This window comes from Croceitalea dokdonensis DOKDO 023 (assembly GCF_001306415.1).
Lineage (GTDB): Bacteria > Bacteroidota > Bacteroidia > Flavobacteriales > Flavobacteriaceae > Croceitalea > Croceitalea dokdonensis.
Genome location: NZ_LDJX01000001.1, coordinates 403,700 through 461,370, shown reverse-complemented (window position 1 = coordinate 461,370; position 57,671 = coordinate 403,700). Strand labels below are relative to the sequence as shown.

The 57,671-nt window shown below is 41.8% G+C and carries 49 protein-coding genes (2 of these 49 running past the window's edge); 25 read left to right on the top strand and 24 right to left on the bottom strand.

All coding sequences use genetic code 11. From position 1 onward, the window contains the following. On the top strand, nucleotides 1-59 hold the 3' portion of the coding sequence (locus I595_RS01970) for an L-threonylcarbamoyladenylate synthase (RefSeq protein ID WP_054558012.1). 562 nt of this gene lie to the left of the window's left edge; 59 of the gene's 621 nt are visible here — the last part of the coding sequence; the start codon falls outside the window, past its left edge; its stop codon occupies nucleotides 57-59. Nucleotides 60-298: 239 nt separating this feature from the next. Here I595_RS01970 and I595_RS01965 read toward each other — a convergent pair whose 3' ends face one another. The 3 genes from I595_RS01965 to I595_RS01955 form a co-directional block, all read right to left on the bottom strand. After that, the gene (locus tag I595_RS01965) at nucleotides 299-1,150 is read right to left on the bottom strand and encodes an OmpA/MotB family protein (RefSeq protein ID WP_054557705.1); all 852 of its coding nucleotides are present in this window, start codon (nucleotides 1,148-1,150) and stop codon (nucleotides 299-301) included. 82 nt (nucleotides 1,151-1,232) lie between these two features. Continuing rightward, nucleotides 1,233-2,234, bottom strand: coding sequence for a glycosyltransferase family 2 protein (locus I595_RS01960; protein WP_054557704.1), 1,002 nt, complete (start codon nucleotides 2,232-2,234; stop codon nucleotides 1,233-1,235). Nucleotides 2,235-2,245: 11 nt separating this feature from the next. Beyond that, nucleotides 2,246-2,692, bottom strand: a complete 447-nt coding sequence (locus tag I595_RS01955; RefSeq protein WP_054557703.1) for a type I restriction enzyme HsdR N-terminal domain-containing protein — start codon at nucleotides 2,690-2,692, stop codon at nucleotides 2,246-2,248. Nucleotides 2,693-2,718: 26 nt separating this feature from the next. Here I595_RS01955 and holA point away from each other — a divergent pair, with 26 nt between their 5' ends. Then, complete coding sequence (gene holA, locus I595_RS01950) at nucleotides 2,719-3,720, top strand: DNA polymerase III subunit delta (protein ID WP_054557702.1); 1,002 nt, start codon at nucleotides 2,719-2,721, stop codon at nucleotides 3,718-3,720. Here holA and I595_RS01945 read toward each other — a convergent pair whose 3' ends face one another. The 5 genes from I595_RS01945 to uvrA form a co-directional block, all read right to left on the bottom strand. Then, on the bottom strand, nucleotides 3,721-4,101 hold the full coding sequence (locus tag I595_RS01945) for a DoxX family protein (protein WP_054557701.1): 381 nt from the start codon (nucleotides 4,099-4,101) through the stop codon (nucleotides 3,721-3,723). It abuts the gene before it with no gap. 307 nt (nucleotides 4,102-4,408) lie between these two features. Continuing rightward, nucleotides 4,409-6,820: an alpha-ketoacid dehydrogenase subunit alpha/beta gene (locus I595_RS01940; RefSeq protein ID WP_054557700.1), complete on the bottom strand. Its 2,412-nt coding sequence runs from the start codon at nucleotides 6,818-6,820 to the stop codon at nucleotides 4,409-4,411. Nucleotides 6,821-6,977: 157 nt separating this feature from the next. Beyond that, nucleotides 6,978-9,833 (bottom strand): gluzincin family metallopeptidase, encoded by a 2,856-nt coding sequence (locus I595_RS01935; protein WP_054557699.1) that lies wholly within the window; start codon nucleotides 9,831-9,833, stop codon nucleotides 6,978-6,980. Between the two features lie 2 nt (nucleotides 9,834-9,835). Continuing rightward, on the bottom strand, nucleotides 9,836-10,522 hold the full coding sequence (locus I595_RS01930; RefSeq protein WP_054557698.1) for an LOG family protein: 687 nt from the start codon (nucleotides 10,520-10,522) through the stop codon (nucleotides 9,836-9,838). Nucleotides 10,523-10,526: 4 nt separating this feature from the next. Beyond that, nucleotides 10,527-13,388 carry an excinuclease ABC subunit UvrA gene (gene uvrA, locus I595_RS01925; protein ID WP_054557697.1) on the bottom strand — a complete coding sequence of 954 codons (2,862 nt, stop codon included), beginning with the start codon at nucleotides 13,386-13,388 and terminating at the stop codon, nucleotides 10,527-10,529. 292 nt (nucleotides 13,389-13,680) lie between these two features. Between uvrA and I595_RS01920 the strand changes: the two genes are divergently transcribed. Together I595_RS01920 and deoC are read left to right on the top strand one after the other, a co-directional pair. Beyond that, on the top strand, nucleotides 13,681-14,205 hold the full coding sequence (locus I595_RS01920; RefSeq protein ID WP_054557696.1) for a hypothetical protein: 525 nt from the start codon (nucleotides 13,681-13,683) through the stop codon (nucleotides 14,203-14,205). Nucleotides 14,206-14,416: 211 nt separating this feature from the next. Continuing rightward, the gene (gene deoC, locus I595_RS01915; RefSeq protein WP_054557695.1) at nucleotides 14,417-15,061 is read left to right on the top strand and encodes a deoxyribose-phosphate aldolase; all 645 of its coding nucleotides are present in this window, start codon (nucleotides 14,417-14,419) and stop codon (nucleotides 15,059-15,061) included. 258 nt (nucleotides 15,062-15,319) lie between these two features. Here the strand turns inward: deoC and I595_RS01910 are convergent, their stop codons facing one another. The 3 genes from I595_RS01910 to I595_RS01905 are packed head-to-tail and all read right to left on the bottom strand — an operon-like array spanning nucleotide 15,320 to nucleotide 17,573. Continuing rightward, nucleotides 15,320-16,096 carry a TIGR03915 family putative DNA repair protein gene (locus tag I595_RS01910; RefSeq protein WP_054557694.1) on the bottom strand — a complete coding sequence of 259 codons (777 nt, stop codon included), beginning with the start codon at nucleotides 16,094-16,096 and terminating at the stop codon, nucleotides 15,320-15,322. Between the two features lie 10 nt (nucleotides 16,097-16,106). After that, on the bottom strand, nucleotides 16,107-16,259 hold the full coding sequence (locus I595_RS17290; protein WP_157449624.1) for a hypothetical protein: 153 nt from the start codon (nucleotides 16,257-16,259) through the stop codon (nucleotides 16,107-16,109). A gap of 51 nt (nucleotides 16,260-16,310) precedes the next feature. Next, nucleotides 16,311-17,573 carry a putative DNA modification/repair radical SAM protein gene (locus I595_RS01905; RefSeq protein WP_054557693.1) on the bottom strand — a complete coding sequence of 421 codons (1,263 nt, stop codon included), beginning with the start codon at nucleotides 17,571-17,573 and terminating at the stop codon, nucleotides 16,311-16,313. A 175-nt stretch (nucleotides 17,574-17,748) separates the two neighbouring features. Here I595_RS01905 and I595_RS01900 point away from each other — a divergent pair, with 175 nt between their 5' ends. Further along, the gene (locus I595_RS01900) at nucleotides 17,749-18,513 is read left to right on the top strand and encodes an XRE family transcriptional regulator (RefSeq protein ID WP_054557692.1); all 765 of its coding nucleotides are present in this window, start codon (nucleotides 17,749-17,751) and stop codon (nucleotides 18,511-18,513) included. Between the two features lie 2 nt (nucleotides 18,514-18,515). On the opposite strand, the gene I595_RS01895 is transcribed toward I595_RS01900, so the two are convergent. Next, nucleotides 18,516-19,421, bottom strand: a complete 906-nt coding sequence (locus I595_RS01895) for a DUF1338 domain-containing protein (RefSeq protein ID WP_054557691.1) — start codon at nucleotides 19,419-19,421, stop codon at nucleotides 18,516-18,518. An 80-nt stretch (nucleotides 19,422-19,501) separates the two neighbouring features. Between I595_RS01895 and I595_RS01890 the strand changes: the two genes are divergently transcribed. After that, complete coding sequence (locus I595_RS01890) at nucleotides 19,502-20,581, top strand: transporter substrate-binding domain-containing protein (RefSeq protein WP_054557690.1); 1,080 nt, start codon at nucleotides 19,502-19,504, stop codon at nucleotides 20,579-20,581. Here I595_RS01890 and I595_RS01885 read toward each other — a convergent pair. From I595_RS01885 to I595_RS01875, 3 genes are all read right to left on the bottom strand, one after another. After that, a complete protein-coding gene (locus I595_RS01885) occupies nucleotides 20,578-21,279 on the bottom strand; it encodes a hypothetical protein (RefSeq protein ID WP_054557689.1) in 702 nt (233 codons plus the stop codon). The two genes, I595_RS01890 and I595_RS01885, sit on opposite strands and share 4 nt — an antisense overlap. A gap of 113 nt (nucleotides 21,280-21,392) precedes the next feature. Then, on the bottom strand, nucleotides 21,393-23,075 hold the full coding sequence (gene ggt / locus I595_RS01880) for a gamma-glutamyltransferase (protein ID WP_054557688.1): 1,683 nt from the start codon (nucleotides 23,073-23,075) through the stop codon (nucleotides 21,393-21,395). Beyond that, on the bottom strand, nucleotides 23,063-23,656 hold the full coding sequence (locus tag I595_RS01875) for an acyl carrier protein phosphodiesterase (RefSeq protein WP_054557687.1): 594 nt from the start codon (nucleotides 23,654-23,656) through the stop codon (nucleotides 23,063-23,065). Before I595_RS01875 ends, ggt begins: the two co-directional genes overlap by 13 nt. 70 nt (nucleotides 23,657-23,726) lie before the next feature. On the opposite strand from I595_RS01875, the gene glmM reads away from it, so the two are divergent. From glmM to I595_RS01860, 3 genes are all read left to right on the top strand, one after another. Next, on the top strand, nucleotides 23,727-25,115 hold the full coding sequence (glmM, locus tag I595_RS01870) for a phosphoglucosamine mutase (RefSeq protein ID WP_054557686.1): 1,389 nt from the start codon (nucleotides 23,727-23,729) through the stop codon (nucleotides 25,113-25,115). A gap of 223 nt (nucleotides 25,116-25,338) precedes the next feature. After that, nucleotides 25,339-26,502 (top strand): vWA domain-containing protein, encoded by a 1,164-nt coding sequence (locus I595_RS01865; RefSeq protein WP_054557685.1) that lies wholly within the window; start codon nucleotides 25,339-25,341, stop codon nucleotides 26,500-26,502. A gap of 67 nt (nucleotides 26,503-26,569) precedes the next feature. Continuing rightward, a complete protein-coding gene (locus I595_RS01860) occupies nucleotides 26,570-28,033 on the top strand; it encodes a hypothetical protein (RefSeq protein ID WP_054557684.1) in 1,464 nt (487 codons plus the stop codon). 378 nt (nucleotides 28,034-28,411) lie between these two features. On the opposite strand, the gene I595_RS01855 is transcribed toward I595_RS01860, so the two are convergent. Next, a complete protein-coding gene (locus tag I595_RS01855; RefSeq protein WP_054557683.1) occupies nucleotides 28,412-29,632 on the bottom strand; it encodes a DUF418 domain-containing protein in 1,221 nt (406 codons plus the stop codon). A 109-nt stretch (nucleotides 29,633-29,741) separates the two neighbouring features. Between I595_RS01855 and corA the strand changes: the two genes are divergently transcribed. The 5 genes from corA to I595_RS01830 all read left to right on the top strand — a co-directional run bounded on the left by corA (nucleotide 29,742) and on the right by I595_RS01830 (nucleotide 33,898). Beyond that, on the top strand, nucleotides 29,742-30,833 hold the full coding sequence (gene corA / locus I595_RS01850) for a magnesium/cobalt transporter CorA (protein ID WP_054557682.1): 1,092 nt from the start codon (nucleotides 29,742-29,744) through the stop codon (nucleotides 30,831-30,833). Between the two features lie 224 nt (nucleotides 30,834-31,057). Beyond that, nucleotides 31,058-31,558, top strand: coding sequence for a Dps family protein (locus I595_RS01845; RefSeq protein ID WP_054557681.1), 501 nt, complete (start codon nucleotides 31,058-31,060; stop codon nucleotides 31,556-31,558). A 54-nt stretch (nucleotides 31,559-31,612) separates the two neighbouring features. Further along, on the top strand, nucleotides 31,613-32,146 hold the full coding sequence (locus tag I595_RS01840) for a hypothetical protein (RefSeq protein ID WP_054557680.1): 534 nt from the start codon (nucleotides 31,613-31,615) through the stop codon (nucleotides 32,144-32,146). Between the two features lie 89 nt (nucleotides 32,147-32,235). Further along, the gene (locus I595_RS01835) at nucleotides 32,236-33,117 is read left to right on the top strand and encodes an alpha/beta hydrolase (RefSeq protein ID WP_054557679.1); all 882 of its coding nucleotides are present in this window, start codon (nucleotides 32,236-32,238) and stop codon (nucleotides 33,115-33,117) included. Then, nucleotides 33,104-33,898 carry an alpha/beta hydrolase gene (locus tag I595_RS01830; RefSeq protein WP_054557678.1) on the top strand — a complete coding sequence of 265 codons (795 nt, stop codon included), beginning with the start codon at nucleotides 33,104-33,106 and terminating at the stop codon, nucleotides 33,896-33,898. The genes I595_RS01835 and I595_RS01830 overlap by 14 nt, the downstream gene beginning before the upstream one ends. Nucleotides 33,899-34,024: 126 nt before the next feature. On the opposite strand, the gene cysM is transcribed toward I595_RS01830, so the two are convergent. Together cysM and epsC are read right to left on the bottom strand one after the other, a co-directional pair. Further along, nucleotides 34,025-34,909: a cysteine synthase CysM gene (cysM, locus tag I595_RS01825; protein WP_054557677.1), complete on the bottom strand. Its 885-nt coding sequence runs from the start codon at nucleotides 34,907-34,909 to the stop codon at nucleotides 34,025-34,027. Further along, on the bottom strand, nucleotides 34,902-35,693 hold the full coding sequence (epsC, locus tag I595_RS01820) for a serine O-acetyltransferase EpsC (protein WP_054557676.1): 792 nt from the start codon (nucleotides 35,691-35,693) through the stop codon (nucleotides 34,902-34,904). Before epsC ends, cysM begins: the two co-directional genes overlap by 8 nt. Nucleotides 35,694-35,786: 93 nt before the next feature. On the opposite strand from epsC, the gene I595_RS01815 reads away from it, so the two are divergent. Beyond that, entirely contained in the window at nucleotides 35,787-36,461 is a 675-nt protein-coding gene (locus I595_RS01815) for a DUF2461 domain-containing protein (protein ID WP_054557675.1), read from the top strand. Here the strand turns inward: I595_RS01815 and I595_RS01810 are convergent. After that, nucleotides 36,450-36,860, bottom strand: a complete 411-nt coding sequence (locus I595_RS01810) for a hypothetical protein (protein ID WP_054557674.1) — start codon at nucleotides 36,858-36,860, stop codon at nucleotides 36,450-36,452. The genes I595_RS01815 and I595_RS01810 overlap by 12 nt on opposite strands. A 282-nt stretch (nucleotides 36,861-37,142) precedes the next feature. On the opposite strand from I595_RS01810, the gene I595_RS01800 reads away from it, so the two are divergent. Next, nucleotides 37,143-37,541 carry an acyl-CoA thioesterase gene (locus tag I595_RS01800; RefSeq protein ID WP_054557672.1) on the top strand — a complete coding sequence of 133 codons (399 nt, stop codon included), beginning with the start codon at nucleotides 37,143-37,145 and terminating at the stop codon, nucleotides 37,539-37,541. 6 nt (nucleotides 37,542-37,547) lie between these two features. Here the strand turns inward: I595_RS01800 and I595_RS01795 are convergent, their stop codons facing one another. Beyond that, entirely contained in the window at nucleotides 37,548-38,846 is a 1,299-nt protein-coding gene (locus I595_RS01795; protein WP_054557671.1) for a dipeptidase, read from the bottom strand. 159 nt (nucleotides 38,847-39,005) lie between these two features. Between I595_RS01795 and I595_RS01790 the strand changes: the two genes are divergently transcribed. The 6 genes from I595_RS01790 to I595_RS01765 are packed head-to-tail and all read left to right on the top strand — an operon-like array spanning nucleotide 39,006 to nucleotide 48,272. After that, the gene (locus I595_RS01790; RefSeq protein ID WP_054557670.1) at nucleotides 39,006-40,760 is read left to right on the top strand and encodes an ATP-binding protein; all 1,755 of its coding nucleotides are present in this window, start codon (nucleotides 39,006-39,008) and stop codon (nucleotides 40,758-40,760) included. A gap of 26 nt (nucleotides 40,761-40,786) precedes the next feature. Further along, nucleotides 40,787-41,167: a response regulator transcription factor gene (locus I595_RS01785; RefSeq protein WP_083467461.1), complete on the top strand. Its 381-nt coding sequence runs from the start codon at nucleotides 40,787-40,789 to the stop codon at nucleotides 41,165-41,167. After that, nucleotides 41,158-43,296 (top strand): hypothetical protein, encoded by a 2,139-nt coding sequence (locus tag I595_RS01780; RefSeq protein ID WP_054557669.1) that lies wholly within the window; start codon nucleotides 41,158-41,160, stop codon nucleotides 43,294-43,296. The genes I595_RS01785 and I595_RS01780 overlap by 10 nt, the downstream gene beginning before the upstream one ends. A 9-nt stretch (nucleotides 43,297-43,305) precedes the next feature. Next, nucleotides 43,306-44,733 (top strand): glycosyltransferase family 2 protein, encoded by a 1,428-nt coding sequence (locus I595_RS01775; RefSeq protein WP_054557668.1) that lies wholly within the window; start codon nucleotides 43,306-43,308, stop codon nucleotides 44,731-44,733. Between the two features lies 1 nt (nucleotide 44,734). Further along, on the top strand, nucleotides 44,735-47,071 hold the full coding sequence (locus I595_RS01770; RefSeq protein WP_083467460.1) for a sulfatase-like hydrolase/transferase: 2,337 nt from the start codon (nucleotides 44,735-44,737) through the stop codon (nucleotides 47,069-47,071). Then, the gene (locus I595_RS01765) at nucleotides 47,055-48,272 is read left to right on the top strand and encodes a YaiO family outer membrane beta-barrel protein (protein ID WP_157449623.1); all 1,218 of its coding nucleotides are present in this window, start codon (nucleotides 47,055-47,057) and stop codon (nucleotides 48,270-48,272) included. The genes I595_RS01770 and I595_RS01765 overlap by 17 nt, the downstream gene beginning before the upstream one ends. Before the next feature lie 423 nt (nucleotides 48,273-48,695). Here I595_RS01765 and I595_RS01760 read toward each other — a convergent pair whose 3' ends face one another. Continuing rightward, complete coding sequence (locus I595_RS01760) at nucleotides 48,696-49,559, bottom strand: sigma-70 family RNA polymerase sigma factor (protein ID WP_054557665.1); 864 nt, start codon at nucleotides 49,557-49,559, stop codon at nucleotides 48,696-48,698. 288 nt (nucleotides 49,560-49,847) lie between these two features. Here I595_RS01760 and I595_RS01755 point away from each other — a divergent pair, with 288 nt between their 5' ends. Beyond that, nucleotides 49,848-51,359: a DEAD/DEAH box helicase gene (locus I595_RS01755; protein ID WP_054557664.1), complete on the top strand. Its 1,512-nt coding sequence runs from the start codon at nucleotides 49,848-49,850 to the stop codon at nucleotides 51,357-51,359. Nucleotides 51,360-51,432: 73 nt separating this feature from the next. Next, nucleotides 51,433-52,665, top strand: a complete 1,233-nt coding sequence (locus I595_RS01750; protein WP_054558010.1) for a glycosyltransferase — start codon at nucleotides 51,433-51,435, stop codon at nucleotides 52,663-52,665. A gap of 191 nt (nucleotides 52,666-52,856) precedes the next feature. On the opposite strand, the gene I595_RS01745 is transcribed toward I595_RS01750, so the two are convergent. Both I595_RS01745 and I595_RS01740 read right to left on the bottom strand, forming a co-directional pair. Next, nucleotides 52,857-54,554, bottom strand: a complete 1,698-nt coding sequence (locus I595_RS01745; protein WP_054557663.1) for an amidohydrolase — start codon at nucleotides 54,552-54,554, stop codon at nucleotides 52,857-52,859. 222 nt (nucleotides 54,555-54,776) lie between these two features. Next, nucleotides 54,777-55,757, bottom strand: coding sequence for a hypothetical protein (locus I595_RS01740; protein ID WP_054557662.1), 981 nt, complete (start codon nucleotides 55,755-55,757; stop codon nucleotides 54,777-54,779). Between the two features lie 282 nt (nucleotides 55,758-56,039). Between I595_RS01740 and I595_RS01735 the strand changes: the two genes are divergently transcribed. Then, complete coding sequence (locus tag I595_RS01735; RefSeq protein WP_054557661.1) at nucleotides 56,040-56,858, top strand: mechanosensitive ion channel family protein; 819 nt, start codon at nucleotides 56,040-56,042, stop codon at nucleotides 56,856-56,858. Between the two features lie 150 nt (nucleotides 56,859-57,008). Here I595_RS01735 and I595_RS01730 read toward each other — a convergent pair whose 3' ends face one another. After that, on the bottom strand, nucleotides 57,009-57,671 hold the 3' portion of the coding sequence (locus tag I595_RS01730; RefSeq protein ID WP_083467459.1) for a retropepsin-like aspartic protease. The gene runs 420 nt beyond the window's last position; only the last 663 of its 1,083 coding nucleotides appear in the window; the start codon falls outside the window, past its right edge; the stop codon is at nucleotides 57,009-57,011.

Below are 57,671 nucleotides of genomic sequence, written 5' to 3'. Positions count from 1 at the left end.
TTTCGGGCTATGAACCGGAAATAGTTAGGGAGGGTAAAGGCAGTTTGGATATTTTCTAAACCCGTTGTGCATTTTGAATGTTTTTTGGATTTAAAGCCGTTAGTTCGAGTTTTTTCTGGAAGAAAAAGTATCGGGAAGAAGGTTGCAATGCTAAAATTCTGATTCTCCATACTATTTTCCGATACTTCGTGTCAAAAAATCACTCGAACTGACGAATTTTCATCAAAATGCACTATGGTTTTCTAAATAAAAAAAAGAGCGGCCATGGGCCGCTCTTACTCTACAGGTCTGTACCTGTTTATTTGTTGATGGCAGGATCTTTCATTCCGTCCTCGATCATACTGTAGAACTGGTCTATTTTTGGCAGTACCACAATACGGGTTCTTCTATTTTTGGATTTGTCGGTTGCGGAAACGGGCACAAATTCTGCTCGTCCTGCGGCTGTCATACGTTTTGGGTCAACCCCATAGTCATTCTGAAGGATTCTCACAATGGACGTCGCCCTTTTGGCGCTAAGGTCCCAGTTATCCACTAAGACCCCTTTCCTGTACGGTACATCGTCCGTGTGGCCTTCAACCATAAACTCAAAATCTGGCTTGTTGTTCACCACTTTGGCCACCTTGCTCAATACATTTTTGGCTGCCGCGGTAACGTTATAACTTCCACTCCTGAACAATAATTTGTCAGAGATGGATACAAAGACCACACCTTTTTCTACACTTACCTCAATGTCCTCATCATCCAAGTTTCCTAAAACACCCTTTAAACTTTGGACCAAGGATAGGTTTACGGAATCACGTCTTGTTACGGCATCTTGTAATCTTCTGATGGTTAAATCCTTCTCTTGTAGGCTCTCCAATGATTTTTCAAGATTTTCCGCTCCCTTGGCGGTTAATGTGGTCAAATCCCCCATATTGTTAATGAGTTCTTGATTGTTTGCCTTTAAAAAGGCATTTTGCTCGGCAAGCGCATCCATTTTAGAGGTTGCTGCCGCTTTTTCTTCCAAGCAGTCGTTTAATTTAACGGTGGCAGAATTTAGCAAATCCTGTGTTTCCATATGTTTTGCTTCCAATTCTGCGTATTTTTTTTGCGATACGCATGAGCTCAATAATATGGCCGCTCCCAATGTTCCTAACACTATTTTTTTCATATTCTTTATTTATACAGTTTAACTTCAATCAAATTAGTCCTCAAAATTATAACAATTGGAAATCGGCGTGATTACTGCGTCGTTAATATTTTCCCAAAGTGTTAAAATTCTTTACTCCATGTACGAAATGAGACCATACAATGGATTTCACCGGAGAATAATTTATCAAAAAATTAGATTTTTCGCGTTTTTGGTATACCCGTAAAAAGTTACGGTAAAAGCTAAAATGTGCCCTTAAAATGGCTAGACTATGCCTAAATTTTAACTGAAACGCAAAATGTACCGCTGCGATGCCATCCAAAATTAACCTGGTAAAAATAAGACGGAAAGCCAATGCCCGTGGTAGATTTTTGGTAATGGAATACAGGGAGTTCCTGAAATTTAAGAAGGTTTTGTTAGGGTTGGAATTTTTTAAGGTAAATCCCCCCAAATGGTACACTTTGGAAGTGCCCACATAGTATACGCTATACCCATTGTTTTTGGCCCGCCAACACAAATCTATTTCTTCTTGGTGGGCAAAGTAGTCGGCATCAAAGCCGTCTAGCGCGTTAAAGACTGCTTTTCTAATGAACATACATGCCCCTGTTGCCCAAAAGACTTCCTTGATATCGTCATATTGACCATCATCCTTTTCAATGGACTGAAAAATGCGGCCCCGGCAAAACGGATAGCCCAGCTTGTCAATAAACCCCCCTCCGGCACCGGCATATTCAAAATAATCCTTTTTACGAAGATCTAGGATTTTGGGTTGTGCAATGGCCACCTCCGGTCTTGTCTTAAATAAGGAAATCATGGGCAATGTCCAATCCGGGGTAACTTCCACATCCGAATTTAACAAACAAAAAACATCGGCATCAACCTTTTGTAGTCCGCTGTTATAACCTCCGGCAAAGCCTAAATTTTTTGGGTTCCTAATGAGATGTACATCTGGAAAATGCTCTCGTAATTGGGAGACAGAATCATCGGTAGAGGCATTGTCTATGACATAGACTTCCGCATTCCCCGAGTAGCGGAGGACAGCGGGGAGGTAGTCCTTTAGGAGTTGCGCACCATTCCAATTTAATATAACAATAGCGAGTTTCAAAACGGGGCAAATTAACGGCTAAAATCAGGAATTTCGGGCAGAAATCTATATTTTTCTGCTATCCAGTCCATTTCACAGCAATAATGTTGAAGGCCATTGGTCACCATTAAGTAGTTGGCTTTTAATTTTAGGTTATACATGGCAATTTGGTCAAATGTGTCTTGGGTAATGGCAATTTGCGGCGCCTTACATTCTACCAAAAGCTCCAAACGACCATCTGGTTGAAAAATAATAATATCCGTCCTTTTTTTTAACCCATTGAGCATGAGTTGTTTCTCAACATTGATTAGGCTTTTTGGATACTTTTTTTCCTGCATCAAGTAAAGCAAAACATGCTGGCGGACCCATTCTTCTGGTTGAAGTACTACAAATTTTTTCCGGATCACATCAAAAATATAGGGGGTATTTTCGGTATTTTTAAACCGAAAATGATATACCGGAAAATTAAGCCGCTGCATGGCACAAATTTGATGAATTTTTTTTGATGGAAGAAGCCAAACGTATTGTGACGGATGTAAATAACGGTATCCTAAAGCCCATTTACTTTTTAATGGGGGAAGAACCTTATTATATAGATAAAATATCGGACTATATTGGTAAAACCGTATTAACGGAAGCCGAAAGGGGCTTTAACCAAATGGTCATTTACGGGAAGGATGCCACCGTAGATGATATTGTATCCAATGCCAAGAGATTCCCCATGATGGCAGAACACCAGGTAATCATTGTAAAGGAGGCCCAGCATTTATCGCGTACCATTGAACAATTGGTGGCTTATGCGGAGCAACCGCAGCCTACCACGGTCCTGGTAGTCTGTTATAAGTACAAGACCATTGATAAACGCAAAAAATTATATAAAACCCTTAAAAAAACTGGGGTAATCTTAGAAAGTAAAAAGCTTTATGAAAATCAAATAGCAGATTGGATAAGACGCGTCCTCTTGGGTAAAGGATATAAAATACACCCAAAGGCCTCTGCATTATTGGTGGAGTTCTTGGGTATGGACCTCAATAAAATAGACAATGAACTGAATAAACTGTTCTTGGTGGTGAAAAAAGGGGAGGAGATTTCCCCTGAGGTGGTAGAAAAGCATATTGGCATTAGCAAGGACTTTAATAATTTTGAGTTACGCAAGGCCATAGGGTCCCGTGATGTGGTCAAGGCCAATAGAATTGTCAACTATTTTGCACAAAACCCCAAGGCCAATCCGTTTGTGGTTACCATAAGTAGTATGTACAGTTTTTTTGTACAGCTATTAAAATACCATGGATTAAAAGACCGCTCTAAAAACAGTGTGGCCTCTACCTTGGGTATTAGCCCGTTTTTTGTGGGCGAGTACCAAATTGCGGCAAAAAACTACCCAATGAAAGAGGTGAGCCGCATCATTTCCAGCATCCGAGGGTTGGATGTAAAAGGAAAAGGGGTGGGTACACACGGGATATCTGAGCATGATTTGCTCAAGGAACTCCTTGCCGCCGTTTTTTAGTTACTTTTTATCAATGCTGTATTTTCCAGGACCGACCAGAAAGATAACCAAAAAGAAAACCGCATAGAGCAGTGCCAATTCCTTTTTACCAAAAGGGTCCGTACCATGGGTGATAAAAGCGGCTACAAACATGGTAATAAATGCAGGTATGGCCGCTAATCTAGTCTTAAACCCTACAATGATTAAGAGTGGTGCCACCACTTCCCCAACGACCGCAAGAAATAGGGAGGGCGCCGGGCCTATGCCAATGGGATCTGCAAATGTAAAGTCTCCGGCAATTAACTTTTGGAATTTTCCTAACCCATGTGCAAAAATCATAAATGAAGATGGGATGATTCTCAGCAAGGCCAAACCTAGCTGTTGTAGCGCTTTTGTTTTCATTTTAGGGGGGTAAATTAAACATCTAATGTAACCTAGTTCGAAGATAATTAATTTATGCGAATGTAAAACCCCAATTTTTATGAAGAAAAACCATAGATTTTAACACTGTTTTACTAAATAACAGCAGGCATAAACGCGACAAATTATAAACATAAGTAATAAAACCCGTTTTGCATTTTAAGCTGCGTACCCAACAAAATGTGATATTTATTGATATTGAGCAAGGAAAAAACGGTACTGAGTACGGCTTTAAAGCCAATATTTAGCTTCTACACCTGCCTTCCGGTAGATAGCTGCATTTTATACCCTAACGCAATTCAGGGTACGTTTCCGGGTTGGACTCATGCATGATGTCATAAATTTTCTCAAAAATATCCTCCTCACTGGGTTTGGAGAAATAATCACCATCGGTGGCATATGCCGGTCTATGCGGTTTTGCCGTTAAGGTTTGTGGTTCACTATCTAGATATTGGTAAGCCCCTTGCTTTTCTATGATTTCCTGCATTAAATAAGAGGAGCAGCCACCGGGAACATCCTCATCAATGATGAGCAGCCTATTGGTTTTTTGTACACTTTTTACCACGTCATGGTTAATATCAAACGGGAGAAGACTTTGGGCATCAATTACCTCAACGTCAATGCCCACCTGTTGTAGTTCCTTGGCCACTTGGGTCACCAATCTTAAGGTAGACCCATAGGATAATACCGTAATGTCCGTTCCTGGTTTTATGGTTTCTACAACACCAATAGGCGTGCAAAATTCGCCTAGATTCTGCGGTTTACGTTCTTTAAGCCTATATCCATTAAGACTTTCTATCACCAATGCGGGTTCATGGCTTTTCATTAAACTATTGTAAAAACCAGCGGCTTGCGTCATGTTTCGGGGTGCCAAAATATACATTCCCCTTAAAAAATGAATGAGTCCACCCATTTGGGAACCAGAATGCCAGATACCTTCTAAACGATGCCCCCTTGTTCTAATGATCAAGGGCGCTATTTGTTTGCCAACGGTACGGTATCGTAAGGTGGCAAGGTCATCGCTTAAGGTTTGTAATCCGTACATGATATAATCCAAATACTGAATTTCTGCAATGGGCCTAAGTCCGCGCATGGCCAATCCTATACCTTGGCCAACAATGGTTGCCTCCCGAATGCCCGTATCTGCAATACGCAGCTCACCATATTTTTCTTGTAATCCTTCCAAACCTTGGTTTACATCACCAATGTTTCCGGTGTCCTCGCCAAAAATTAATGCTTCGGGATATTTTTCAAAGAGTTTGTCAAAGTTATCCCGTAAAATCATCCTACCATCTACCATTGCTGCATCATCCAAATAGGTAGGCTTCACCATAGGTATGGAGATGGCATTATTATCTTGTGTACTGTAAAGCTCAGAGCTGTATTTTTGCTGGCTATTGGCCATAAACGTGTTCACCCATTGTTGTAGGGCCTGCTTTTCTGGGGAATCTTCTCCAATGACATAGCGTAACGCCTTTCTACCGTTAGCCGCTAAATCCCGTTTTATTGGTTCTTCTATCGAAATAAGGTCATTCATGATTTTGGTCACAAACACCCGGTTTGGAGTAGCAGCAGCAAGTTTGGACAGCAGTTGTACCAGTTCTGTCTTATGTTTTCTATGTGGGGCAAGAAATTCTGTCCACGCCTCTTTTTTTGCGTGCCGTACTTCTTGTTTGCATCCTTTTTCGATTTCTTTTAGCACTTCTTCCGTAGCAATGTTGTTGTCCAAAATCCATTCGCGGAATTTTTTATTGCAGTCGTGTTCCCGCTCCCATTCCAAACGCTCTGCACTTTTGTAACGTTCATGGGAACCAGAGGTTGAGTGCCCTTGTGGCTGGGTAAGTTCGGTGACATGGATAAGCACGGGAACATGTTTTTCCCTTGCGATGTCAGACGCATTTTCATAGGCATGGATAAGCGCCGTATAATCCCAACCCTTAACTTTAAAAATTTCGTAACCATCGTGCTTTTCGTCCCTTTGAAAACCTTTGAGCACTTCCGAAATATCGCTTTTGGTGGTGTGGTATTTGGCCGGTACGGAAATCCCATAAGCGTCATCCCAGACGCTAATCACCATGGGAACTTGCATTACCCCGGCAGCATTGAGGGCTTCAAAAAAGTGTCCTTCACTGGTACTGGCATTGCCTATAGTGCCCCAAGCTACTTCATTTCCATTGTTCGAAAATTTTGAGCTATCCATTCCATGGACATGACGGTATATTTTAGACGCCTGCGCCAATCCCAATAACCGGGGCATTTGTCCTGCGGTACACGAAATATCCGCGCTACTGTTTTTTTGTTTGATCAAGTCTTTCCAAGTGCCATCCTCATTAATACTATGGGTCACAAAATGACCGCCCATTTGCCTGCCGGCGCTCATAGGCTCCTTTTCTATATCCGTGGTAGCGTAGAGTCCGTGAAAAAACCCCTTTGGATTTAAATGGCCAAGCGCCATCATAAAGGTTTGGTCCCGATAATAGCCACTTCTAAAATCCCCATTCTGGAATGCCCTGGCCATAGCAAGTTGCGGTAATTCCTTTCCATCGCCAAAAATGCCAAATTTGGCCTTGCCCGTAAGTACTTCCCGACGCCCCAATAAGCTACATTCCCTGCTCATGACCGCAACCCGATAATCATTTAAGATTTGGGATTGAAAGTCATCAAACGAAATTTCGCTGTTTTGCTTGGCGTCTGTCTTCATACGTACCTGAAATTTATTGCAAAATTAAGAAAAAACAGTGGGTTAGTTCTCTATGTTTAACTTGATTTTGTTTAATAAATCATAAAAAAACATGTTTATAAACTGTAATATTAAAAAATAACGAACTAAAAAGTGGAATATTTTATTAATATGATAATTAAAACCACCTTCTGGTAAAAAGCCCAGTCAAGGTTTTGGGACTAATGGTGACGATAAAACGTACACGTTCCAAATAGTCGGGCTGTGCAATTTCCCAACCATTATTGGAATAGACGGGAAAATATAGTTCAAAATAATCCGTGACCAAATTAAGGCGTACCCCCGAGTCATACACAAAGCGAGCGCTTTCCCCCTTATCCCCAATGAACCCAATATCTCCGTAAAGCTCCATCCAGCGCCAAATATTAAAACTCGCATTGGTGGTGGCAATCCAGTCGCTTCCAAATTGGTCTTCGAACTGGGATTTAAACCCGCCTTCCGCAATGATGATTTGCTGACTGACCAAGCCAGATTCTTCCGAACGTCCCAAGTAACCTAAATCAAACATATAGTCTGTAGGGCGATCAAGGGCAAAGCTGAAAAAATCAGAGTTGGTATCGTTTCGTAAAAATTTGCCCGCATAAAACCTCAGGTTCAACTGCCGGTTGCTTTCATAGAGTTTACGGTATTCCAACTGCATGGAAAGTTTGGTAAATTCGCTGGAATGCTGAAAATCAACAGAGGATGATTTAAAATCTATCAAACTGTTGTCCACGCTGCTAAAGCGGGCATTGAACACGCTATAGTCCGGATTGTTTTCCAAGTCTAGGTCTATGGTATTATCATTTAAGACCGTTTCATCAATGTTTCTAAAAACGTTACGGTGGCGTAACAATAAAAACTGTCTTTTATTGGACCGTAGGTCTTTTGGCCGCCAACCAAAACTTATGGAAGGGGTTAGGGTAGAAAACCTACTATTGGTTTGAAAATGACTGGTTCCGCCCCTAATGCTATAGTTGGACACGAATAGGGAGCCCTTTTCATGGTACTTTCTATATCGGGCACTGGCACCGCCCACAATAGTGCGTTCCAAAAAGGAATATTGCGGGTTAACGTCAAACGTAAAGGGCCTTTCCAGAAAGGTTTTATTGTAAAGCCTTAGGCCCGGTGTAATACCGTCATAGATATTAAAGTTGGCAATGGGCACGTAGAACACCTGATTGTAATAAGGGTCTTCCGTATCCCTAAAAAAAGTAAACTTCAGTTTCTTATTACTGGCAAGAAACCCATCTAAGGTTTTCCAATTGTCCCTTTGATTAAATTCTGGAATTTTTTGGTCGTAGTTCAACACCAGCCGGTCTTCCCCGTTCCTAGGAATGGTCACGGTTTTGGTACTATCAATATCCGTAAGCCAGTATTTGGAGATGACTGTATCATTCCGCAGCCCAAATAATGAGATGGGCACATTGGTGCCCCTTTTATTTTTTAAGGTAAAAGTGATGGCGTCCTCTGTTTTTTTGAGTTTTTTTATTTTAAAGTCAATTTTTTTTCTGGTGGACACATACTCGTCAAAAAACCAATCTATCTCTGTATCGGAACATTGTTGCAGGACTTGCTTAAAGTCGGCAACCTTGGTTTTGGGTTGGAGCTGGTGCACTTTGTAAAAATCAATGATCGTACTATCTACGCGTTCGGTTCCCAAAAAATCTGCCAAGTAGGAAAGCCCAAGGCCTGCTTTGTAAGGGTTGGCTATGCGTTGGTTTAAAATGGTGAGCGAATCGTTGGATGTGGACAAGGCTTGGTCAATATTACTTCTGGAAGGCAACATCTGGAGGAGGTTATACTGCTCATTAAAATCCATTTTAGCCAGATGAAAACCACGTACTCCCCAAATATTGGACAGTTTGCCTATGAGTCTTTGATCGGGATAATACTGCTCTACATACTTTATGGCCAAATAGTTGGCAATGGCATCATTTACCCATCTTTCCTTTCTGCGATCAAAGTACAAGGTTTCCCTTAAATAGGCATTGAGGGCGGTCTTGAGGAACATCATTTCAAACTGGAAACGCTCCTCATACGGCCTTATAAATGAAGGGAGTTGGTTTAATCCATACAAGGGATTTTTGTTATAGGCAATGTTGCTTACCAGAAGGTTATCATGTGGATACTCTCCCAGATAGGCTTGTAAAAACTCTGCCACCGTTGTTATGGAAATCCCTTGGCGAATCTCATCATACCTAGCGGCCTCTAAATCTGTGGTAACCGTTAAAGAAGGGGTAACATGTTTGGTAAATACTTTTTCTGGGGTAAGGATAATGGTGCAGTTTTTCCTATTGTTTCCAACAAAGAAAGCTTCTTGGCCAACGGAAAAATTGGTAAACCGTTTGGTTCCAAAATTTGATGCCGGGTACAATCCAGTCGGAAATTTTATCTGTACTTCGGTATCTGCCACACCGGTATATAAATCTTCTAGGCCTTTATTGGAATATAACTTCCATTCGCCATCAAAAACCGCGGGACTTAGATACCAATCTTTTAAATAATAGCTACCGTCCGCAGCATAACCGTATTTGGTAAACTTATCATCTGGAAGTTGCAGGGTATAAGTAAAGAACAAGGTAACGCTTTGCCCTGGCTCCAGGGGTTCGGACAGGGCTATTTTAATAATATCCTGTCCCTTGGTGCGCTCCCATTCCAAACCAAGGTAATTTTTGTCCACAATGGTTTTAATGATGGTAAAGCCACGCTCCCTATTTTTTGCCAAATGAAGGCTCCTGTCAAAATCTTCCCCAAAATGTTTGGATAAGGGAGTGGTATTGTTGGCGTAGGCGTTGTTCCAATCATTAAAATAAAGATGTGTCAACGTGCTTTCCGAAGAATTCACATACGTAAATTCCTGTTTTATAGCGATTTGATGGGATTCACCGTCCAGGTTGGCCACTACTTTATTAATGTGCTGTGCGCTCACATTTGCGAGAAAAAGCAAAAGCAAGGGCAAGAGTGGACTAATGGTACCCGGTTTTAGTAACATGATTAAAAATTAGGACTCATGGTATGTCCTTTATAAAAGCCATCAATAATATCAACCACTTCTTCTTTGGTTTCCACTACGTGAAGTAAATCTAGGTCTTCTGGACTAATGTTTCCAGCCTCCAACATGGTATTCCTTATCCAGTCCACAAGTCCACCCCAAAATTCCTTTCCAACCAAAATAATGGGAAAGCGGCCAATTTTATGGGTTTGTATCAAGGTCATGGCCTCAAACAGTTCGTCCAAGGTTCCAAAACCTCCGGGCATAACCACAAAGCCCTGCGAATATTTCACGAACATGACCTTACGGACAAAGAAATAATCAAAGTCCAAACTCTTGTCCGGGTCAATAAAAGGATTGTCATGCTGCTCAAAGGGCAGGTCTATATTAAGGCCAACAGAAGTGCCGCCAGCTTTGTTTGCTCCCTTATTCCCAGCTTCCATGATTCCAGGCCCACCTCCGGTAATAACCCCATATCCGGCATTGGCAATGGCCTCGGCAACAGTAACGGCGAGCTCATAATATTTTTCTCCAGGTTTTGTACGGGCAGAGCCAAAAATGGAAACGCATGGCCCAATGGCGCTCATACGTTCAAAACCATTGACAAATTCGCCCATGATTTTAAAAATGGCCCAAGAGTCATTTGTTTTTATTTCGTTCCAACCTTTGGGATGCTGTTCTTTTCTCATGGTATTAAAATGCTTTTGCCAAATTTTCCTTGGCCTGTTCTAATTCGTTCCTTAAAAATTTGGCGGTATAGCTTTTGGTATCCTTGGACACTTGTTCCGGCGTTCCTTTTGCCACGACCATTCCGCCTCCGCGGCCACCTTCATAGCCAATATCAATAATATGATCCACCATTTTAATGACATCCATATTGTGTTCTATGACCAAAACGGTATTGCCTTTGTCCACTAATTTGTCCAAAACTTCCATTAAGACCCTAATATCCTCAAAATGTAGTCCCGTTGTGGGTTCGTCCAAGATATAAAAGGTATTGCCCGTATCCCGTTTTGATAGCTCAGTTGCCAACTTTACCCGTTGTGCTTCCCCACCGGACAGTGTGGTTGATTGCTGCCCTAGGGATATGTAGCCCAAGCCCACATCAACTATGGTTTTAAGTTTCCGATGTATTTTTGGGATATTTTCAAAAAAACCGACGGCTTCATCCATGGTCATCTCCAACACGTCTGCAATGGACTTTCCTTTGTACCTAATTTCCAAAGTCTCCCTATTAAAACGTTTTCCGTTGCAGGTTTCGCACTCCACAAAAACATCGGGCAGAAAATTCATTTCTATCACCTTTAAGCCGCCACCTTGGCAAGTTTCACACCGCCCACCTTGCACGTTAAAACTAAACCTTCCCGGTTTGTACCCCCGAATGGTGGCTTCCGTGGTTTTTGAGAAAAGTGAACGTATTTCACTAAAGACCCCGGTGTAGGTCGCAGGATTGGACCTAGGTGTTCTGCCAATGGGAGATTGGTTAATATCTATGACCTTGTCAATATGTTCCAACCCTTTAATCTTTTTATAGGGCATGGGGGTTTTTACACCGTTAAAATAGTGTGCGTTCATAATAGGGTAGAGGGTCTCATTGATCAGGGTAGACTTTCCACTACCGGATACCCCCGTAACCCCAATCATTTTTCCCAACGGAAATTCTACGGTAACATTCTTAAGGTTATTTCCCGTGCAACCGGACAAGACCAATTTTTTTCCCGTCCCTTTTCTACGGTTTTCTGGCACCCGTATCCCTTTGGCCCCTGAAATATAGTCCGCCGTAAGCGTTTGATGCGAGACTAACTCACCGGGCGGACCTTGGGAGATGATCTCACCACCGTGTTTTCCCGCCCGGGGACCTATGTCTATGACATGGTCCGCAGCCTCTATCATATCCCGGTCATGTTCTACCACAATTACGGAATTGCCAATATCCCTCAAGGATGCCAAAGATTGTATCAACCGCTCGTTGTCCCTTTGGTGTAGGCCAATGCTAGGTTCGTCCAAAATATAAAGTACACCTACCAATTGTGAGCCAATCTGTGTCGCCAAGCGTATGCGTTGGGCCTCACCTCCAGACAGTGATTTTGAACTTCTGTTCAGAGAGAGGTAATCTAGGCCTACATCCAGTAAGAATTGGATTCTTGTGCGTATTTCCTTTACTATTTCCTCAGCAATCTTCTTTTGGTTGCCTTCCATTTTTTGCTCAAAATGTGCGAAGAAGTTGGCCAATTCCGCAATGTCCATATGGGCCAGTTCCGCAATATTTTTGCCATCAATTTTAAAATACAGCGATTCTTTTCTAAGCCTTGCCCCATGGCAATTAGGACACGTCACCTTATCCATGTATTCTTTGGCCCAACGTTTAATGGAGGTGCTGTTGGCCTCTTGGAACTGTGATTTTATGAAATTGGAGATACCTTCATAATCGATGCGATACTCCCGTTTAACACCCAATGTTTTAGAGTTGACCGAAAAGCTCTCCTTCCCGCCGTTGAGAATGACATTGAGTCCCTCATCAGAAATCTGGGCAATGGTACTGTCCATGGAAAAACCATAGCGTTGACCAATGGTTTCCAGCTGTTTAAAGGCCCAGGACTTTTTGTAGGCTCCCAAAGGGGCGATGCCTCCCGCCCTTATGGATACTTTTTTGTTAGGAAATATTTTGTTTTCGTTCACTTCGTACACATGTCCTAGACCGTTACAAGAGGGACACATACCTTTGGGTGAATTAAATGAAAAGGTATTGGGTTCTGGGGTGGGATAGGAGATGCCGGAGGATGGGCACATGAGGTCTCGGCTAAAGTACCTGGGGGTTTTCTTTCCTTCCTCCAAAACCATAAGGACATTGTCACCGCTGTACATGGCAGTGTTTATGGTTTCTGATAAACGTTTGTCAAAATCTTGACCTTGACCCACTTTAAGGCGATCAATGACAATCTCAATATCATGCGTCTTGTAGCGGTCTACCTTCATTCCTTTGGTAATGTCCACGATGGCCCCGTCCACACGCACCTTTACAAAGCCCTGTTTGCCAATTTGTTCAAAAAGTTCGCGGTAATGCCCCTTTCGTGATTTGACTATTGGAGCCAGAACACTGATTTTCTTTCCATCGTAAGCTTCAACGATCAAACGTTTGATTTGTTCATCGCTGTAGCTGACCATCATTTCGCCAGTATTGAAGCTGTAGGCATCTCCAGCCCGGGCAAATAATAGCCGCAAAAAATCGTAAACCTCCGTAATGGTCCCAACGGTGGAGCGTGGGGATTTTGAGGTGGTCTTCTGTTCTATGGCGATTACCGGGGACAGCCCATCTATCTTATCCACATCTGGCCGTTCCAAACCGCCTAAAAACTGTCTGGCATAAGCAGAAAAGGTTTCTATATATCTACGCTGCCCCTCTGCATAAATGGTATCGAATGCCAAAGATGATTTACCACTGCCCGAAAGCCCCGTAATGACAACAAGCTTTTCACGAGGGATGGTAACATCAATATTTTTTAGATTGTGCACACGAGCGCCGCGTACCTCAATATTTTCTTCGTAGTTGATCATAGCACAAGCGGTAAAAATAAACAAACCGATGCTAAATATGAAGCAGACCCTTGCTTGAATTTAATTCGTACTCTTTATTCTTTGGTCGATGCAACAGATTGAACGGTAAGGGCCCTAGCCTTTCCACCCGATTTTTTCCCTAAAGGAAAACCCCGATATTGAGCACAATCCGTTTTAATGCAAAATCTTATTCTATCTGCACTAAAGCGTTTTATGGTATTTTTTTAAAACTGAATTGGCTTTTAAACACGAGTAGGGTATTTTTGATTTTGAAAATAGCAGAACAAAAAATATGAAATTATTAGGAATAGGCTCTAGAATAGACCACCCAGAATTTGGCAAAGGGGTAGTCACCAACGTATCCTCCGCGCATTATTGGGTCACGTTTTTAGAGTATGGGCTGGAAACTGTTTCCATCGATGCAGAATTTGAAGTCATAGAAGCACTCCAAGACGATGTGGATAGCGTTAGTTTTTTTGATGTAGAACGATCGCTGGTTAAAATTCTTGAAAAGTGGAGCGACACCCATGAAAAAGTGGCCTTGGCAGAAAAGTGGCGCGGCGGCAAATTGATACTGGAACCCGGAGACTCTGGAGCTGCCAAGGAAATGCCCATAGCTACCTTTTTCCATAAAATTGTAATGGTGCGTGATAGAATTCGGGTGATGGAACAAAAAATTAATAGCAGTAAAAATTTGGACGACCAAGAAAAAGTAGACCTTCAGCAATACATAACCCGTATTTATGGATCATTAACCAGTTTTAATGTACTGTTCAAGGCAAAGGGAGACCATTTCGTTGGAGAACGAAGCAAATAACACATGGTTGTTGCCATGGGTCCACGATGGCCATCCCATGTGGCAAATTGGGAAATACAACTGGAAATTTCTATGCGAAAGCACTTTTTTAAGTGGCAAAAAATAAGCGGATAAGAATATAACGACATTGGTTTATCTGGAAACTATGGGGGCCATTGGCAATATACCTCGTGTAAGTGTTACTTTTTTAAATGCTTAAATTTCCTTCAGTATGAATGACCTCACCAAATATATAGACCATACCAACCTAAGCCCCAAGGCCACTACTGCGGATATTGAAAAGTTGTGTTCGGAGGCTAAGCGTTTTGGTTTTGCCGCAGTTTGTGTTAACGGCTGTTACAGTGCCTTGGCAAGCAAGTTGCTAAGTGGTTCTAACGTACGGATTGCAACGGTGATTGGTTTTCCCTTGGGTGCCATGACTACGGATACCAAAGTGTTTGAAGCCAAAAATGCGGTTGTTAATGGTGCGGATGAAATAGATATGGTCATCAATTTGGGCTGGTTAAAAAGTGGCAAGCATCATTGGGTAAAAACCGAAATTGGCGCCATTAAAAAAGGGATTGGCAAAAAGGTACTCAAGGTTATTTTGGAAACTTGTTATTTAACGGACCAAGAAAAACAAATTGCCTGCAAGCTTGCTGTGGAAGCCGGTGCAGACTATGTAAAAACGTCCACGGGATTTGGCCCAGCAGGTGCCACTATAGAAGACGTAGAATTAATGATAACTGCCGTACAGGGCAAAGCACTCGTTAAAGCAAGTGGTGGAATACGTGACAAAACAACAGCTTGGAAGTATATTGACCTAGGGGTAAAGAGAATAGGTACTTCATCGGGTCCACAATTGTTGAAATCATAATTTAACCCATTTTGCATTTTGATGTGTTTTGTCGATGAAAGCGAATTCTAGCAGGTTATAAAATAAAATTTGTACATGCTTGCTGGCAGGTCTAGATTCAGAATTTTAGGCTGTACACCGTTCTCCGTACTATGTTTTGGTTTCCAAAATGTAAACACCCCTAGAAGTGACGGATATAGCGCTAGCCATAATTGGCTAAAAAAAGGCTACAAGAATTTGGTAGTCTACCAAAAGCTATGGGATAATCCATACCAAGTATTACACCGCCTCTTTTTTTTCTGGCAAGTACTTCCAATAGCGTTTGGGAACATGTTGCACATGCAGTTTTCTATTGATTCTGGACGTGATATGGGTGCTTTTAAAATAACTGCTCCATAGGTCTTGGTATTGATATTCCCTTTGGGTGAACGCAGTGCTTTTTCCAGTTCGGTTATGATGTATTTCATGCAAATCCAAGGAAACCAATTCCACTCCTTCCAAGTTGTAAAAAATGCCATACTTGCGCCTAATATCATAAATTAACCAACGTTGGTCCGCATATCTATTTCTAAAGTGTTTGGAAATCAAGGGCAACACATCAAAATCTGGTTCAACATTGGCAAAATATACCTTGTCCTTGGTTAATTGAAACCTCACAAAGGCTTCCATACGGTGTTTTTCCCGACTTACTTTTCTTGCCAACTGTGAAAGATACAATACCGTTTCATCAGAAAAATCAGCGTGTTTCCTTTCTTTGGTGGCCATCAATTTTTGGATGTACCTATAGCACATGAACTCTACTCCATCAGTCTCACTTAAAAAAGCAAAATAAATGGTGTTTATAGCATTACAGCTTTTGGTCCGCACGCCAGACCATACGCGCTTGGCCTTTGCAACATTGGTGAAAATGGTCTCCGAGTCAGAGAATAGCCCGTTTTGGACCCGACCGTTTTTTTGAATATCGGCAACGGAAATTTTTTCATCAAAGGCATTAAAAACAGCGGTCAAAAAACCGTTGAAACTGCCGTCATAAATTAAGGTCTTTTTATTCATCATCGCGTTGAAATTATAGGTAATGGGAGGTAAGGGTTCTTTGTATCATCAAAAACGACTTTTTGGCGCGTATGCGGTAACCTACATAGTGATAACCTAGCGCCAACATGGCATTTCTGGTGCGTTCTAACATTGCTTTGGAGTTGTTGTTCCCTAATGTTTCCATCTTTTTAACTTTTTAAGTGAATAGTATATATTATCGACCATCATAAACCCCTTAGTTGAAAAGCGTTAGTTGATTGCTATGTTGGGTCCTGAACTTGCTCCTTGAATTTTGTAAAATTTTTCCCTTGATAGTTAAGCTATCTAAATTCGCCCTTTGCCAATGTCTGCTATCACATACTATAAAGTATTGGGCTCGGTTAAGGGCTATCCCTATTTTTTTAAGATGTTCCCAATTTAGTTTTCTAAACCTACGTGCTCCTATAATCTTGGAGACGGAACCCATGCCCACACCTGGGATTCTAGCCAACATACGTTTGTCCGCAGTATTTACATCTACCGGAAAATACTCCATGTTACGTAATGCCCAAGAGAGTTTGGGGTCAATCTCCATATCTAGATTGGGGTGTCTGTCGTTTACAATTTCGGTTACTTTAAAACCATAAAAGCGTAATAGCCAATCTGTTTGGTATAACCTATTTTCCCGCAATAATGGTACTTGGGACCCCATGGAGGGCAAGCGCTTATCTTCTGCAACCGGAACGTAACCAGAGTAGTACACCCGTTTCATATGGTATTGTTGGTAATAATGCGTGGCAGAAAACATAATGTCCTTGTCACTTTCCCCGGTGGCACCAATGATCATTTGGGTACTTTGACCTGCCGGAGCGTACTTTGGCGTACTTTTAATCCGTTTACGCTCACTGGCATAGCGGAGTAACTCCTGCTTTACCTTGCGCATGGGTTTGGTAAAGTCTTCATGCTTTTTGTCCGGTGCCAATAATTTTAGGCCAGAGATGGTGGGGACCTCTATATTGACCGATAAACGGTCTGCATACAATCCGGCCTCATGCATCAATTCATCGCTTGCTCCGGGAATGGATTTTAAATGAATATACCCATTGAAGTTTTCTTGGGTTCGTAACTTCTTGGCAACAGCTATCAAGCGTTCCATTGTATAATCAGGACTTTTAAATATTCCAGAACTTAAAAACAACCCCTCTATATAATTTCTGCGGTAAAAATTAATGGTAAGGTCTACTACTTCCTGTATTTTAAATGCGGCCCTTTTTATGTCATTGCTTTTACGGGTCACACAATAGGCACAATCAAATATGCAATAATTGGTCAGTAGTATTTTTAATAATGAAATACAGCGGCCATCTTCCGTATAACTATGGCAAATTCCCATACTGGTGCTGTCTCCCAACCCCTTTTTGGTGTTGGTTCGCTTGCTACCACTGCTAGAGCACGAGACATCGTATTTTGCGGCGTCTGCAAGGATATCCAATTTTTCTTTGATACGTTGATAGTTCATATTTGGAATAATTCCTATCAAAAATATGGAAATATTCCAATAAATGGAAATATTCCAAACTATTTTTGGATATAGTCCTAATAGTGTATCTTTGGGTTGTTCAGTGTACCACTTTGGTTGTACTGTCCCCTAAAAGACATAGCCACCAAGGCAGGAATGAAAATTAGAAATAGCGATGGAAAATGAATTGACGCTCAAACGCTTTATAGAAACTAGGCGGGATTTAGGGTATACGCAGGCAGAATTTGCGCAATTATTGGGGGTATCCAATACAACGGCGGATATTGAGCGTGGCCGTACCAAATTATCTGGCAAGGTGGTTACAGAGCTCTTAAAACAATTTAAGATAAATCCGCTTTGGCTGTTTGGTGAAAACGCCCCAAAACATTTGGAAACGTCTAATACCAGCGTTATTCCAAAGGTGGTCACCGTAGATAGTGCGGAAAATGAAAACATGGTCTTGGTCAATGCCAAGGCCGCAGCAGGTTATCCACAAAATATTGCGGATACTAGCTGGTACCAACAATTACCTGCGTTTGATATGCCTATACCAGAATTTAGGAATGCCACCTACCGTGGTTTTCAGGTGGAAGGGGATAGCATGTTGCCCAACCTTTCCCCGGGGGAGTGGGTATTGGCCCGCGCCATTGAACATATAGACCATGTAAGTGCCAATAAAATGTACGTGGTGGTGCTACAGGATTCCATCATGGTCAAGAAAATTGAAAAACGGCCCAATTCCAACAATATCACCTTAGTTTCTTTAAACGAGACCTATCCACCCTATGATATCAAACCTTTTCAGATTCAGGAAATATGGGAAGTTTCCAGTAAGCTTACCTTTAATGTGGATGCCACCACAGAGCGCGGGCTGTTACGACAGCTCCAAGAGTCCATGGAGGAGTTGAAACGACAGGTAGGTCAAGGGAAGGTGACCTAAAATTACTGTTGGGTCTGCTCTTTATAGGTGCTTTCAAATATTTTATCCGCATTGTTGGCCTCAAAACCCTCCCTTAAATGAATGGGCTTTAGTTGGTCCTTTGGTAGTTTGGAAAACTGGGGCAGGGGAGAACGCTCTGCAAATTCCACATAACTTCCGGCAATTTTCATACGTTCGTTATGGGCAAACGTAGCGGTAATCATTTTAGCAATAGAACTGGTTTGCCTTAACAATCCATCTGCGCTGGTTTTAATTTTGCCACCAGAGGTATTCAATTTAATGCCGTTATCCTCTAAAAATTCATTAAAGGCTTCCAGTTTACCATAGGGCTCCGGTAAGGCGTGAACGCTGATGGTATAGTGGTTTAGGTAATACCGATTGTAAATGACCCAAGCTGCGTATTCACTTTCTTCCGCCAAGGTATTAAACTCCTCTTTTGTCGGCACCTGCCATAGCGGACGGTAAAAGAAATCCCCAACTGTTTTAGGATGGTCAAAATCCAAGGAATCCACCGGGTCCTTACCAATGCCACTGGTGTATTTATAAATAATTTCCTGTGTTTGTTGGGATAGTTCCCCAACCCGTAGCTCACTGATAAATATCCTAGGATACTTTGGCGATGGTGGGGCGTACCAAAAGGCATCCAATTTTTTTTCCGGGAAATCATAAGCATCCCTTCGCTCATATCCATAGGCTAAAAAAATCTTTTCCAGAGAGGCAATCCCTAAATTGGGCACGCCCAAGGTCCTAAAGGCAATGTGATCATTTATGATGTCATCTTCATTGGCTATCATGCTTTTTGAGACCATGGCGCTGACAATAAGGCCTACATCCGGCACATTGTTTTTATAGGGTTCAAACAGGGCCTTAAGAATATGGTCCAGTGGTGTACTTGCATTAAAGTTCATAAGTTATAGTCCTTAGATTACGGCCTTCAAAATTAATGGTATATTTTAGACATTAGGCCTTATAAAACTAAAAACGACCCATGAAGAAAAAACGTGTGTTAGTTACCCTTTTTATCGTTGCCTGTTTCACCATGGCATTTTCCCGGGGGAAAACGGATACCCTAAGGGTTGCATACACCCCTGCTGCCCCTTTTGTCATAGCGGAAAATGAGCTTTTAGAGGGTATAAATCTATGGCTTTGGCAGCGGGTGGCAGAAGACCTTCATCTAGAATACACCTTGGAGCCCATGGAATTTTCCAGTATGCTCAATGCGCTAAAACGTGGCGAAATAGACGTATCCATTAACCCGCTGACGATAACCGGGGAACGTAGCAGGGAAATGGAGTTTACCCATTCTTTTTTTGCGTCACATTCTACCATTGCCATTACGGAAAAATCCTCCCTAGAGAAAGTGAAACAGTTTTTTGGTGCGTTCTTTCACATAAATTTTTTAAGAGGGTTTGTTCTGCTATTCGTTATTCTGCTGTTTTTCGGTAGTCTGACTTGGTTGGCGGAACACAAAAGGAATCCCAATGATTTTAGACCGGGTATTCGTGGGGTTTGGGATGGTCTTTGGTGGGCGATGGTTACTTTATCCACTGTGGGATACGGAGATAAGTCACCAAAAAGCAGATTGGGAAAGATAGCTGCCCTAGGGCTTATGTTCTGTGGGTTACTATTTGTTTCTGGGCTCACCGCAAGTATAGCATCTAGTTTAACGGTTGATCAGTTGGAGAGCAGCCAAGGTGATTTTAACACCTATAAAAAAAGAAAAGTGGGTACGGTCAAAGACTCGGAAGCGGAAAGCTTTTTACAAGCACGGTTTTTTAAAGATATCAGTACCTACGATCGAGTTTTACCGGGCTTAATGGATTTAGAAAAAAGCAAGCTCGATGCCTTTATCTACGATGAACCAATTTTACGGTACATCATTCAAAAAAATACAGACTTACATACCTTGGACATTCTGCCGCAAAAGTTTGATGTACAGTTCTATGCCTTTGGAATCCGAAAGGACGCCATTTCCTTGGAACAACAAATTTCCCAGCGCATATTGGAGATTACGGAGAGCCAAGAATGGCAGATTGTGTTGAGCGAATACGGTCTGTCAGAGTTTTAAGGATATCCGCGAACCTCACCCATACTTAGTGTCATGGGACCTAATTGGTGACTTTTTGGCAAAAACGCCCCACTTTCCATTACCTGCCAATCGTCCCAAGTAGCTTCCAATCCCCCAATGGGCACTATTTTTACCCACATCTTAAAACTATTTGGAAACCCATTATCGTTCAACAACCAGAGATAACTGTCCCCTGGGGTATCTCCACCAGTGGTATAGGTCACGAGCAGTGCTTTACTGCCGTCCTCCAAGCGTACCGTACTGCGTTTTGTTCCGGCGTCAAAAACCTTGTAGGGCGCAACCAGCCAGAAAGAATCGTTGTTAAAGCTGGAAACCGCTTTTTTTACGAGTTCCTCTTTCTTAGTACCTGTAACTTTGTTGGTATTGACCGTCACCAAACTTGCCGCGGGGTTGTTCTGGTCAAACTCCACAATAGTATTGTCCCAAGTAACTTTCACCCTTCCTGTTTTTTTGTCCCAAACATAACTATAAGCCCCATTTCTAAAGGACCATTCCAAGAATTGTGTTTTTTTGTAAGCCTCATAATTTAGGGCTTTCAGCATTTTTTTGGCCAGTACATCTGCCTCTACGCCGGTTTTTCCCGTCGGTAACGGCTCAGAAATCACAAGAACGGCAATAACCGCTACAACAACCAATGATCCAATAACCAAGGCCAATATTTTTAAAAACTTTTTCATGTGAAAGTATCAGTGTTTGTTTAAATAGGTTTGCATGTCCCGCTCTTTAAGGTATGTAAAAAATTCGTTATCCCGTTGTTCTACTGGACTCTAAAATTTGAACCTGACCGATATTAATATCCTACCGCGGTATCATCACCGCGTTTATCCGCACCACCTTCCAGGCGTCCGTCCGGCAAAATTTTTATGGCGTCAACCTTGCCTATGATCCGGCTTCGCCCTTCCATAATTTGATAGCCCTTGGTTTTTAGGTTTTCTTTTAATTCCCCGGAAAAACCTTCCTCCTCAAACATCAGCACGTCCGGGAGCCATTGATGGTGAAACCTGGGGGCATTTACCGCTTGCTGCATGCTCATATTAAATTCATAGCTATTAAGAATGGTCTGGGCAACTGCCGTGATAATGGTTGAGCCTCCAGGGGTACCCACCACCAACCATAATTCACCCTCTTTTTCCACTATGGTGGGTGTCATAGAACTGAGCATCCTTTTTTCCGGTGCTATACTGTTTGCTTCTGCACCAATAAGCCCAAACATATTTGGAACTCCCGGTTTAGCACTAAAATCGTCCATTTCATTATTAAAAAAGATACCTAATTCTGGATGGTAGAGTTTAGAGCCGTAGCCTCCATTTAGGGTAGTTGTGGCAGATATGGCATTGCCCTTTGCATCTACAATGGAATAATGGGTAGTCTCCATGCTTTCCAAAACTTCCACCTGCCCATGGCTTACATCAGAAGAAGGGGTTGCCCCGTCAAATGAAAAACCTTCCATACGCTGCGTCAGGTATTCTTGGGTCAAGATCACATCCAAAGGGATATCCACAAAGTCTGGATCGCCCAAAAAATAATTTCGGTCTGCATAGGCACGTCTTGCAGCCTCTGTAAACAATTGGATGGCTTTTTCTGAATTATGGCCAAAAGAACCTATATCATAGGGTTCCATCATCTTAAATATCTGGTTCATTGTTACCCCACCGCTACTGGGCGGGCTCATAGAAATGATTTTTAAGTCTTTGTAGGTAAATACTACTGGATATCTCCATACGGCTTCATATTTTTCCAAATCTTTTTCTGTTATAAACCCTCCGTTTTCTTGGATAAAAGCCGCAATTTTTTGTGCGACTTCGCCTTTGTAGAATCCATCCCTGCCCTGGTCCATAATCTTGGTAAGAGTAGTGGCAAGTTCAGGATATTTGATGGTGTCCCCAGCTTTAAATTCCCGTGCAAACTTGGTACTGTCCCCATTTACGGCAATAAAACGCTCCTTGTAGCTTTCCAATCGTTTTGCCTGTTTTTCAGTCACCACCACACCTTTGTTGGCCAAATCTATCACTGGCTGCAATATTTCATTTAACGGAAGGGAACCGTATTTCTGGTGTACCTCAATGATTCCAGCAACGGTGCCTGGAACACCCACGGCAGTGGCTCCAACGGTACTCATATCCGGGATTACGTTGCCCAAGGAATCCAAGTACATGTCCGCATGTGCGGTAAGCGGTGCTTTCTCCCTATAATCTAGCCCGCCAATATCTCCCGAGGCCTTTCTATAGACCATAAAGCCACCACCGCCAAGGTTTCCCGCAAACGGATAGGCCACGGCAAGGGCCATTTCCGTGGCGACCATGGCATCAAAGGCATTTCCACCCTTTTTCATGATAGCAACCCCTATTCTAGAGGCTTCTACCCGGGCAGAAACTACCATGGCATTGTCCGCAACCACTCCGGTGGGAAGCACGGGTGCCTGCCTACATGCAGCTAAAATGACCATACAGCCCAAGAAAATCAGTCTTCGCATATGAATTTAAATTTAAGTTGGGAAAAGGTAATCAATTCTTCAAAAAATGCGGTAAACTCGCTTTCAAATTCCGAATATCCCCTTTCTAGGTCCAAAATGGCATAATTCATTTTGGACTTGTTCTTTGTCCTCCGGTTCATCCCCTCCAACACTCGGGAAATTCCAGTGAGGTTGGCATAATTCAATAACCAATTCTCCTTGATCATGTAGGGAAGCATATGTTTGGTTTTTTCTGGAAGGATGTCATAGTGCCGTTGCAAAAGGTCATAAAAATTGGAAACATAGGTCTCTAAACGGATATGGGAATAAGAAGTCCAATTTTTCGCCAAAAAATGATCATAATAGATATCTACGATGACCCTACTGTAATGGCCATAATTAGCGTAAAGCCTTCTGCTACTCTGTTTGTGCAAGTCATGGGCATCCGTAAAAGTATCGATTTCCCTATGCAATAAAATGCCTTTTTGTACGGTATTAGGTAAATGTTTGTAATGATTGCCCCTAATATGGTCTGCAAAGAAATTGCCCAGTGTCACCTCAGGTTCATCAAAAGACAGGTAGATGTGGGCCAAAAAATTCATTGGGGAAAAATACAAAGAAGTACCATAGGGATGGAACCATCAAATTATATTTGCAAAAACTTTTAAACACATGACCTTAATTAAATCAATTTCTGGAATCCGGGGCACCATTGGTGGAAACACCGGTGATAACCTAACTCCAATAGATACCGTAAAATTTGCAGCTGCCTATGGAACATGGCTCAGGGGCTATGCTGGCAAGGAACGCTTAAAAGTGGTCATAGGCAGGGATGCCCGCCTATCTGGAGAAATGATACAAAGTTTGGTGGTCTCTACCTTGGTAGGGCTAGGGATAGATGTGGTTCTTTTGGACCTGTCCACCACCCCAACCGTAGAAATTGCAGTACCGTTGGAAAAAGCGGACGGAGGCATTATCCTTACCGCAAGCCATAACCCCAAGCAATGGAACGCCTTAAAATTACTGAACGAAAAAGGGGAGTTTTTAGATGCAGCACAGGGGAAATTGATTTTAGAGTTGGCAGAAAAGGAGGATTTTAATTTTGCTTCTGTGGACCATTTGGGAACAATCATCAAAAACGATGCTTACATAGACATACATATTGATGAAGTGTTGAACCTTTCCTTGGTAGATGCCGATTTGATCCGTTCCAAAAAATTCAAGGTAGTAGTAGATGGGGTCAATTCCACTGGCGGTTTGGCCATCCCAAAATTATTGCGTGAATTGGGTGTGGACGTGGTAGAGTTGTATTGTGAACCTACAGGCCATTTTCCGCATAATCCTGAACCACTGAAAGAGCATTTAGCCGATATCTGTGATTTAGTGCTCAAGGAAAAAGCCGATTTTGGTATTGTGGTTGATCCAGATGTGGACCGTTTGGCCTTTATTAGCAATGATGGGGAAATGTTTGGCGAAGAGTATACCTTAGTGGCCTGCGCAGATTACGTATTGGGCAAGACCAAGGGAAATACCGTATCCAATTTGTCCTCATCACGGGCATTAAGGGATATTACGGAAAAACATGGCGGCACCTACAACGCGGCTGCGGTAGGCGAGGTAAATGTGGTCATTAAAATGAAGGAAACCAATGCCGTCATTGGTGGTGAGGGCAACGGAGGCATCATATATCCAGAAAGTCATTACGGCAGGGATTCCCTTGTGGGTACCGCTTTATTTTTAATGCTACTATCAGAAAAAGGCGGGACGGTTGCAGAACTAAGGGCAAGCTATCCCAGTTATTTTATGAGCAAGAAAAAAATAGAACTTACCCCAGGGTTGGATGTGGATGGCATTTTGGCCCGTATGGCAGAACGGTATAACAATGAAGACATTACCACCATTGATGGGGTAAAGATAGATTTTCCCGAAAATTGGGTGCATTTACGCAAGTCCAACACGGAACCTATCATTAGGATATATACAGAGGCCAAAACACAAAAGGAGGCAGATGTTCTGGCAGATACCATCATTAGCCAAATAAAGACCATTGCTGGACTTTAGGCTTGTACTATCACTAAATTTCCATACAACCCACAAGCGCTTTTAAGCTGTTTTTTTGGAATACTGAAGTGTTGTGGAATTGAACAAGAACATGAAAGAATAGTACCAAGAAGCAACAAAATGATGCAGTTGGTATATTCTGGTGGATGGGTGACCTTAAACAGAAGCGTTAACAATTCCTAAAAAAAACGTTTCAAGTAAAGGAATACCGTAACTTTAGGGTATGGCTATGAACATGAGAAAAGGCTTTCGTTTTACAACCTACGAAGCACCCAATTTATCTCCTTTTGATAAACTTTTTGAAATCTTCCAAGAACTCATCACCCATACCTCTGGTGATTTTGACGAGGCCATAGATTGGCTAAGGGAATTGGATAAGGAGTATGAACTTACGACACCCGATTACACCATAGAAGATTTTATAGAAGATTTAAAGGCCAAAGGGTATATCCGTGAAGAGTTTGAAGATGGCGGTGGTCAAATGGGCGAAGAAGGGCAAGACGGAGATGAAGATGGTGGAAAAGGTACCATTTCCATTACCGCCAAATTGGAACGGATGATCCGCCAAAGAGCATTGGACCAGATTTTTGGAAAAATAAAACGTAGCGGTTCCGGTAACCATAAAACGGGAAAGTCTGGCAGGGGAGATGAGCATACTGGGGAGTTTCGGGAGTATCGCTATGGCGATGGCCTTGACCGAATCTCCATGACGGAAAGCCTTAAGAATGCCCAAATTAACCATGGCATTGGCAATTTTATGCTGGATGAGGGTGATTTGGTGGTGGAAGATACCCAATACAAGGCCCAAATGAGCACGGTGCTCATGATAGATATTAGCCATAGTATGATTTTGTACGGGGAAGACCGCATCACTCCTGCAAAGAAGGTAGCCATGGCCTTGGCAGAATTGATTACCACCAGATATCCCAAGGACACCTTGGATATTTTGGTTTTTGGTAACGATGCATGGCCCATTCCCATAAAAGACTTGCCCTATTTAAAGGTAGGGCCTTACCATACCAATACGGTGGCCGGGCTGCAATTGGCCTTTGATATGCTTCGCAGGAAAAGAAACACCAACAAACAGATTTTTATGATTACCGATGGTAAGCCCAGCTGTCTTAGAATGCCAGACGGTACGTACTACAAAAACAGTGTTGGCCTAGACGATTATATTGTGGAAAAGTGTTACGCCATGGCAGCGCAGGCCAGAAAATTGCACATTCCCATCACCACCTTTATGATAGCCCAAGACCCGTATCTTATGCAGTTTATCAGGGAATTTACCCAGGCAAACAAGGGCAAGGCATTTTATACCGGACTCAAGGGTTTGGGCGAGATGATTTTTGAAGATTACGAGAACAATAGAAGAAAAAGAATAAAATAGTTGTTCGTATACAGTTGTTGGTGGATATATGCCAAGAACGAATAACGGATAAGCATCAATAAAAAAAATGAAAATACAGAATATTACAACCTTAGGTCAACTTAGAAAAGAAGGATACCAATCAAAAAGCATTAAAAACGAGCTGCGTGATAACCTAATCACTAAAATTAAGAACAGAGAGGATGTTTTTCAGGGGGTCTGGGGCTATGAAAACTCGGTAATCCCAGAGCTGGAAAGGGCTATCCTATCTAGACATAACATTAATCTTCTTGGGTTAAGGGGGCAAGCAAAAACACGTTTAGCTAGATTGATGGTTAAACTTTTGGACGAATATATCCCTGTTGTGGAGGGTTCTGAAATTCATGATGACCCCATGAATCCGTTGTCCAGATTTGCCAAGGAACTGATTAAGGAAAAGGGCGATGCTACCCCAATCACCTGGCTGCATCGGGATGATCGTTTTTATGAAAAATTGGCCACCCCGGATGTAACCGTGGCAGATTTGATAGGGGATGTAGACCCTATTAAAGCGGCCAACATGAAATTGAGCTATGCAGACGATCGTGTAATTCATTTTGGAATGATACCAAGGGCCAACCGTTGCATTTTTGTCATCAACGAACTGCCTGATTTACAAGCACGAATCCAAGTGTCCCTCTTCAATATTTTACAAGAAGGCGATATCCAGATACGCGGGTTTAAACTACGATTACCGTTGGATTTACAGTTTGTCTTCACTGCCAATCCAGAAGATTATACCAACAGGGGAAGTATCGTAACCCCGCTAAAAGATAGAATTGGTTCCCAAATTTTAACGCATTACCCAGAAGATATTTCCATTGCCAAAAGAATCACCAAACAGGAAGCAAAACTTGATGCCCGGCAGTCAGATTTGGTCCATGTGCCAGAATTGGCCATGGATTTGTTGGAACAAATTAGTTTTGAGGCTAGGGATAGTGAATATGTGGATGCCAAAAGCGGCGTAAGTGCACGGATGAGCATTACGGCCTATGAAAACTTGTTAAGCACCGCAGAACGTAGGATTTTAAAATCCAATGAAAACCAAACCACGATAAGACTCAGTGACTTTATGGGGGTAGTCCCTGCCATTACGGGTAAAATAGAGTTGGTGTATGAAGGGGAACAGGAAGGAGCCGCATTTGTTGCAGAAAACCTGATTGATGATGCCATTAAAACCTTGTTTCCAAAATTGTTCCCACCAATTAATAAATTAGAACGTAAAGATGCGGAAACGCCATATGATGAACTGGTTTCATGGTTTTTTGACCAAGAGGCCCTGGAGTTGTTGGATGAAGATGATGACAGTACCTACCGGTCAAAATTAGATTCCGTGCCTCCTTTGCAACAATTGTTAAACGAGCATCAACCAGAACTGGATAAAAGCGATGGTTATTTTGTAAAAGAGCTGGTCTTGTGGGGGCTGGTGGCGCATAACAAATTAAGTAAGTATCGCATGTCGGATGGTGTTCGTTTTAAGGATATGTACGGGAGCTATATTAGTGGGCTTTAACTGGCACATTTAGCATTTACACCTAAATATGGTTTAAAGCTATAATCTAAGGTAATGATAACAACCTGGAAAATGAATAACTTCAGGATTGTTGCAGCGCTAGGATTTAATTTATGATATAAAAGGTATGTTCATGGAAAAACCTTGAGCTTCTCGCCAGGCGTTTGGATATTCCGACAGAAAGCTTCTAGATACACATTTTGTTCCCGAAAAAGGCTCAAAATCTACCCGAAGCGACCCTAGGTTGTTTTTTTGACCCATGTGATGTCCGTTAGAGTGAAAGCCAGAAAGGGTTTTTGTATGGAGTATTGATGTATTTTAAAAGATTACTAAATCATTTCGCTATTGATTGCATCTAGACGTTTCTAGATGTCCTAACTACTTTTTAAAAGGCATCATCTTAAAATACGTAAGACTTCTCCAAAGCCATTCCAATGGACCATAGTAAAAATGCTTGAGCCATAGTTTGCTCAACCACATTTGGCCTGCTATTATGGCAATGGCCATTAAAAACACATAACGGTTGGGTATGCTGGACAAATACCCTAATCCCCAGCCAAAGAAGATAAACGTGCCTACAAGACTTTGAAAAACGTAATTGGTCAATGCCAATTTTCCATAGGGGACAAATTTTTCCAGAAAACGTTGTGGTTTAACCTTTGTGTAGAGAATTACAAAAATGGCAATGACCAATAAGGTCAATGCCAAATTCATAAGGTCATAAAAGGTAAGTCCCAACATGGACCTCCAAGAGTTGAACTCCATACCTTCCCCCATGCTGGAAAACACGGCAATCATGCTAACAATAGAACTAAAAAGCAAGATCAAAGACCCTACCCATACTTTTTTTAGAAACTTCTTTTCGGTCAAATATTGTTTAAAAAATGCCATTCTGCCGGCAAAAAGACCTAATAAAAAGAAACCGAAGGTGAGATAACCCCTAGAGAACACCCCAAATTGAAATTCGGCTTTATGTAGGTTACCTTCTAAGGCATTGGAGGCAAACACCGCTCCAATGCTGCCATTTTTGAGCACATCAAAATATGAAGCCACCCATGGGGCATCAGGGCCCATATGTTGCGTTACAAACAAACCATCACCCTGGGTAAGAAAAAAAACGATAAACCTACCCAATCCCAGAAAGAGCAATGCGGCTATGCACAAGACCCATTTGGTATTCACTTTGTAAAAGGGAATTAGCAAAATTCCCAAAAGCGCATAAATGGTTAAAATGTCACCGCGGTAGAACATACTGTGCACAAAACCAATAGCCAATAAAATCAACAGTCTCCATAGAAAGCGCCCACCAAAATAATGACCTCTTTTACTACCGTTATCCATCTGAATAAAAAAGCTTAGTCCAAACAAAAATGAAAACAGGGCAAAGAATTTACCCCTAAAAAAGAAACTCACCAGTCCATCTGCTATTTGATCTATTAGGCCAGGATTCATTGCTTCCATAGCCTCCGTTGGCATTGGTGAGGCCACAAAATTTTCCAGCATATGGCAAAAGACAATCCCTGCTAGGGAGAAGCCCCGTAAGGCATCAATAATTTCAATTCGTTTATAAGAATTGGTTTGGGCGGTTGCGGTGGTCATGCTTGTATTTTATATCTATGATGATAAGACGGTAAAACCCTTGGCATCGTTACAGTTTTAACCAGAAATAATTAAACTGTATATTTAACTGAACAAGTAGTTACCGGATATGGCTCTAAAAACGGCAAAAACACCTAAGATAAAAATACCAAAGCAATTTAGGTCCAAATCTAAACTTGGAAAGGCTCCTGGTGCAATAACCTATATAGGGAATAGGTCTAAACAAGACACCTATATCTCCGTTTTAAAGTATAATGATACGGATTATAGCAAAAAAGTCATTGGAATTCAGGAAGTTAAATCAAAATCGGATACTGGGTTCACCTCTCTTGTTGATGTTGTTGGACTTACGGATGAAGACGCCATAGCTAAAATAGGAGGGATATATGATTTAAATAACCTGTTGCTGGAAGATTTGGTGGATACCCTGCAAAGGCCCAAAATAGACGAGTATGAAAACTATGTTTTTGGTGTATTTAAAATGCTTTATTTGGACGGTGATGAAAAGTTGGTTGTAGAGCATGTCGCCCTTTGTTTGTTTCAGGATACCGTGTTGTTGTTCCAAGAAAATGAAGATGATGTTTTTGGAGAGGTAATCAAACGCATTGAAAAGAAGTTTGGTAGAATTAGAAGCCGGGGGGCAGATTATCTCTTTTTTGCACTCCTAGATGCCATCGTAGACCATTATTTTGTGGTTTTAGAGGATATTAAAGAAAAACTGGAGGTTTTAGAGGATGAAGTCTACAATGACCCACAGAAAGAGTCGGCAAAAAAAATTCAATACCTGAAAAAGGAAATTCTACGTATCCGAAAATGGGTTTTTCCGGTAAAGGAATTGGTCAATAGATTGATCCATACGGAACACCATTTAATTTCAAAAGAGACCAAACTCTTTTTTAAAGACACCTTTGACCATTGCTTGGAAATCAATGAGGATTTGGTCTTATATAGAGAGATGTCTACCAGTTTAATGGAAATGTACATGACCAATATGAGCAATAAAATGAACGAGGTCATGAAGGTACTTACCGTTATGGCCTCTATTTTTATTCCCTTGACATTTTTTGCCGGCATTTATGGGATGAATTTTGAACACATGCCCGAGTTGCGTTGGGAGTATGGCTACTATTATCTTTGGGCAGCTTTTATCCTTATGGCCCTTGGCCTGTTAATTTACTTTAAGAAAAAGGACTGGCTTTAACATAGCCTTATGTTAATGCTATGGCATTACCGTTAAACCCTGTTAAAGTGCTTGACAGACTGCCTCACAAACTTATATTACAGGTGTTGGTTTACCGTTCTGGTAACAAGGCGTTCGCCAAAGTGGTTGCAGTTTCCTAGCGACGTTAAATTTTCTTCACTACCAACAATAATCGAAATTATGAACTACGTGCCGACCGAGTGTTGGTACAATAAAATGGACGTATGAATTATTTGAATTTAACAGAAAACGAGGTACAACCTATTGTAACGGAATTAAACGTTCTTTTGGCAGATTATCATTTATACTACCAAAAGTTACGAAACTTCCACTGGAACGTTACCGGTGAAAACTTTTTTGACCTACATGTAAAGTTTGAAGAGCTTTACACGGATGCAAGGGTAAAAATAGATGAGATTGCAGAACGTATCCTCACTTTAAGGTACCATCCCATTAGCAATTACAGTGAGTTTTTAGCAAAATCTTCCATCAATGAAAGCCCAGTGCATCTCAATGACCACAAAATGGTAGAAGAACTGTTGTTTGCGCATGGCATTTTGTTGAAACAAATGGCAAAGGTCATCACCACCGCTGAGAAGGTGGAAGATGAGGGAACCATAGACTTGGTAGGTGCCTACATTAGGGAGCTGGAGAAAAGCAGCTGGATGCTGAATGCATGGAGTAAAAAGAACAGCGAAAAATTGCAATTTGCCAATCCGTCCTAAAAGCCTGATACAGAAAGTCCGAACAATACGTAAAACACATAAAACACAAGAAGAATGAAAATCAAACAATTATATTTTACAGTGGTCGCATCATTTTTGGCCATAGGAACCTTTGGGCAAACGGCTGCCCAGAGCGAATTACAAAATGAAACTAAAGAGAAAACGTACACCTTTACCGTAGACGGCAATAGCTACGAAAACAGTGTGAAAATAAATACTGTGGTGCGCCAAGCGGTAATGACAGAATTGGAAGACAAGTATAAGGTCAATGGGGATAGAATCTTTCCTCCAAAAGTGGTAGTGAAAAAAGTCTGGATAGACTTAGATAAAGATTTTGAATATGATGAGTTTATCTCCTTTAGTTATATGACGGAGGACGAAACGGATTTCACCCTAATGTCCAGCCCAGATAAGCTGGTGCTCGCGGTGGATAAAGGGGAGAGCACTACTATTCTAAACAATATGTCCATCCTAAAAGAAAAAGGAATGGAGAATAATGATGCTTATGTGTTCACCATGAACGATGGCAAACGACTAGAGTTAAAAATAGAAGACTATAGAACAATGAAAAGGGAAAATTCCAAATAGTTCATTTTGTTTCGTTCAATGAAAAAGGATGCCGTGAGGCATCCTTTTTTAATGGCATCTAATTGGTTTTTTGTATTTTACTCAAAAGAATGGGATTGGACACTTGGGTTTATACAATTTTTCTGATTATCGGTAGTTATATCGCCATTAGCGTGTTGCTCTACTTTTTGCAGGATTATTTGCTCTTTAAACCAGAAAAACTGCCAAAGGACTTTCAATTTTATTATGAAAATCAGGAAACCGAGGAATACAATATAGAGACCCGTGACGGTGCCATCATCAATGGCCTGCGCTTTAAGACCAAAAACCCAAAAGGTGTGGTTTTTTACCTCAAGGGAAATTCTAAAAGCATTAAAGGTTGGGGCAAATTTGCAGTAGATTTTACCCGCCATGGTTATGACGTGGTCATGGTAGATTACCGTGGTTTTGGAAAGAGTACCGGTAGGCGCTCCCAAAAGGCCATAAAAAGGGACATGCAGGTGGTCTACAACAAGTTAAAGGAGAAAGTGGATGAGAAATACATTATCCTATACGGCAGGTCCTTGGGTTCCGGATTTGCCGCAAAGTTGGCTTCTATGAACAACCCAAGAATGCTAGTTTTGGACGCTCCTTACTACAGTCTAAGCAAGGTGGGAAAGCGTTTTTTGCCCTTTATGCCGCTGTCCGTTTTAATAAAATTTCCCATGCCCACCTATAAATGGCTCAAATATGTCAATTGCCCCATCCACATTATCCATGGTACGGATGATCAATTGATACCCTATAAAACCAGTGTAAAACTGTCTAAAATAAAAAGAGAACTGACTACGCTACATACAGTAATTGGTGGCGGACACAAAAATCTGAATACTTTTGAATCCTATCATAAAATGTTAGAGGATATTGTCTATAGCAAACGTACCGAGGTAGATTTGACCGGTTCCAGTATTGATGTGATTCATAGCAGTAAACGTACCAATGCGAAAGTTTAAAAAAATTACCTATTTCCTTCTGGGATTTTATGTGTTCCTCATCATTATGCTTTACTTTTTACAAGAAAAACTCATTTTTTTGCCGACCGAACTACCACAGGACTACGCCTATGAATTTTCCCAACCTTTTGAAGAGTTTTTTTTAAAGGCCAAAGACGGTGCCCGTTTAAACGGATTACATTTTAAGGCAGCCAAGCCAAAAGGAGTCATTCTTTATTTCCACGGCAACGCGGGAAACCTTGCCAGATGGGGACAGATTGCCACTTTTTTTGTGGAAAAGCAATATGATTTGGTCATCATGGACTATCGCACCTATGGTAAAAGCACAGGAAAGCTAAGTGAAGCCAACTTATTTGCAGATGCCCAGTTGTTTTATGACTATACCAAGCAGTATTATGATGAGGACCTGATACGGGTCTATGGACGTTCTTTAGGGGCGGCCATCGCTACGCAAGTAGCATCAAAGAATACGCCTTACCAGCTTATTTTGGAAACCCCATTTTATAATCTGAAAGATGTGGCCAGGCAACGCTTTGCTTTTTTACCGCTGGACCTATTGTTGAAGTACGAGTTTCCTTCAAACCAATACATTAAGCAGGTTAACTGCCCTATAACCATCTATCATGGTACCGAGGATAGTGTGGTGGATTACAAATCTGGGCAACGCTTATTTGAAGTGGCAGAAGCACCAAAGGAATTTATTACCATACCAAAGGGCGAGCATAACAATCTGGCACAGTTTTCTGAATATTTAGATACGATTGAAGGGGCGTTGGAGTAGTGGAGCTCATGATTATTGAGCTAAGTGATGTTTCAACTCTTTCTAGCAGTTGATAATGAAATTGTTCTTTTTCTCAAACGATTACAAATGCTGCTTAAAAGCGCGGAGAAAAGTTTTTACCAGTGGCTACCCAAACAATCCGGAGGATAAATACCGGTCCCCACGATCGCATACAATGGACACAATCACCCCTTCTTTAAGTTGGTTGGCCAGGCGTAAGGCTACCGTAGCGGCACCGCCGCTGCTCATCCCAGAAAAAATACCTTCTTCTTTGGCCAAGCGTCTTGCCATGGATTTGGCTTCCGTTTCGTTTACGTAGAAAATATCGTCCACGTGGCTGTCATCATAAATACGGGGCACATAGGCGGGAGACCACTTGCGTATGCCCGGAATGCGCGAACCCTCTTGGGGCTGTACACCAATGATATTGATTCCTTTGTTTTGTTCCTTTAGGTACTTGGAGGTGCCGGTAATGGTACCCGTAGTGCCCATACTGGATACAAAATGGGTGAGCTGTTGTTGGGTGTCTCGCCAAATCTCGGGTCCCGTGGTGTTGTAGTGGGCCTTCCAGTTATCTGGATTGCCAAATTGGTCGATCATTGTAAAGCCTTCTTGCTTTACTTTGGCCTCTGCATAATCGCGGGCACCCTCAATACCAATATCAGCAGGGGTAAGGGTAACCTTTGCCCCATAGGCCCTCATGGTCTGTATCCGTTCCACGGTTGCGTTTTCTGGCATCACCAGCTCTATATCCAAACCGTAGATTCCCGCTACCATGGCAAGCCCTATTCCCGTATTTCCGCTAGTGGCCTCTATAAGCTTGGTGTCTTTGGTATACGCACCACGTTCCAGCCCGGTTTTTATCATATTTAGGGCAGGACGGTCTTTTACGCTGCCCCCTGGGTTATGTCCCTCCAACTTAAAGAAAACCTGGACCTTAGGATTGGTGTTCAACACTTTGGAACGCACCAATGGGGTGTTCCCAATTAAATCAAGGACAGAATTAGGCATCTGGAGTGGTTTTAATTTTAATTTCCGGGACATGAAATACTTTGGAGTTGGCCGGCACGGACTTGGTAATCCACGCATTACCACCAATAATACAGTTTTTGCCAATAATGGTGTCCCCCCCTAAAATGGTGGCATTGGCATAGATCGTAACATTGGATTCAATCGTAGGATGGCGTTTGGTTTCCTTTAGGGATTTGGCCACGAACAAAGCTCCCAGGGTGACCCCTTGGTAAATCTTTACATGATCTTTGATGATTGCCGTCTCCCCAATGACAACCCCAGTGGCATGGTCTATAAAGAAAGATTTGCCAATGGTAGCGCCGGGATTAATGTCTACCCCTGTTTGCCTGTGCGCATATTCCGTCATGAGCCTGGGCACCATGGGAAAGCCCTTTTTATAAAAAACATGGGCCAACCTATAAATGGCAATGGCATAAAACCCAGGGTAGGCCATGTACACCTCTTGAATGGAAAGAGATGCGGGATCGCAATTTAAAATGGCCTCAGCATCCAAGTTTAGGGCCTCCAAAACAATCGGCAGCTGGGCCACATAATTTTCCCATACTTTGGCACAGGGCTTATTGGTTTCCCAACAGGCAAGGGTTACCAGGTCATCAAACTGTTTGGCCAAAAGTCCTAAGTTTTGGGCCACATCGGTATTACTGTCAAACAGCGTGTAAAATAGCGTGTCCGTAAAGGTTTCCGTTTGCTGCTTTAACCTAAAATCCAGATGGGGCTGTTTCTTGTGCTGTTTAATTTGTTGGATGATGGTTTCCGAATTCATGCCTTTTTTGTTGCTGCGCTAAAAATACCCATTCTTTAAAAAGGGTACTATCCCTATTTGGTTAACTTTACCCTAAATAGTAGATTTTTTGTGATGGAAACAATAGATGGCGCAAGCTTACGGTTTTTAAAAAAATTGGAGGCAAATAACAATAGGGATTGGTTTGAGGCCCATAAAGACACCTTTAAAGTGCACCAAGCCCAAGTAAAAACCTTCTTTGAAGCCCTAGCGTCCCGTATGGAGGCCTATGACCAGATAGAAAAGACCAAAATGTTCCGTATCTATAGGGATGTTCGTTTTTCCAAGGATAAAACGCCCTATAAGACCCAATTTGCGGCCTCATATTCCAGATTAGGTTTGGAACGCCGTGGCGGTCGGTTCCTGTGTATTAAACCGGGAGGTTCCTTTGCCGCTGCGGGGTTTTGGAATCCCAATAAGGAAGACTTATTGCGTATCAGACAGGAACTGGATTTGGATGCCTCCGAATTCAAAGGGGTTGTTGAAGCCAAACCTTTTGCCGCTATCTGGGGGAAATTAAAGGGCGATGCCGTGAAAACCGCTCCAAAAGGGTTTGACAAGCATCATCCGGACATAGCCCTCATTCGCCAAAAGCAATTTATCTTTGTGAAGAATTTTACGGACAGCAAAGTGTTGGAAGAGGACTTTATCCACCAGGTGGATGGGGCATTTAAAGCTGTTTTACCTTATTTTGATTTGATGGGCTCCATCTTGACCACCAATTTAAATGGGGAATCGTTAATAGGCTAGGGGCGCTTTTTCAAAAAGTTGCATCTGGTCCTTTAGTCGTTTGATCACCATACCCATCATCCGTTTGTTCAAAGCAGAAGAGTTTGCAATATAGGTTTCATATTCTTCCAGCGTGAACTGACCAATAATAACTCCTTTTAAGGAATTCCTAAATTTCATGTTGCGCTGTACCGCATTATCAATGTAGGCCAGTCGCTTTTCCAAGGATAGTTCATAATACGTGTTCTTGTACTTGGCAATGTAATTTTTGAACATGGCCAAGAACAGCCCGTTTTGCATCTTTAATATGGGTCTAAGCGTTTGGTTCTGAAACCTTTCATCATCGCTCATTCCAATGTGTATCTGGGTGGTTTTAATCTCTGGGCGTGCCCTTAGCAGATTGCTGCATCGCTCCTCCATAGCTTACTAACTTTTGTATAAAAATACACTTTGCTTTGGTTGGATAGTGACCCTTGCATTGGAGTTGTCAACGCTTTATGAACAAAGGGGAAACCAAAAGCGGTTTCCTAACCAACGGATGAATCCGCATTTTTTGAGACATTTTATAATTACATGCCACAGGATTACCAAATTCACCATAAACAGTGGGTCTAATCCTAAAATCCCTAAATCTTTACAGAATGGCCTTTTAATGGGGTTTGCTACGTATATCAGTTATAATTTTGGTTAAAAATTTTGTGGATGAGGTTTCATACGAGAAAATGGGTAAAGCCAGAGGATTTAAATGCCAACGGCACCTTGTTTGCGGGCAAGGTACTGGCATGGCTGGATGAACAAGCCGTAATTTATGGCATCATTCAATTAGAGAATAAGCGCGTGGTCACCAAATACATGTCGGAAATCAATTTTATGAGTTCCGCCGTCCAAGGCGATATTGTGGAAATAGGCATAGAAGTCATCAAATTTGGCAAAAGTTCATTGACCCTAAACTGTGAGGTGCGCAATAAAATGACCTTGGAGACCATCCTTACCGTGGACAATGTTATACTGGTCAACCTGGACGAAAAGGGAAAACCTCTTCCGCATGGAAAGACCAAGGTAGAATATGTAAAGGACAGGTTGGTGGACAAACAGGCCTAAACAAGCCTAATCCGTCGTTTCGGACTGTATGGTTTGGGCTATTTGTTGCACTTGGTCTAGAACCCGCAATAAATTCCCGCTCCAGAGTTGGGCTATTTGCTCCTGGGTATAGCCACGTGCCACCAATTCTGCGGTAACGTTTTTGGTTTCGGAGGCGTCTGACCAACCTTGGATACCACCGCCACCATCAAAATCCGAGCTGATACCCACGTGTTCTATACCAATTTTTTCCACCATATAGTCTATATGGTTTACAAAGTCTTTGACGTCCACTGCCGGTGGTGCGTTGTCATCCCTTGCCACTAATTGCTTGCCAATTTTCATCACATTTTGGTAATAGCCCATAAAAGCACTACGTTCCGCATCGCTCAGCTTGGAGAACTGGGAACGTTCATACCATTGCACCCCCAAGGAATCCGCCACTTTTTGGTATATATTTTTCATGTACGCAGCTCTAGCCTCATGCTTTTGGGTATTCAGGTAAGCACTAAAAGCCACAGTTTGGACCACACCGCCATTTTCCTTCATTAACAATAACTGTTCATCATCTAAATTTCTGCTATGATCACAGAGTGCCCTGGCAGAGGAATGTGAGGCAATTATCGGTGCTTTGGACAGGGCTATCATTTGTTTCATGGCTTCTTTTGAAGGATGGGAAACATCAATCATTATTCCAAGTCTATTCATCTCATTTACAGCTTCTTTGCCAAGTTCACTTAAACCATTGTGCAACCATATGTTATCCGCTTCGCCAGTGTTGGAATCACAGAACTGACTATGCCCATTGTGGCTTAATGAAATGTATCTGGCCCCTTTGTCATAATACTCCTGAAATTTGGAAAGGTCTTCCCCTATGGGGTAGGCATTTTCCACCCCGATCATAGCCACCTTTTTTCCTTCTTTTTGTATGGCTCTTACCTCGTCACTGCTCCGTGCCAAGGCTATTTGGTCAGGGGCGTAGGTAGTGCACAATTTGCTGATAGCATCTAATTTGGCCATGGCATTGGCTTCTGCTTTGGCATATCCTTGGGCAGTAAGGGAATCTTGCCCGGTATAAACAATGAGCCAGACCACATCAAGTCCCCCTTCAATCATCTTAGGTAAATCTACCTGTGTATCAAGACGTTGACTATAATTAATACTATCTGTGAAGTTATTTACATTGATGTCTGCATGGGTGTCTAGCGTAATGACCTCTTGGTGTATCCTATCGACTTTTTGGGCCATGGTTTCCTCCTTTTTCTTGGATTCCGTTTTACAGGAAGCTAAGCTCAGCACCATGAGCAGCATTATAAGGTTTTTCATAATTAAAAGGTTTAAACCTACAAATAAAGGACTTTGACAACAACAAACAAGTAATAGGTAACATTTAATTGTTGGCACCGCCTTAAATAAGGAGATTTAAACCAAATATTCCCAGTGATTTAGATAAACGGAATAATCTAGAACGCAAACAAACGAAACATGCTAGAAACACGCTCGCTATTAAAGCAGGTCATAAAGTTGGAGGAGGACCTGCATAGCTTTGCATTTGAACAATTGAACACAAAAGCCGCCAAGCAGCTAAGAACTGCCTTTGACCGTTTTAAACAAGAATTGGACCAAAAGGTGTTTGGGGAAGAAGGACCGCAGCCTAAACAAGCACCCAAAAGCCCTAGACAAAACACCAAGCGGAAAACAGAAAAGGAAGAATACGGCATTATCGCCAACGTTAGCCATGAGATTAGGACGCCTTTACATGGCATCATCGGTTTTTTGGATTTGTTAAAGGAAACCAAGATGACCAAATACCAATGGGAGTTGGTTCATGCGCTAGATACGGCATCTGATAACTTGCTGGACCGCACTAATGCCCTGTTGGACTATTCTAAAATTGCATCGGGAAATGAAACTTTTGCCCATGTAAATTTTAATTTGCAAAACTTGGTGGATGAAGTGGCCTTTTTGTGCAGAACACTCATTACCAATGAAAAAGTAGAATTTCATTGCCATATAGAAGATACCGTTCCTACCCAAGTTAAGGGAGACCCTTCCAAATTATCGCAAATCCTTCTAAATCTTTTGGGCAATTCCATAAAGTTTGTGGAAAAAGGTTTTATTGAACTGCACATCAGCCTAAAAGAAACCAAGGATAACCTATGTTTTTTGGAATGTAAAATTACGGATAGTGGCATTGGGATACCCAATAATAAATTAAAGCACATCTTCGAAACCTACCAACAAGCAGAACAGGATACCCACCTACGCTACGGAGGTTCAGGCCTAGGCCTCAGTATTGTTAAGGAATTGGTGCAAAAGATGGGTGGGACCATAGGAGTTACCAGTGAAGTGGGAGTGGGCAGTTGTTTTGACGTGATTTTGCCCTTTTCAATTGAGGATAACATAAAAAAGGAAACTGTAAAAAGTCCTAAAACAAACGTTACTCCAAAGAGCTATACAGGGCTAATGGGCAAACGGATTTTGGTGTTTGAGGACAATGTGCTCAATCAACGATTAATGCACAACCGCCTCAGTTCTTGGGGCTGTGATGTTTTTGTGACGGCAGACGGAAAATATGGTTTGGAACTCTTGCATAAGCAAACGTTCGACCTAATTCTGATGGATTTAAAAATGCCTAAAATGAACGGGTTTGAAATCACCCAAAAGATTCGCCTTCACCATAAACAACATATTAAGCAACTTCCCATTATCGCCATTTCCGCAGACTTTTCCGTTCAGGATAAAGAGCAGTGCGATAGTTATGATATCAACGATTTTATTTTAAAGCCCTATGATGCGAACAAGCTATATCAAGTGCTTACAAAACATACCACTGGAAAAACATCTAAAAACCACGCAACGCCTAAGCCCAATATCAAGGAAAATGGCTATTCTGGGGTAGATTTGACACCAATTTATGAGGAATGCCTAGGGGAGCATGACCTCATGGAGGAATTGATTCGTTTGTTTAAACAAAATATTCTTGAGTTTATAGGAAAGTCCAAAACCCATCTGCAAACCAATAATTTACAGGGGATTGGATTTGCGGCCCACAAAATTAAATCCTCCTTGGCCATGTTAAACGCCAAAGTTTTACATGGTATTTGTGCTGCCTTACATGAATCTTGTAGAAAGGGTGATGCGGAACGTGCGCAGGAATTGTACAATGAATTTCTAGAGGCTTACCCACCTGTTGAAGTGGCCATAGATAGTCAATTGGAGCGATTAAAAAAAAATTAAACAAATACGTAATTAATTAAATAAAATTGGAACCAAGAACCGTTTTATTGGCAGAAGATGACGCCATGTTGGCATCCCTACTCAAATACCGTTTAGAGAAGGAAGGCTATCTGGTCAGTGTCATGGAAGATGGTCAACAGGTGAAAAAAGCCATCACGCAGCAGCTTCCGGATGCCATTATCTGTGATATCATGATGCCCTATATTTCTGGTATTGAGTTGGTGGATTATTTACGGAACCACCTTAAATCCGATATCCCGATGATACTCATTTCGTCCGCATCCAATGAAGAAAACGTGGTAAGTGCGTTGGAACTGGGTGCCAATGATTTTTTGGCAAAACCCATGAGTCCTGCGGAACTGTTGGTCCGTGTCTCTAGGGAAATAAACCGTTATTATTGTACATAGTATTAGCAACATATTATAATTTACCCGGTATCGGTTCCCCCAAAATTGACACAAGCCTTCTATGGGGCTTGTCTGCTTTTTTTGGGGTTTTGGGCCTGTTATACTTTGGAGGGGTTTTCTTTTTTAGAAACCTTCTCTCTAAACGGTTCTATAAAAAGAATGCAAAAAGGGAAGAATTGGCACCCATTATCAGTAATTTTTTGTTCCATAGCTCCAATGACCCAAAAGAAGAGCAAAAGGAATATGTGGGCCTAAAAATTGAAATCCGTGAATATTTAAAGGACAAACGTTTTAGAAAAATTTTGGCAGAAATCCTTTTTGACCTGCAGCGCGATGTTGCTGGAAACACAAAAATTAGGCTTTTTACACTTTTTAGGGAATTGGGGCTACATCATGATTGCTACAAAAAGTTAAATAGCTGGCGCTGGGAGACCGTTGCCCAAGGGATAGATGAACTGGCCCAGATGCAGGTAGGGGAGTCCTTTCAACTCATCCAAAAATACATTAACGACCGTAGGCCAACCGTAAGGAAACAGGCAGAGCTGGCCATAGTCTCCCTAAACAGGGAAGGTATTAATTACCTGTTGGATACTACCAGCTACGGGATTAGTGAATGGCAGCAATTAAAATTAATGGAAGCCCTGTCCGCCATTCAGAACTACCAACCACCAAAATTTAAGGGATGGTTATTGTCACAGAACAGGGATGTAGTGCTTTTTGCGCTTCGTCTTATTTTGCATTACGACCAGAACGATGCAAAAAATGCCATCATAGAACTCTTAAAGCACAAAAATGATGAAATCAAAAAAGAGGCGATTTCCTGCATTAGGTCCTTTCATTTTGTGGAGGCATCGCCTACAATGAAACAGGTCTTTTTTTCCTGTACGGAATTTGTAAAAATACAGCTACTAAATGCTATAGCTGATTTTGCCCAAAAGGAAGATATTATTTTTCTGAAAACGGTATTGGCCAAAGAAACCAAGTTCTCTGTAGTGAGCAAGGCACAAGCTGCCTTTGATGCCATCTTACCGGACAGCATACTGCCTACCAAAGACATAGTGGAAGTTATGCCCTTTGAAGAAGGGGGACCCATTGATGATGAAATTAAAGACAACAGTCCCCAAAAGAAAGAGGTGGTAGGAACGGATCACCAAGATTCCCTAGAGATTGAGGAAGTGGAAATTTATGATATTGTTGGTCCAGATGCTGCGGACAGGGACAAGGAAAACCATATGTCCCCTAAAAAAAATGGTGCTGAGGAAAATTCAAGGGAATCGGATATTGAATTTGATTTTTCTGAAATGGACGCCCCTTTAACGGCTGCCTTAGATGCTTCTTTAGGTTTGGTCGATGGGGATGGGGAAATGACAGGGAGTTCGGATTCTGTTTTTTTAGCCAATTATATGTCAGCAGACCATAAAGAACGTCATAGGATTTTAACAGCGCTAGAGGAGAACTTTAGCCACCGGGAAAAAGCCCTGGTTGAAGCTATTGTAGAAAACGAAAAAGATGCAGAATTACGGTTTAGGGCCTTTAACTGTTTAAAAATGGTGAAGGTACATCATGGTGCACAGCAGCTGGATAGCACCGAAAGCGTTCCTTTGGCGGATAATGACGGTGTTGCTGATAAACCACAAGAAACCCTGTTGGGCGGCAGTGTTTTTTCCCATCTTTACGATAAGACAGAGGATAGGCAGGTTAAAAAGATGCTATTGCAGCAGGCCGCTGCAATTGGGGATGGGAATGAACTGACATTCCTTACGAAGATAGCAGAAACCGAAGACGCCTACTTTGGCCAATTGGCCAATAAAGCCATAGCGGCCATCCATGACCGCCAAGACACAAGGGAAATAGTATCCAATACCAAACCAACAGGGGATGGACTAAAGGACAATGAAACCAAAGCCGTACCACAAGAACTGGAGATAGATTTTCAAGAGCTTCAAGAATTGGCCACCAACACCATAGGCACTTCACAGGAAAAGTTGACCAAAGATAAGCTGCCCATGGAACTGATGTTCCTGCATGAAGAATTCGGAATTGGTGAAGTGGACGAAAGGACCAAAAAACCGAGGGTTTTGGATTTTGAGCTATCGGAGGAATTTTTTGCAAACAAAACAATACAATAACAGCGTACCATGTCCAACGGCGTATTTGAAGTGGTTTTAGAATACATAAACATCATTTTCTTGGTGTTTTCCGTAGTGCTGTTTACGTTGTTCAGTTTTATGGGGTATCTATCTACCCGAAATTCCATCCATTACAAGAACAAAAATAGTTTTGGCGATTTGTCCAAGGTAATGGCATCGCCCATGGCACCTTCCATTACCATTATTGCCCCTGCATACAATGAGGGAATGACCATTGTGGAAAATATACGCTCCTTGTTGTCTTTAAAGTATGTGAACTATGAGGTAATGGTAGTGAACGATGGCAGTAAGGACGATACCTTGCAAAAAATGATCAACGCCTATAACTTGGTTAAGGTAGACCGTAAAATAGACCCCAATTGGAAATCAAAGCCCATACGGGGCATTTATAAATCCAGGCAAAGCTCCTTCGCAAAACTAACGGTGATCGATAAGGAGAACGGCGGAAAATCAGATGCCCTGAACACGGGCGTACAACTATCGGAAAGCAAATATGTGGGCTGTATAGATGTAGACTGCCTGTTGTTGCCAGACGCATTGCTGCATGTGGTAAAGTCCTTTACCCAGCGCAGCAAAAAAAAGGTGATTGCCGTAGGTGGGGTTATCCGCGTTGCCAATTCCTGCATCATACAGGGCGGTACTTTGGAGAAGATCAATTTGCCCAAAAGTTGGTTGGCGCGTTTTCAATTATTGGAATACACCCGTTCTTTTTTGCTCGGCAGGATGGCATGGGGCCGCATAGATAGCTTGCTGATTATTTCAGGGGCCTTTGGTTTTTTTGATAGGGAAGTGGCCCTGGCCGTTGATGGGTACGATACCGGTACCGTGGGCGAGGATATGGAAATCATCTTTAGGATGCGCAGATATATGCATGAGCAAAAAATACCCTATACCATTGAGTACATTCCGGACCCCCTGTGCTGGACTGAGGTTCCAGAAGACTTGGAAGTGTTGGTAAAACAACGAGACCGTTGGTCCCGTGGAAACTTGGAAACCTTAAAAAAACACAAGGACATGTTCTTTAACCCAAAATTTGGTAGGCTGGGAATGTTGAGTTATCCCTACTGGTTCTTTTATGAATGGTTGGCCCCTATTTTGGAATTCGTAGGCTTCTTTTCCATTGTTCTGTTCTATTTTTTGGGAATCCTCAACTGGCAATTTTTTATTGCCATTACAGCCGCCATATACAGTTTTAGCCTCATGTTTTCCTTGTATGCCATTTTATGGGACGTCTATTCCTATAACCAATATACCCGGACCAAGGATATTTTAATTTTGATGTTCTGCGCCTTGGTGGAACCCATTGCCTTTCATCCCATCGTGGTTTGGGCGGCCATAAAGGGCAATTATAAAAAACTGTTCAATATTAAATCCGGCTGGGGGGCCATGACCAGGAAAGGATTTACCAAAGCGTAAGATGGAAGTAAAAGGAAACATAAAAAAATCAAGGGGTCTCAAGGACTTTACGCGTCTACTTTTGGGCTTGTGCCTGTGTCTATTTATGCTTTGCCTTTATCAGCAAATGCGCTTATGGCAATTAGGTGTAATTGATAGCGTCTTCATAAAAGCTACTGCGCTCTATCTACTGCATCAATTAGGTTTTACTGCCTTTGTAGGCTTGGTCTTGGCTTTTGTTTTTAGATTTTTGGAGTCCAAAGTACCTGCACTGGGTTTTAGGACAACCCTTGTCTTTTGCACGATGATTCTTATTTCTGAGGTATGGTTGGTAGAATATTTTATCCATCAGTATGAATTGTTGGATTATAGTACGTTTACCGGATTGCCAAACATCAATATGTCCATGTCCTCCATGCTCTCGGGAGTTTTCCTGGCCGTAATCATCGTGGGCCTGTTTTGGGGGGCTTATAAAATCACCACATCTTGGCACGGTATCATTGGTCGTATGTATCCATTGACCATTGTGTTTTTTGTGATGTTTTTGGGTACTTTTTTCATGGAAGAACAACCTATTAATCAAAATAAAGTACAGTACTTGGTGACAGACGCCATCGCTCAGGCTTTTGATGTGTACGAGTATACCGGACAAAAAGAATATCCTCTCCTTAGACCGTGGAGTCCAACCACTGGGCTGGATGGTTATTTTAAGTTCACCCAGAAAAAACCTAACGTAGTGCTGATCGTACTAGAAGATTTGGGAGCGGATTTTGTAAATCAAAAAGGAAAATACAGGGGATTTACCCCATTTCTAGATTCACTTACTTCCGTTAGTCTAAGTTGGGATCACTTTTTAAGCAACACTTTGGATTTAGAAAGTACAATTCCCTCGGTGCTTGGTTCCTTGCCCAATGGGGTATCAGGATTCTTGCGCGCGGAATCGCCCGTGGACAGGAATACCTTATTTGGTTTACTTAAGGCAAATGGCTACAGAACAGCGTTTTATTCCGGTAGTAATACCTCACTAACACAATTGGATAAATTTTTGGAACAGGAACAAGTGGACTTTACGAATGATAAATCGGATTTTGGGGCTGGTTACCAACTTTTACGGGCAGATAAGGCTGGGAACATCTCGGGCTATCCAGATAAAGAGGTCTATAAAAAATGGAAGGCCGATTTTAGTCCTACGGAAAGTCCTAGATTGGATGTGTTCATGTTGTCTTCCTTGCAAGATATGGACCTTTTGCCTGAAAAATCCACCTACCTGGATATATTGGAACATAAGATGACCAATTTGGGCCTTTCACGAGAATCTACACGTTTTATAGAAAAAAATAAAGACGTTTTTGCCGCTAGGTTGTACAGTGATGATGCCTTAAGGCAGTTTTTTATGGACTTTAAACAAGAGGAACAGTTTAAGAATACGATTTTTTTGATCACGGGAAATAAAAACCTGCAACGGCCCAATGCCCAAAGACTTGCGTCCTATCACGTTCCCTTTATTATCTACAGTCCGCTGCTGACTTCTAATACAACGTTTAAAACCAAAGCTTCCCATCAGGATATTGCACCAAGTTTGTTGAGTTTGCTGCACAATACTTTTCAATTTGATATGCCCCAACAAATGGCATGGCTTGGCGGCGATTTAATATCCAAAGAGCCAAAGAAAATTGCCTTATATCGCAATCAAGGGGTAGTCAAGGATTTTATCATAGAAAATCATTTCATTAGCTCCGGAACGGTATATGCCATAGATGACGAACTAGGACTTAGCGGCAAACGTACTGCAACCAAGGATAGCTTACAGGCATATTTTAAGCAGTTTAAGGCCATAGACCACTATGTGGTGGAACAAAACAAATTGTTGCCAGACTCATTGAGCCTTTTTAAGGTTTCCAAAAGGCGTTTTACCAATGAGGAGAAGGTATGGATCCAGAGCGTTTTTAACGGCAGTAATTTTGATAATGCCTATGCTACGGCCAGAAGCCTGGCCCATAAGGGGAATGCGGACAGGGCCTTGCTACTTTGTGCCTACATTTTATCTGAGGTTCCGGGTCATATAGATGCCCAAATATTACAGGGTAGAATTTACGCCTGGTCCAAAGAGTATGCCAAAAGCTTGGCCACCTTGGAGGCAGCCGTTAAAAAATATCCACATTACCAAGACGCCTACGCCGCTTTGTTAGACGTGTATTTCTGGTCTGGGAAGGTTACCAATTACGTTTGGGTAGCAGCGCAAATGGAACGCAATGCCATTGAAAGTGCCCAATTGGACCAAAAAATAGAACGTCTAAAAGTATTGGAACAAAAAATAAATTCGCAACTAAGCCAACTGGATTTTGAGAGCACGGAATAACCATATTGTATATGCTTTACTGGGTCTGCTGTTGTTTTGCCCATCCATTATGGCCCAACGCATTGAAGATGCGGATGCCTATTTCTTAAAGATTAGGGACATCGCATTTCAGGGAGAATACCAAACGGCAAGGGATTCTTTGAACCAATTGCTCCAAAGCTACCCCGGGTATACGGATGCTTCCTTATTGATTGCAAAGACCCATAGCTGGGAGGGAAACTATGATTTGGCCAGAAAAGGCTTCAATAGAATTAGTTCAAAGGAGAAAGACCAAGAGGCAATCTGGGAAGCTTCGGTAAGGAACGAACTGTATGCCCAGAACTGGAACATTGCCTTGGGATTGGCGAATAAGGGCCTAAAACACCTACCACAGTCCAAAAGCCTACAGGCCTTAAGAAACAAAGCGCTACAGGGCATCAGCGGCCAGCAGCAGATTGCAGTCCGTATGAAATCCGATAAAAAGAAAGAGCAACAAAAGAATAAAGTGGGCCTTGCTAGTTGGATGGAATTGTATGACGTGGTTTTTGAGCCCATGTATTATACCACTGTGGAGTATCACCTTAAAACAACGCATACCATAATCATCCCAAGGATAAACCTTAGCCAACGTTTTGGTATCCAAGGTGCGCAGTATGAGCTGGACGCTTATCCCACCTTTTCGGAAAAATACCATGGTTATGCCAATTATGGCTATTCCAATGCCCCAACCTATCCTAGGCACCGAGCCGCAGCGGAAGTGTTCCGGGAACTCCCCAATGCGTTTGAAGCCTCACTTGGCGCTAGGTATTTGCAGTTTGAGGAAGACAGGGTGCCCATTTTTACCGGTTCCCTAGGAATGTACCGGGGCGATTATTATGTCTCTGCAAGGCCTTATTTTGCGCCTAGGGGAAAGGAGGTAAGCGTATCCGGGACCATTTTGGCCAGAAAATATCTAAAAACGGCAGAAAACTATTTTGGCCTACAGTTTACCTATGGTTTCGACTCAGAATTTAGTCAGTTTGTGGTGGGGAACCAAGTCCTTTCAGAGACCCTTGTTTTCTTGGATGCCCAAAATTTGCGATTGGAATACCAATTTACCAATAGGGCGAATGACCATGTCTACAATACGTTTGTAGGACTTACTAGGCAAGAATTGGCATTTAATTCTGGCAACTTCTTTTTTGCCGCCACCATTGGGTTTCAGTATCAATTAAAATTTTAGCAAACCCCAAGGCTAATTTAGTTCACAACAAAATTTGAGGGGTTCACCACAATTTATTGTGCCACAAAACAAATGGGAATATGTTTACGTTATACTAATAACCCGAATTTTAAAACCGACCAGATGTTGTACGATACCTACGGCGAAGAATACTTGGCCTTCCTACAAGAGTTAAATGAAATATTGAGTTTAAACGAATTGACAGAATTAGACTATCTATAACATGTCTCACTAAAAACTAGTCCCATGGAAAATAGAAATCAAGAAAATGGCGCATATGTCAGTTTTATTCAAAACCTGAATGAAATTTTGACCAATTACAATATATCACAATTAAATTGTTCTTAAGTATATAGTGTTTATCAACAAAAAAAAGGGCTTTGTAATGAAGCCCTTTTTTTATATCCATAACCAAAGTAATGCCTAGCCCAAGTAGGTTTTTAAAATCTTGCTCTTAGAGCTATGGCGAAGTTTACGTATGGCCTTTTCCCGTATTTGCCGCACTCTTTCCCTGGTAAGGTCAAAAGTGCTCCCAATCTCTTCCAAGGTCATTGAGGGTTGTTCCCCTATGCCGTAATACAGCCGCACAACGTCTGCCTCCCTTGGGGACAAGGTGTCCAAAGCCCTATTGATTTCTGTGTTAAGGGATTGGTGCAGTAAATCCCTGTCTGGTTTGGGAGACTCCCCCGCACGCATCACATCGTATAAATTAGAGGTTTCCCCTTCCTTTAATGGGGCATCCATGGAAACATGGCGGCCAGAATTCTTGAGCGACTGTTTTACCTCAGTGACCGTCATATCCAACTCTTTGGCGATTTCCTCGGGAGATGGAGGCCTTTCATGGGCTTGCTCCAAATAAGAAAATGTCTTTTTAATTTTGTTGATGGAACCAATTTTGTTCAATGGCAAACGCACCACCCGAGACTGTTCTGCCAAGGCTTGCAAAATAGACTGTCTGATCCACCAAACGGCGTAGGAAATAAATTTAAAGCCCCGTGTCTCATCAAACCTTTTGGCCGCCTTCACTAAACCAACATTACCTTCATTGATTAAATCTGGTAATTTTAGCCCCTGGTTTTGGTATTGTTTTGCTACGGAAACCACAAACCTAAGGTTGGCGTTGGTCAGTTTCTCCAAAGCTATTTGGTCGCCCTTTTTAATGCGCTGTGCTAGTTCAACTTCTTCTTGGGCGGTTATTAAATCAATTTTACTGATATCTTGTAGGTATTTGTCCAAAGACTTGGATTCGCGGTTCGTAACCTGCTTGATGATTTTTAACTGCCTCATTTATGATTCTCGTTTAGTATATAATTAATACTCCCATGATACATTTTTAGAATCAGATTTCCAAATAGGTTCACGTATTATTTTAAAATAGTTATTATCAAAGCCGTACAGACGCACAAAACTGCTAAAATGGCAATTGTTGATAGTATTTGAAACATTTCCCACCATAAGGCATGACCACTACTTAAAAATCTGGTAATTTTGAAGGGTTTTTTAAGGACGAAACTGTTAATTGATACATCTCATCAGTCTAAGTCGTTCTAATGTTTACCAAAAATTGCATTCCATTTGGAAGTGAAGAAAGAAATACCCAAGAAGAATTTATACGATTACCAGCTTAACGATTTAAAGCGCATTTTTGCCCAGTTGGATAAGATGCCGGCAGGGAGCAACCTGCTGTACCAATTACCCACTGGTGGGGGTAAGACCGTGGTTTTTTCTGAAATCACCAGAAGGTATATCCAACAAACCCAAAAAAAGGTGGTGGTGCTTACCCATAGGATAGAATTGAGCCACCAAACTTCTAACATGTTACATGGTTTTGGGGTCACCAATAAAATCATCAACAGTGAGGTCAAGGAACTGGACGACCAAGATGAGTTCATGTGTTTTGTGGCGATGGTGGAGACACTCAATAATCGGCTTCAGGAAGAGAAGGTGAATATTAAGAACATTGGCCTTGTCATCATTGATGAGGCACATTACAATTCCTTTAGAAAACTGTTTAAGTATTTTGAGAAGGCCACTATTTTGGGCGTGACGGCAACACCTTTGAGTTCCAATATTAAACTGCCCATGAAAGACCATTACAAGAAGCTGATCGTGGGCAAATCCATAAAATCCTTGATTGAGGATAATTTCTTGGCAAGGGCCAACCTTTACAATTATGACGTTAGCCTAAAAAGTTTAAAATTGGGGATTCATGGGGACTATACCGTGAAATCATCTGACGAGTTTTACAGCAACCAAAGTATGCTGAGCAAGTTGGTGCATGCCTACGAAGAGCTGGCCAAGGGTAAAAAGACCTTGATTTTCAATAATGGCATCAACACCTCTTATTACGTGTATGAAACCTTTAAAAAGGCAGGATACAACGTACGTCATTTAGACAACAGGAACAACGCTACGGAACGGCGGGACATATTGGAATGGTTTTCCAATACACCGGATGCCATTCTTACTTCCGTTAGTATCCTTACTACCGGGTTTGATGAGCCTACAGTGGAAAACATTATCCTAAACAGGGCCACCCGTTCACTTACCCTTTACTTTCAGATGATCGGGCGTGGATCACGTGTACTGCCCAACAAAAAGGAATTCAATGTCATAGATTTAGGGAACAATATTGCAAGATTTGGGCCCTGGGACGAACCCATTGACTGGCAAGAAATATTCCATTTCCCGGATTTTTATTTGGAAAACATCAAGAATGATGAGGAAATAGAACGGGAGTTTATTTATGAGATGCCAGACGAGCTTAAAGCAAAATTTAGCAAGTCCAAAAACATCCATTTTGATATCAAAGCAGAGTACAAAAAGGTATTTGCTGAAGGCGGAAAGTCAAAAATTGTGTTGGACCGCAGCATAGAGCAACATGCCCAGATATGTGTGGAGAACAGTGAAGACGTGTTTGACGCACGTATTCTGGCCAAGGAACTCAAAGAGGAAATTGCATACCGGGTACGGCAGTATTCCTATTGTATCATGAACAACACAAAAAATTACAAGGAATGGCTAGAGGAAGATTACGAGCGTAAGCTAAGGTCCAGCATTTCCAAAAAGTTTGCCCAAATGATGTAGATCCTCGTTGCCCATAAGCTTCCAAAATAACCCACCATTTGTCCAAACAACCAAAGTCAAGACCCAATACCCATTGAAAAAGGCACTATGTATCGGATATGTTTGGCCAGAGCCTAAAACCACGGCCGCGGGCCAACGAATGTTACAACTGCTGGAGGCTTTTATACATGAGGGGTATCAAGTAACCTTTGTTACCACAGCTTCCAAAACCCCATATTCGGATGATTTATCGTCCTTGGGTGTCCAAACGGCCACTATTTCCTTAAACCATGAGAGTTTTGATGTGTTTATTCAAGATTTGCAGCCTCATGCAGTGGTTTTTGACCGTTTTATGGTAGAAGAGCAGTTTGGTTGGCGGGTAGCAGAAAATGCACCGCGGGCCTTACGGATATTGAACACAGAGGATTTACACTCCCTAAGGAAAACGAGGCAATTGGCGCATCAAAAAGGGGAGGGGTTTATCTTAGAAACATGGATGCAACAAGAGATGACCAAGCGCGAAATGGCTAGTATCTATCGTTCAGATTTAACTTTATTGGTGTCCAGTTATGAAATGAAAATCTTGCAGACCAAGCTCATTATCCCGCCAGACTTGCTTTACCATCTGCCATTTTTGTTGGATACTATTGATGAAGGAAGCCCCGCTACTTGGCCATCTTTTAAAAACCGCAAAGATTTTATTTGTTTTGGTAACGGAAGGCACGCCCCCAATATAGATGCCATTGCGTACTTGAAAAAGGACATTTGGCCACTAATTAGACAGCAATTACCAGAAGCCAAGCTGTGTATTTTTGGAGCCTATCTCCCGCAGCAGGTGCAAGAGTGGCACCAGCCCAAAGCGGGGTTTTATGTGCAAGGTTGGGTTAACGATTTAGACCATGAATTACAAGGGACAAGAGTTAACTTGGCCCCTTTACGGTTTGGGGCCGGCATCAAGGGAAAACTTACCCAAGCCCTGCAAAACGGCACCCCTACCATAACAACCAGCATTGGGGCAGAAGGTATGTTTACAGGAGAGGATTTGCCCGTTGTGGTGAGGAATGATGCCAAAAGCGTTGCCCAGGCCGCGATAGCGCTATATCAAGACGAAAACGAGTGGTATCGGATGCAATCCGAAGGGGTGAATGCTATTAATATGGAGTATGATAAAAAGGCCCTTCTAACCCCATTCTTTGCCAAAGTAAACACGCTTTACCAAATACTTAGGGAGCACCGAACCGCCAATTTTATAGGTAGCATGTTGCAACATCAGACCATGGCCAGTACTAAGTATATGGCCAAATGGATTGAGGAAAAGAATAGATAGCAGAAATGGGCAACATCTTTATTCGTTTAACAATTGCGATTGAATGGGTAAAGTATGGTCTAATTAACAGAAACCCAAACTTACAAGTCCGCGGGTAAAACACCTATTTCTAGCAATTTTCACCTAGTCGTTGAAAAGCCCTAGGCAGTAAATGTACATCACTTTAAATGCCAGATTATAAGCGGTATTGGTCATTTTTCAAAAACAATCTGGCCTTCCTTTATCGTTTTTAATACTTGAATGTCCTTAATTTCATTAGTAGGGACTTTTAAGGGATTATCATCCAAAATGACCAAATCTGCTAATTTCCCTTTTTCTAAACTTCCTTTTGTGTCCTCCTCAAAATGTTGATAGGCAGACCAAATTGTTATTGCCTGCAGCGCTTCATAAGGGGTTAATCTTTCCTTCTCGCCAATAATTTTTCCTGATCGGGAGGTACGTTCAACCGCCGTCCACAAAACACGCATTAAATTAGGTAAAGCTACGGGAGCATCCGTATGGATGGTAATGTTTAGACCCTTGTCCAATGCCGACTTTACAGGACTTATATTTTGCACCAAGGAATCTCCGATTAATTGCGTATGCCAATCTCCCCAGTAAAACGTATGAAGCGGAAATAAGGAAGCAACCATTTGCATTTCCTTGGCGGCATTTAGTTGGTCCTCTCTTATATATTGACCGTGAATGATGACATCGCGCCTATTGTTAATCCCGTACTTTTCCTGTAGTGGCTTCATTGTCCTTATGAATTGGTCTATTGCAGCATCACCATTGGTGTGCGCCAGGATTTGCCAATTGTTTTTTAGTCCTTTTTCAAATATTGAAGATACCACGCTATCATTGGGTATGGCTGGATAACCACTATAATCATGGGGCATCCCTTTTGGTGGAATTAGGTATGGCTCCGTTCTCCATGCAGTCCTGCCTTGCGGAGAGCCATCCAAGGTTACTTTCATTCCACCTATCCTGTAACCGTTATTGTATGCTTTACCATTCCATTTACTGTCCATATACTTATCTACAAATGCGTAATCTATATAACTGACGACATCAAGTTTAAACAGATTGCTTTCTGCCATTGCTGCAAGCATTTCATGGTTTTGCATGGCTCGTCCTTCTTGTGCGGTGGTATATCCATAGGACAATGCCATCTCTTGGCCAGCTTCAAAGAATTTTAATATGGCCTCTTTGGATTTAGGCGCCACGGCCTCTAGCATATATGGAATTGCAGCTAATTCCTCTAAAACCCCGTTTGGTTCAGAAGAATTATCTTCCCTTCTTATTAACCCACCCTCAGGATCTTTGCTATTTTCATTAATACCCAATGTTTCCAATCCTTTGGAATTAACCACCGCAAAATGACCAGATATGTGGGTTATCATTATGGGGAACTCTGTGCTTACCTGATCCAAATCATGTTTTGTGGGAAATCTTTTTTCTTTTAAAATGGAATCATCGAACCCCGTTCCAAATATCCATCCTGTTAAAGCCCGGTTCTCCGGTGTGTTCCAAGCTTTTAAAACGGATATCAAGGTTTGCATATCATTCACATTTGCATCTGGGGAGGCCAAGAGTTGGGCACCTATGGCCTGTGCTCCAAAATTGGCGAAATGTGCGTGACCATCAATTAGTCCGGGAACCATTGTGTTGCCATCCAAATCAAATAACTTGTGTGCATTCCCGGCAATTTTCTTGGCCTCTTTTAAGGAGCCGGTATAACTAATTTTTCCATCTTTCTCCACAATCGATTCTACATAGGCAGGGGATTCCCCAGACATTGTAATGATATCACCGTTAAAATAAATGGTAGCAGGTTTCTCTGTAACAGTTTCATTACAACAAATGAAAAGGGATAATCCACAGATGAGGAACACATGTTTTATTGTCATTTTCTATTATTTAAAAGAAGTAATTAAATTTTTAAGGCTTAGGATAACCTACTTTAACAGTCATTAACAAAATTAAAATAAAAATTTAGATTGGATGTTTGTCTGCAAGTTTATGTCCGGTTTTCCCAGAACCTAAAATGCAGGAAATATTACGGTAAATACTTAAAACTGCAGATTTTTCCTAATTAAGGGTGCACCTTGGCCAGTTATATCATTGCTTAGTTACTCCTTGGTTTGCTCTAAAATCCAATCCAGAAGGTCTTCTTTATTGATTGCATCCCAAGTGGATTGCGTATTCCGTGGCTGCGCTGTATTGTCCTCTGGTGCTATTACGATTAATTGGTTTTTTTTGTTCCCTACCAATCTCAATTCTGCCAAAAAACCAACCATATCCGTCGTATTATTCTCATAGAGGGTTCTTAGTTGTTTGTCCAGTTTATATTCGATGGCCGGTTCTACATAGACTCTAAAGGCGTATTCTTGGTATAGATGGATGTTTTTATTGGTATCACTGGGGTAACTATACGCGGAAAAATGCTGATAGCTTTCTGGATGGGTCTTTGGTGTTCCTCCCAAATTGGTTTCCAAAAGATAGTTGATAAATGTTGGCTCCCAAAGGTCAATTTTGCCAATCCTAATATCCCGTTGATGCTGATGCCATTTCCTACTAAAGTCCATGGTAAAATTACAGGCGACAATACCCTTAACATGCAGCCGAAATTCGGGCTTGCTTTCGGCAATAAATTTTAAATAACGCATCGCTCTGTGGCCAACCAAACTGGCACCTAAAAAGAAAATATTTTGATTGGGCAAATCATAGGTTTCAAATACTTTTTTGATGAGCTGATGCGCCAAAAGCATGGAGGCGTTGGAAAAGTAGAAATCCACCGGAACCTCGGTAGAGACGGACAGCACCGCAAAGCCTTTTCCAGATGCTTGGGCATACAGCTGTTTAGCGCTCCGGTTCTTTTGGTCGTATTTGGAATCTTCCAGTAAAATGAGCACCCCCTTAATTTCATTGGTTTCAGGAAGCATGAGGGTATACCCAGGTTGGATAAAGGGTGAAAAGTCGTTTTCCCCTAGGCCTACCCTTAGGCTGTCTTTTTTGGCGGGTAGGTAATTTTCCAAAATTTGCTGGGGAAAACACTCGGAGCCAAACATGGCAAAAAAGAGGGCAGCAAACAGCTTAAACAGTAGTTTCATGGTGATTCATTTAAAAGCAGGACAACGGCAACCCAAACGGGATTTCATGCAGATTAGCGTTGGTGGTGTTACAATGATAAAAGTAACAAGAATACTACTTTTTTCATGCAACACATTGTTCAAAGGGATGGCAACCACAAAACCTGTGGCTTGGTTCAAGTTAGAGGGCACTTAAAAAAATGTAAGGTCAAAATTCAAAGTTTAGATGACACATGTTTTTTTTGAAGTTTCAGTCCACATCAAACAAAACCTTTATTTTTATCACCACTAATCATTAGAATCATGGATAAGATTACCTATTATGCGGAGTTGGTTCGCGATAATGCCATTGCATACGCGCCCAGGGTTTTGGGGGCCATTTTGTTGTTGTGGATTGGCTTTAAACTGCTTAAAAAAGTAGACAAGGTTTTAAACAATAGCCTTACCAAAATGAAGGTGTCAGATACCATGAGACCTTTTATCACCTCCTTGGTGTCTACCACCTTAAAAATTGTTCTTTTGCTGGTAGCGGTTTCCATTTTGGGCGTGGAGTTATCTGGCTTGGTCACCATTGTGGCGGCTATGGGTTTTGCCATAGGCCTTTCCCTACAGGGTAGTTTGGGCAACTTTGCCTCGGGTATACTGATTTTGTTTTTAAAGCCTTACAAGGTGCATGACTGGATTCAGGTAGACGAAAGCTTTGGCAAGGTAGAGGAGATAGGCATCTTCAACACCATTTTGGTCACCCCTGGCAATAAAACCCTAATTGTGCCCAATGCCAAAATTACGGATGGGGTAGTGACCAATTTTTCTGAAAAGGGTTTGGTACGCTTGGAGTTGAACGCCCACATTCCTTACGAGGAGAGTTTCCCAAGGGTGCAACAGCTCATACAAGAAGCCCTAAAGCAAACCCCGCTGGTGCTGGATGAGCCAGCCCCGGAAATTGGTATAGAAAATTTTGATACGCACAACGTGATATTAGCCATCCGCCCCTATGTACACCCGGACAATTACTGGGACGCCACCTTTGAATCCCATAAAACCATTAAACAGGTCTTTCATCAAAATAATATTCAAGTAGCCTATTCCGAAGGGGTGGAACTGGGACGTATTGGGGGATGATTTTTGTAAGTTTTGTTTTTGGTATCCTATAAAAGCGTGGTGGAATGTTAAGCACTGATTTTTCGGTTAAACACAAAGTTTGATGCGAAGCAAAAGCACCGAATAAAACCCTGATTGGCCTGTGTATATAATCGTTAAAGTTAGGAGTGGTTATTTTATTTCCAGCTTGTTGTTTTTTAAATCTATGGTCAATCGTTGATGTGTTGTTCCAATGATTAAGTCAATAATCTCTTTATCCAATTTTAGATTAAAACCTTCCATATAGTCCGCTATTCCCAAGTTTAATTTTGCGTTTCTAATATTAATTGGTACCGTGTAAAGGTTATAGGCGTAATTTCCGTATTTCTTTTCTTCCTTCTTTTTGTATAGCTCTTTGTAGTATTCTTTATTTAGTATATCAATGGGTGAGCCTGTATCAAAAACGGTTGTTAGGTTTTTGTCCCCTAATTGAAGTACGGTAATTGGCTTTGAGTCAAAAAAGAAAATAGGTTGCGTATTTTCCATTTGAAGTTTTTGATTTGAAAAAATAATTTCTTTGTTTTCCCAATCAAATCTCACATAGTCGATTAATCCAATCAAAATATCAATACCCATAAAAATGTCATACTGTTGCTTAGAATCGAACTCGCCATTATCTTTTGCAGACACTGTATATTCAGCTCTTAAGTTGCTTAGTTCAAGATTTCCAAATTTTATCGTCTTGATAATGGTAGGACTTGTTTTTGAGACTCTTTTAAAGGCCGGCATATAAGAAGACCCTGTAATGTTGGTATCTGTTGGTAGATTGTATTTTTCAACTAATCTTTTTGAAAT

Coding starts and splice junctions, on each gene's coding strand:
- glmM (WP_054557686.1), top strand. CDS start 23,727: ATGACCTTAATTAAATCAATTTCTGGAATCCGGGGCACCATTGGTGGA.
- deoC (WP_054557695.1), top strand. CDS start 14,417: ATGAATGACCTCACCAAATATATAGACCATACCAACCTAAGCCCCAAG.
- I595_RS01840 (WP_054557680.1), top strand. CDS start 31,613: ATGAAAATCAAACAATTATATTTTACAGTGGTCGCATCATTTTTGGCC.
- ggt (WP_054557688.1), bottom strand. CDS start 23,075: ATGCGAAGACTGATTTTCTTGGGCTGTATGGTCATTTTAGCTGCATGT.
- I595_RS01735 (WP_054557661.1), top strand. CDS start 56,040: ATGGATAAGATTACCTATTATGCGGAGTTGGTTCGCGATAATGCCATT.
- I595_RS01875 (WP_054557687.1), bottom strand. CDS start 23,656: ATGAATTTTTTGGCCCACATCTACCTGTCTTTTGATGAACCTGAGGTG.
- I595_RS01760 (WP_054557665.1), bottom strand. CDS start 49,559: ATGAGGCAGTTAAAAATCATCAAGCAGGTTACGAACCGCGAATCCAAG.
- I595_RS01905 (WP_054557693.1), bottom strand. CDS start 17,573: ATGAACTATCAACGTATCAAAGAAAAATTGGATATCCTTGCAGACGCC.
- cysM (WP_054557677.1), bottom strand. CDS start 34,909: ATGCCTAATTCTGTCCTTGATTTAATTGGGAACACCCCATTGGTGCGT.
- I595_RS01835 (WP_054557679.1), top strand. CDS start 32,236: ATGGGATTGGACACTTGGGTTTATACAATTTTTCTGATTATCGGTAGT.
- I595_RS01815 (WP_054557675.1), top strand. CDS start 35,787: ATGGAAACAATAGATGGCGCAAGCTTACGGTTTTTAAAAAAATTGGAG.
- I595_RS01860 (WP_054557684.1), top strand. CDS start 26,570: ATGAAAATACAGAATATTACAACCTTAGGTCAACTTAGAAAAGAAGGA.
- I595_RS01845 (WP_054557681.1), top strand. CDS start 31,058: ATGAATTATTTGAATTTAACAGAAAACGAGGTACAACCTATTGTAACG.
- I595_RS01800 (WP_054557672.1), top strand. CDS start 37,143: ATGAGGTTTCATACGAGAAAATGGGTAAAGCCAGAGGATTTAAATGCC.
- corA (WP_054557682.1), top strand. CDS start 29,742: ATGGCTCTAAAAACGGCAAAAACACCTAAGATAAAAATACCAAAGCAA.
- I595_RS01935 (WP_054557699.1), bottom strand. CDS start 9,833: ATGTTACTAAAACCGGGTACCATTAGTCCACTCTTGCCCTTGCTTTTG.
- holA (WP_054557702.1), top strand. CDS start 2,719: ATGGAAGAAGCCAAACGTATTGTGACGGATGTAAATAACGGTATCCTA.
- I595_RS01855 (WP_054557683.1), bottom strand. CDS start 29,632: ATGACCACCGCAACCGCCCAAACCAATTCTTATAAACGAATTGAAATT.
- I595_RS17290 (WP_157449624.1), bottom strand. CDS start 16,259: ATGGAAACATTAGGGAACAACAACTCCAAAGCAATGTTAGAACGCACC.
- I595_RS01745 (WP_054557663.1), bottom strand. CDS start 54,554: ATGACAATAAAACATGTGTTCCTCATCTGTGGATTATCCCTTTTCATT.
- I595_RS01895 (WP_054557691.1), bottom strand. CDS start 19,421: ATGAACTTTAATGCAAGTACACCACTGGACCATATTCTTAAGGCCCTG.
- I595_RS01940 (WP_054557700.1), bottom strand. CDS start 6,820: ATGAAGACAGACGCCAAGCAAAACAGCGAAATTTCGTTTGATGACTTT.
- I595_RS01965 (WP_054557705.1), bottom strand. CDS start 1,150: ATGAAAAAAATAGTGTTAGGAACATTGGGAGCGGCCATATTATTGAGC.
- I595_RS01810 (WP_054557674.1), bottom strand. CDS start 36,860: ATGGAGGAGCGATGCAGCAATCTGCTAAGGGCACGCCCAGAGATTAAA.
- I595_RS01790 (WP_054557670.1), top strand. CDS start 39,006: ATGCTAGAAACACGCTCGCTATTAAAGCAGGTCATAAAGTTGGAGGAG.
- I595_RS01795 (WP_054557671.1), bottom strand. CDS start 38,846: ATGAAAAACCTTATAATGCTGCTCATGGTGCTGAGCTTAGCTTCCTGT.
- I595_RS01830 (WP_054557678.1), top strand. CDS start 33,104: ATGCGAAAGTTTAAAAAAATTACCTATTTCCTTCTGGGATTTTATGTG.
- I595_RS01930 (WP_054557698.1), bottom strand. CDS start 10,522: ATGAGAAAAGAACAGCATCCCAAAGGTTGGAACGAAATAAAAACAAAT.
- I595_RS01770 (WP_083467460.1), top strand. CDS start 44,735: ATGGAAGTAAAAGGAAACATAAAAAAATCAAGGGGTCTCAAGGACTTT.
- I595_RS01945 (WP_054557701.1), bottom strand. CDS start 4,101: ATGAAAACAAAAGCGCTACAACAGCTAGGTTTGGCCTTGCTGAGAATC.
- I595_RS01740 (WP_054557662.1), bottom strand. CDS start 55,757: ATGAAACTACTGTTTAAGCTGTTTGCTGCCCTCTTTTTTGCCATGTTT.
- I595_RS01865 (WP_054557685.1), top strand. CDS start 25,339: ATGGCTATGAACATGAGAAAAGGCTTTCGTTTTACAACCTACGAAGCA.
- I595_RS01890 (WP_054557690.1), top strand. CDS start 19,502: ATGAAGAAAAAACGTGTGTTAGTTACCCTTTTTATCGTTGCCTGTTTC.
- I595_RS01910 (WP_054557694.1), bottom strand. CDS start 16,096: ATGATGAATAAAAAGACCTTAATTTATGACGGCAGTTTCAACGGTTTT.
- I595_RS01920 (WP_054557696.1), top strand. CDS start 13,681: ATGAAATTATTAGGAATAGGCTCTAGAATAGACCACCCAGAATTTGGC.
- uvrA (WP_054557697.1), bottom strand. CDS start 13,388: ATGATCAACTACGAAGAAAATATTGAGGTACGCGGCGCTCGTGTGCAC.
- I595_RS01885 (WP_054557689.1), bottom strand. CDS start 21,279: ATGAAAAAGTTTTTAAAAATATTGGCCTTGGTTATTGGATCATTGGTT.
- I595_RS01900 (WP_054557692.1), top strand. CDS start 17,749: ATGGAAAATGAATTGACGCTCAAACGCTTTATAGAAACTAGGCGGGAT.
- I595_RS01955 (WP_054557703.1), bottom strand. CDS start 2,692: ATGCAGCGGCTTAATTTTCCGGTATATCATTTTCGGTTTAAAAATACC.
- I595_RS01775 (WP_054557668.1), top strand. CDS start 43,306: ATGTCCAACGGCGTATTTGAAGTGGTTTTAGAATACATAAACATCATT.
- epsC (WP_054557676.1), bottom strand. CDS start 35,693: ATGAATTCGGAAACCATCATCCAACAAATTAAACAGCACAAGAAACAG.